46 protein-coding genes, 11 tRNA genes, 2 rRNA genes and 1 pseudogene (2 of these 60 cut by a window edge) are annotated in these 55,220 nt (G+C 42.3%); 54 read left to right on the top strand and 6 right to left on the bottom strand.

The genetic code is table 11. The features are described from left to right. The 13 genes from QNH46_RS21335 to QNH46_RS21275 form a co-directional block, all read left to right on the top strand. A 23S ribosomal RNA gene (locus QNH46_RS21335) occupies positions 1 to 919 on the top strand; it begins 2,011 nt to the left of the window's first position. Between the two features lie 216 nt (positions 920 to 1,135). Continuing rightward, positions 1,136 to 1,252 (top strand): 5S ribosomal RNA (rrf, locus tag QNH46_RS21330). Between the two features lie 6 nt (positions 1,253 to 1,258). Continuing rightward, positions 1,259 to 1,334: transfer RNA gene (locus tag QNH46_RS21325), tRNA-Asn, on the top strand. A gap of 3 nt (positions 1,335 to 1,337) precedes the next feature. Continuing rightward, positions 1,338 to 1,413 (top strand) — tRNA-Thr (locus QNH46_RS21320). A 28-nt stretch (positions 1,414 to 1,441) separates the two neighbouring features. Continuing rightward, a tRNA-Glu gene (locus tag QNH46_RS21315) sits at positions 1,442 to 1,516 on the top strand. A 187-nt stretch (positions 1,517 to 1,703) separates the two neighbouring features. Next, positions 1,704 to 1,779 (top strand) — tRNA-Val (locus QNH46_RS21310). 13 nt (positions 1,780 to 1,792) lie between these two features. After that, positions 1,793 to 1,867: transfer RNA gene (locus QNH46_RS21305), tRNA-Gln, on the top strand. A gap of 6 nt (positions 1,868 to 1,873) precedes the next feature. Then, positions 1,874 to 1,946, top strand: a tRNA-Lys gene (locus QNH46_RS21300). Positions 1,947 to 1,959: 13 nt separating this feature from the next. After that, positions 1,960 to 2,044 (top strand) — tRNA-Leu (locus QNH46_RS21295). Positions 2,045 to 2,051: 7 nt separating this feature from the next. Beyond that, positions 2,052 to 2,126: transfer RNA gene (locus QNH46_RS21290), tRNA-Gly, on the top strand. 7 nt (positions 2,127 to 2,133) lie between these two features. Further along, a tRNA-Arg gene (locus tag QNH46_RS21285) sits at positions 2,134 to 2,210 on the top strand. Between the two features lie 22 nt (positions 2,211 to 2,232). Next, positions 2,233 to 2,309: transfer RNA gene (locus QNH46_RS21280), tRNA-Pro, on the top strand. 7 nt (positions 2,310 to 2,316) lie between these two features. Continuing rightward, a tRNA-Gly gene (locus tag QNH46_RS21275) sits at positions 2,317 to 2,390 on the top strand. A 756-nt stretch (positions 2,391 to 3,146) separates the two neighbouring features. Here the strand turns inward: QNH46_RS21275 and QNH46_RS21270 are convergent. The 3 genes from QNH46_RS21270 to QNH46_RS21260 form a co-directional block, all read right to left on the bottom strand. Beyond that, the gene (locus tag QNH46_RS21270; protein ID WP_283925934.1) at positions 3,147 to 3,809 is read right to left on the bottom strand and encodes a TetR/AcrR family transcriptional regulator; all 663 of its coding nucleotides are present in this window, start codon (positions 3,807 to 3,809) and stop codon (positions 3,147 to 3,149) included. An 80-nt stretch (positions 3,810 to 3,889) separates the two neighbouring features. After that, entirely contained in the window at positions 3,890 to 4,918 is a 1,029-nt protein-coding gene (locus QNH46_RS21265; protein WP_283925933.1) for an ABC transporter permease, read from the bottom strand. Beyond that, positions 4,915 to 5,646 (bottom strand): ABC transporter ATP-binding protein, encoded by a 732-nt coding sequence (locus QNH46_RS21260; RefSeq protein WP_283925932.1) that lies wholly within the window; start codon positions 5,644 to 5,646, stop codon positions 4,915 to 4,917. The genes QNH46_RS21265 and QNH46_RS21260 overlap by 4 nt, the downstream gene beginning before the upstream one ends. A 435-nt stretch (positions 5,647 to 6,081) precedes the next feature. On the opposite strand from QNH46_RS21260, the gene ppc reads away from it, so the two are divergent. The 8 genes from ppc (at position 6,082) to QNH46_RS21220 (ending at position 17,993) form a co-directional block, all read left to right on the top strand. Beyond that, positions 6,082 to 8,877: a phosphoenolpyruvate carboxylase gene (gene ppc / locus QNH46_RS21255; RefSeq protein ID WP_283925931.1), complete on the top strand. Its 2,796-nt coding sequence runs from the start codon at positions 6,082 to 6,084 to the stop codon at positions 8,875 to 8,877. 257 nt (positions 8,878 to 9,134) lie between these two features. After that, positions 9,135 to 9,707: an RNA polymerase sigma factor SigW gene (gene sigW / locus QNH46_RS21250; RefSeq protein WP_283925930.1), complete on the top strand. Its 573-nt coding sequence runs from the start codon at positions 9,135 to 9,137 to the stop codon at positions 9,705 to 9,707. A 134-nt stretch (positions 9,708 to 9,841) separates the two neighbouring features. Beyond that, positions 9,842 to 10,459, top strand: coding sequence for a zf-HC2 domain-containing protein (locus tag QNH46_RS21245; protein WP_213594048.1), 618 nt, complete (start codon positions 9,842 to 9,844; stop codon positions 10,457 to 10,459). 256 nt (positions 10,460 to 10,715) lie between these two features. Then, on the top strand, positions 10,716 to 11,546 hold the full coding sequence (gene cdaA / locus QNH46_RS21240; RefSeq protein ID WP_213594047.1) for a diadenylate cyclase CdaA: 831 nt from the start codon (positions 10,716 to 10,718) through the stop codon (positions 11,544 to 11,546). Further along, a complete protein-coding gene (locus QNH46_RS21235) occupies positions 11,539 to 12,900 on the top strand; it encodes a CdaR family protein (protein WP_283925929.1) in 1,362 nt (453 codons plus the stop codon). Before cdaA ends, QNH46_RS21235 begins: the two co-directional genes overlap by 8 nt. A 65-nt stretch (positions 12,901 to 12,965) precedes the next feature. Next, complete coding sequence (gene glmM / locus QNH46_RS21230; protein ID WP_283925928.1) at positions 12,966 to 14,306, top strand: phosphoglucosamine mutase; 1,341 nt, start codon at positions 12,966 to 12,968, stop codon at positions 14,304 to 14,306. Positions 14,307 to 15,106: 800 nt separating this feature from the next. After that, on the top strand, positions 15,107 to 16,939 hold the full coding sequence (glmS, locus tag QNH46_RS21225) for a glutamine--fructose-6-phosphate transaminase (isomerizing) (protein ID WP_213594044.1): 1,833 nt from the start codon (positions 15,107 to 15,109) through the stop codon (positions 16,937 to 16,939). 751 nt (positions 16,940 to 17,690) lie between these two features. Next, positions 17,691 to 17,993, top strand: a complete 303-nt coding sequence (locus QNH46_RS21220) for a helix-turn-helix transcriptional regulator (RefSeq protein WP_283925927.1) — start codon at positions 17,691 to 17,693, stop codon at positions 17,991 to 17,993. Between the two features lie 761 nt (positions 17,994 to 18,754). Here the strand turns inward: QNH46_RS21220 and QNH46_RS21215 are convergent. After that, on the bottom strand, positions 18,755 to 19,198 hold the full coding sequence (locus tag QNH46_RS21215; RefSeq protein ID WP_283925926.1) for a helix-turn-helix domain-containing protein: 444 nt from the start codon (positions 19,196 to 19,198) through the stop codon (positions 18,755 to 18,757). On the opposite strand from QNH46_RS21215, the gene QNH46_RS21210 reads away from it, so the two are divergent. The 17 genes and pseudogenes from QNH46_RS21210 (at position 19,193) to QNH46_RS21140 (ending at position 37,662) form a co-directional block, all read left to right on the top strand. Beyond that, on the top strand, positions 19,193 to 20,914 hold the full coding sequence (locus tag QNH46_RS21210; protein ID WP_283925925.1) for a TnsD family Tn7-like transposition protein: 1,722 nt from the start codon (positions 19,193 to 19,195) through the stop codon (positions 20,912 to 20,914). The genes QNH46_RS21215 and QNH46_RS21210 overlap by 6 nt on opposite strands. A 468-nt stretch (positions 20,915 to 21,382) precedes the next feature. After that, complete coding sequence (locus QNH46_RS24660) at positions 21,383 to 21,490, top strand: CAT RNA binding domain-containing protein (RefSeq protein WP_430691853.1); 108 nt, start codon at positions 21,383 to 21,385, stop codon at positions 21,488 to 21,490. Positions 21,491 to 21,579: 89 nt separating this feature from the next. Beyond that, the gene (locus tag QNH46_RS21205; RefSeq protein WP_283925924.1) at positions 21,580 to 23,370 is read left to right on the top strand and encodes an ATP-dependent nuclease; all 1,791 of its coding nucleotides are present in this window, start codon (positions 21,580 to 21,582) and stop codon (positions 23,368 to 23,370) included. Beyond that, positions 23,363 to 25,090, top strand: coding sequence for an ATP-dependent helicase (locus QNH46_RS21200; RefSeq protein WP_283925923.1), 1,728 nt, complete (start codon positions 23,363 to 23,365; stop codon positions 25,088 to 25,090). The genes QNH46_RS21205 and QNH46_RS21200 overlap by 8 nt, the downstream gene beginning before the upstream one ends. Before the next feature lie 191 nt (positions 25,091 to 25,281). Then, positions 25,282 to 26,565, top strand: a complete 1,284-nt coding sequence (locus tag QNH46_RS21195; protein ID WP_283925922.1) for a hypothetical protein — start codon at positions 25,282 to 25,284, stop codon at positions 26,563 to 26,565. Positions 26,566 to 26,679: 114 nt separating this feature from the next. Continuing rightward, complete coding sequence (locus QNH46_RS21190) at positions 26,680 to 28,311, top strand: hypothetical protein (RefSeq protein ID WP_283925921.1); 1,632 nt, start codon at positions 26,680 to 26,682, stop codon at positions 28,309 to 28,311. 380 nt (positions 28,312 to 28,691) lie between these two features. Beyond that, positions 28,692 to 28,871 carry a helix-turn-helix domain-containing protein gene (locus tag QNH46_RS24655; RefSeq protein WP_430691852.1) on the top strand — a complete coding sequence of 60 codons (180 nt, stop codon included), beginning with the start codon at positions 28,692 to 28,694 and terminating at the stop codon, positions 28,869 to 28,871. Between the two features lie 175 nt (positions 28,872 to 29,046). Continuing rightward, a complete protein-coding gene (locus tag QNH46_RS21185; protein ID WP_283925920.1) occupies positions 29,047 to 29,322 on the top strand; it encodes a hypothetical protein in 276 nt (91 codons plus the stop codon). Between the two features lie 317 nt (positions 29,323 to 29,639). Then, positions 29,640 to 29,975: an ArsR/SmtB family transcription factor gene (locus QNH46_RS21180; RefSeq protein WP_283925919.1), complete on the top strand. Its 336-nt coding sequence runs from the start codon at positions 29,640 to 29,642 to the stop codon at positions 29,973 to 29,975. Beyond that, entirely contained in the window at positions 29,972 to 30,103 is a 132-nt protein-coding gene (locus tag QNH46_RS21175) for a hypothetical protein (RefSeq protein WP_283925918.1), read from the top strand. The genes QNH46_RS21180 and QNH46_RS21175 overlap by 4 nt, the downstream gene beginning before the upstream one ends. 75 nt (positions 30,104 to 30,178) lie before the next feature. Continuing rightward, positions 30,179 to 30,469, top strand: coding sequence for an alpha/beta fold hydrolase family protein (locus QNH46_RS21170; protein WP_283925917.1), 291 nt, complete (start codon positions 30,179 to 30,181; stop codon positions 30,467 to 30,469). Continuing rightward, positions 30,409 to 30,975, top strand: a complete 567-nt coding sequence (locus QNH46_RS21165; RefSeq protein ID WP_283925916.1) for an alpha/beta fold hydrolase — start codon at positions 30,409 to 30,411, stop codon at positions 30,973 to 30,975. Before QNH46_RS21170 ends, QNH46_RS21165 begins: the two co-directional genes overlap by 61 nt. A gap of 27 nt (positions 30,976 to 31,002) precedes the next feature. Next, entirely contained in the window at positions 31,003 to 31,812 is an 810-nt protein-coding gene (locus QNH46_RS21160) for a DUF998 domain-containing protein (RefSeq protein WP_283925915.1), read from the top strand. A gap of 648 nt (positions 31,813 to 32,460) precedes the next feature. Continuing rightward, complete coding sequence (locus QNH46_RS21155; RefSeq protein WP_283928521.1) at positions 32,461 to 33,222, top strand: ABC transporter ATP-binding protein; 762 nt, start codon at positions 32,461 to 32,463, stop codon at positions 33,220 to 33,222. Beyond that, positions 33,222 to 35,807, top strand: coding sequence for an FtsX-like permease family protein (locus QNH46_RS21150; RefSeq protein ID WP_283925914.1), 2,586 nt, complete (start codon positions 33,222 to 33,224; stop codon positions 35,805 to 35,807). The genes QNH46_RS21155 and QNH46_RS21150 overlap by 1 nt, the downstream gene beginning before the upstream one ends. Before the next feature lie 511 nt (positions 35,808 to 36,318). Then, a complete protein-coding gene (locus QNH46_RS21145; protein WP_283925913.1) occupies positions 36,319 to 36,639 on the top strand; it encodes a hypothetical protein in 321 nt (106 codons plus the stop codon). Positions 36,640 to 36,708: 69 nt separating this feature from the next. Continuing rightward, positions 36,709 to 37,662: pseudogene (locus QNH46_RS21140) on the top strand (IS30 family transposase). A gap of 74 nt (positions 37,663 to 37,736) precedes the next feature. Here QNH46_RS21140 and QNH46_RS21135 read toward each other — a convergent pair. Further along, positions 37,737 to 37,994 (bottom strand): ATP-binding protein, encoded by a 258-nt coding sequence (locus tag QNH46_RS21135; RefSeq protein ID WP_283925912.1) that lies wholly within the window; start codon positions 37,992 to 37,994, stop codon positions 37,737 to 37,739. 189 nt (positions 37,995 to 38,183) lie between these two features. Between QNH46_RS21135 and sbnA the strand changes: the two genes are divergently transcribed. From sbnA to QNH46_RS21075, 12 genes are all read left to right on the top strand, one after another. Continuing rightward, positions 38,184 to 39,152: a 2,3-diaminopropionate biosynthesis protein SbnA gene (gene sbnA / locus QNH46_RS21130; protein WP_283925911.1), complete on the top strand. Its 969-nt coding sequence runs from the start codon at positions 38,184 to 38,186 to the stop codon at positions 39,150 to 39,152. Between the two features lie 137 nt (positions 39,153 to 39,289). Further along, positions 39,290 to 40,261, top strand: a complete 972-nt coding sequence (locus QNH46_RS21125) for a 2,3-diaminopropionate biosynthesis protein SbnB (protein WP_283925910.1) — start codon at positions 39,290 to 39,292, stop codon at positions 40,259 to 40,261. A 36-nt stretch (positions 40,262 to 40,297) separates the two neighbouring features. Continuing rightward, complete coding sequence (locus QNH46_RS21120; RefSeq protein ID WP_283925909.1) at positions 40,298 to 41,527, top strand: ATP-grasp domain-containing protein; 1,230 nt, start codon at positions 40,298 to 40,300, stop codon at positions 41,525 to 41,527. Between the two features lie 3 nt (positions 41,528 to 41,530). Further along, the gene (locus QNH46_RS21115) at positions 41,531 to 42,748 is read left to right on the top strand and encodes an MFS transporter (protein ID WP_283925908.1); all 1,218 of its coding nucleotides are present in this window, start codon (positions 41,531 to 41,533) and stop codon (positions 42,746 to 42,748) included. Positions 42,749 to 42,755: 7 nt separating this feature from the next. After that, positions 42,756 to 43,988, top strand: coding sequence for an ATP-grasp domain-containing protein (locus QNH46_RS21110; RefSeq protein ID WP_283925907.1), 1,233 nt, complete (start codon positions 42,756 to 42,758; stop codon positions 43,986 to 43,988). After that, entirely contained in the window at positions 43,985 to 45,136 is a 1,152-nt protein-coding gene (locus tag QNH46_RS21105; protein ID WP_283925906.1) for a glycoside hydrolase family 88 protein, read from the top strand. The genes QNH46_RS21110 and QNH46_RS21105 overlap by 4 nt, the downstream gene beginning before the upstream one ends. Continuing rightward, complete coding sequence (locus tag QNH46_RS21100; protein WP_283925905.1) at positions 45,111 to 45,395, top strand: hypothetical protein; 285 nt, start codon at positions 45,111 to 45,113, stop codon at positions 45,393 to 45,395. The genes QNH46_RS21105 and QNH46_RS21100 overlap by 26 nt, the downstream gene beginning before the upstream one ends. After that, positions 45,392 to 46,141, top strand: coding sequence for an HpcH/HpaI aldolase/citrate lyase family protein (locus QNH46_RS21095; RefSeq protein ID WP_283925904.1), 750 nt, complete (start codon positions 45,392 to 45,394; stop codon positions 46,139 to 46,141). Before QNH46_RS21100 ends, QNH46_RS21095 begins: the two co-directional genes overlap by 4 nt. Continuing rightward, positions 46,134 to 47,351, top strand: a complete 1,218-nt coding sequence (locus QNH46_RS21090; RefSeq protein ID WP_283925903.1) for an aminoacyl--tRNA ligase-related protein — start codon at positions 46,134 to 46,136, stop codon at positions 47,349 to 47,351. The genes QNH46_RS21095 and QNH46_RS21090 overlap by 8 nt, the downstream gene beginning before the upstream one ends. Further along, positions 47,344 to 48,288 (top strand): triphosphoribosyl-dephospho-CoA synthase, encoded by a 945-nt coding sequence (locus tag QNH46_RS21085; RefSeq protein WP_283925902.1) that lies wholly within the window; start codon positions 47,344 to 47,346, stop codon positions 48,286 to 48,288. Before QNH46_RS21090 ends, QNH46_RS21085 begins: the two co-directional genes overlap by 8 nt. Further along, complete coding sequence (gene citX / locus QNH46_RS21080) at positions 48,242 to 48,817, top strand: citrate lyase holo-[acyl-carrier protein] synthase (protein ID WP_283925901.1); 576 nt, start codon at positions 48,242 to 48,244, stop codon at positions 48,815 to 48,817. The genes QNH46_RS21085 and citX overlap by 47 nt, the downstream gene beginning before the upstream one ends. Beyond that, entirely contained in the window at positions 48,792 to 50,021 is a 1,230-nt protein-coding gene (locus QNH46_RS21075) for an ATP-grasp domain-containing protein (RefSeq protein ID WP_283925900.1), read from the top strand. Before citX ends, QNH46_RS21075 begins: the two co-directional genes overlap by 26 nt. Positions 50,022 to 50,031: 10 nt before the next feature. Here the strand turns inward: QNH46_RS21075 and QNH46_RS21070 are convergent, their stop codons facing one another. Further along, positions 50,032 to 50,616 carry a transposase gene (locus QNH46_RS21070; protein WP_283925899.1) on the bottom strand — a complete coding sequence of 195 codons (585 nt, stop codon included), beginning with the start codon at positions 50,614 to 50,616 and terminating at the stop codon, positions 50,032 to 50,034. Positions 50,617 to 51,000: 384 nt separating this feature from the next. Here QNH46_RS21070 and QNH46_RS21065 point away from each other — a divergent pair, with 384 nt between their 5' ends. The 4 genes from QNH46_RS21065 to QNH46_RS21050 all read left to right on the top strand — a co-directional run. After that, positions 51,001 to 51,153, top strand: a complete 153-nt coding sequence (locus tag QNH46_RS21065) for a hypothetical protein (protein ID WP_283925898.1) — start codon at positions 51,001 to 51,003, stop codon at positions 51,151 to 51,153. Further along, positions 51,153 to 51,524, top strand: coding sequence for a hypothetical protein (locus tag QNH46_RS21060; RefSeq protein WP_283925897.1), 372 nt, complete (start codon positions 51,153 to 51,155; stop codon positions 51,522 to 51,524). Before QNH46_RS21065 ends, QNH46_RS21060 begins: the two co-directional genes overlap by 1 nt. Before the next feature lie 428 nt (positions 51,525 to 51,952). Further along, positions 51,953 to 54,169, top strand: coding sequence for a helix-turn-helix domain-containing protein (locus QNH46_RS21055; protein ID WP_283925896.1), 2,217 nt, complete (start codon positions 51,953 to 51,955; stop codon positions 54,167 to 54,169). A gap of 35 nt (positions 54,170 to 54,204) precedes the next feature. Beyond that, positions 54,205 to 55,220, top strand: partial view of an extracellular solute-binding protein gene (locus QNH46_RS21050; RefSeq protein ID WP_283925895.1) — the 5' portion only. It continues 577 nt past the right edge of the window; the window shows 1,016 of its 1,593 coding nt (coding positions 1-1,016); its start codon is at positions 54,205 to 54,207; the stop codon falls past the right edge of the window.

Here is a 55,220-nt window from a genome sequence, read left to right as displayed (position 1 = left end):
CGTAACGACTTGGGCGCTGTCTCAACGAGAGATCCGGTGAAATTTTAATACCTGTGAAGATGCAGGTTACCCGCGACAAGACGGAAAGACCCCATGGAGCTTTACTACAGCTTGATATTGAACTTTGATGCGATTTGTACAGGATAGGTGGGAGCCTAGGAATCCGGAGCGCCAGCTTCGGTGGAGGCGCCGTTGGGATACCACCCTGATCGTATCGAAGTTCTAACCTGGGACCGTGATCCGGTTCGGGGACAGTGTCAGGTGGGTAGTTTGACTGGGGCGGTCGCCTCCTAAAGAGTAACGGAGGCGCCCCAAGGTTCCCTCAGAATGGTTGGAAATCATTCGCAGAGTGCAAAGGCAAAAGGGAGCTTGACTGCGAGACTGACAAGTCGAGCAGGGACGAAAGTCGGGCTTAGTGATCCGGTGGTACCGCATGGAAGGGCCATCGCTCAACGGATAAAAGCTACCCTGGGGATAACAGGCTTATCTCCCCCAAGAGTCCACATCGACGGGGAGGTTTGGCACCTCGATGTCGGCTCATCGCATCCTGGGGCTGAAGTAGGTCCCAAGGGTTGGGCTGTTCGCCCATTAAAGCGGTACGCGAGCTGGGTTCAGAACGTCGTGAGACAGTTCGGTCCCTATCTGTCGTGGGCGTAGGAAATTTGAGAGGAGCTGTCCTTAGTACGAGAGGACCGGGATGGACGCACCGCTGGTGCACCAGTTGTTCCGCCAGGAGCATAGCTGGGTAGCTACGTGCGGATGGGATAAACGCTGAAAGCATCTAAGCGTGAAGCCCTCCTCAAGATGAGATTTCCCAATTTAGTAAGACCCCTTGAAGACGACGAGGTTGATAGGCCTGAGGTGGAAGTGCAGCAATGTATGGAGCTGACAGGTACTAATCGGTCGAGGGCTTATCCAAACTTTACCCCAAAAAGTGAAGCGGAGGCTTCGAAGAGTATACCGAATACTTTTCGGGGGCCCCGGTGAACCAAGTAAGGGCTAACACGCAAATGAAGTTTCGTATCCAGTTTTCAGGTGATCAAGAACCTGAGTCGATTTTAAGCTGCATGTCTGTTCTAAGGTCTGATATTTTGCGATAGCAGATCGATGAAGCGGAAGCAGCGCAAAAATCATGTTTGGTGGCAATGGCGGAGGGGTTCCACACGTACCCATCTCGAACACGACCGTTAAGCCCTCCAGCGCCGATGGTACTTGGACCGCAGGGTCCTGGGAGAGTAGGACGTCGCCAAGCGGATGTTCCCTGATAGCTCAGTCGGTAGAGCACTCGACTGTTAATCGAGTTGTCACAGGTTCGAGTCCTGTTCGGGGAGCCATTTGCTCTCATAGCTCAGTAGGTAGAGTGCATCCATGGTAAGGATGAGGTCACCGGTTCGATCCCGGTTGAGAGCTCCACTATCTTTGCTTTGTGTAGTAAACATATGGCCCGTTGGTCAAGGGGTTAAGACACCTCCCTTTCACGGAGGTAACAGGGGTTCGAATCCCCTACGGGTCACCACTTTCATTATAAGCATCAGTAGGGATGAGAATCCCATAAAGGGGTTCGTCGGAGCATAAGCGTCGTTAGCAGTAACATCGCAGTCTCGAACGAAGTGAGAGTATCCCCTACGGGTCACCACTTTCATTATAAGCATCAGTAGGGATGAGAATCCCTTGGGGCTTCAGATGAACACTGTCCTACATATGGAGGCTTAGCTCAGCTGGGAGAGCATCTGCCTTACAAGCAGAGGGTCAGCGGTTCGATCCCGTTAGCCTCCACCATTTGAAATTTTATTGGGGATTAGCCAAGCGGTAAGGCAACGGACTTTGACTCCGTCATTCATAGGTTCGAATCCTATATCCCCAGCCATTGTACGAGCCATTAGCTCAGTTGGTAGAGCACCTGACTTTTAATCAGGGTGTCGAAGGTTCGAGTCCTTCATGGCTCACTTTTTCAAAAATGCGCGTGTGGCGGAATTGGCAGACGCACTAGACTTAGGATCTAGCGTCTTCGGATGTGGGGGTTCAAGTCCCTCCACGCGCACCATAGTTATGCGGACGTGGCTCAGCGGTAGAGCATCGCCTTGCCAAGGCGAGGGTCGCGGGTTCGATTCCCGTCGTCCGCTCCATAATTATGCGCCCTTAGCTCAGCTGGATAGAGCGTTTGACTACGAATCAAAAGGTCGGGAGTTCGAATCTCTCAGGGCGTGCCACTTTAACTTAACACATCATTAACGGGACGTAGCTCAGCTTGGTAGAGCACCTGGTTTGGGACCAGGGGGTCGCATGTTCGAATCGTGTCGTCCCGACCATAATGATGCGGGTGTAGTTCAATGGTAGAACTCCAGCCTTCCAAGCTGGTAGCGTGGGTTCGATTCCCATCACCCGCTCCATAAACAAACAACACTGCCAACAGGCAGTTTTTTTGTTTATGTGGGCTATTTTTTTGTTTTCTGTAGATGGAGAGAGAAGCCACAGGGGGCCGATCGTCCGTGCAGGCTCTAAAGGGCCCATCCTTAGGCTTTTTGCAGAATCCCGCAAGGGGATATTATGATTATTTATAATTGTTTATGGAAAGCAAGCAACAGGCCAGAACAGTGCCTATCCCCATTCTTTAGCTTCTCGTATATAGACAGTTGGACTTCAACCTGACCGGACTAAATGGAATTGATGTATCTAATTATGCTCTAAACGAATGTTTCAGGGGATTAGATGGATTTTTTGCATCTAAAATCAAGAATCCAGACCTTGAGGAGCATCTCCCCTACTTCTTACGACATGAAATCCATTTAAATCTACATTCCCTCCTTTTCCGCAAAAACTAACTACTATAAATCCATTTAAATAAGTAGAACTATATTAAATGTACTCCAATGACTCTTGATTTGGAGACATACATTCCCGTTCCACTATATGACTCGTGATATTGATGGGATGATTGAAGCGACTCCTAACGAGCAGTTGCCTGCCCATTATAGGGTCCTGGGCTGCTCACAAAAAAGACCTACACCTTCCAGGGCAAGTGGCATTAGCCCACAATCTATTGAGCGTAGCAGGCATATGGCTTGCTGCCTTCCTTCAAATCAAATGCATAAAAGCCTGACAGCAAAACATCGTGTTTTCCGTCAGGCTTTTAATTTTTTATTGGTTTAGGGCTTGGCAGATATTCCATTTAAAATGAGCTGTATCGTATCCCGAATTTCCTTGTCCTCATCCCAAGGCTGGTCGGGAAAGATGACAAAACGGGAAATGAACAGTCCAATCATGGCCGAAGCGCTGAATCGCAGCAGGGAAGGAGCAGGCATTTCGATGATCTGTCCTTTGCTTTTGAAATGCTCCACGATTTCAGCGAATCTGTGGAAGACTTTGTTGCCGATATGTTTTTTGAACTCCTCCTGCAGCATGGGCTGGAACGGGATTTCCTGCAGTAAAATTTTAATGAGCTTAATATGCTTGCGGGCAAAATTCAAGCGATTAACTGCAAGCGCATAAAGAAAGTCCTCGATCGTAGGGTAGTCTGACTCCAGCACTTCTTTGAAATCATTCCACACGAAGGGGGCAATTAGCCTGCTCATCATCGGAGATACGATGGAGAGGAGCAGGTCTTTCTTGGTTTTATAGTGGCGAAAGATCGTTCCTTCCGCAACCCCCGCTTTCTGAGCAATTTCGCTGGTTGAGGAAGCCGCATATCCTTTCTCTGCAAAAACTTCGACAGCCGCCTGAATAATTTTAATTTGTTTATCGGTCATTTTAGCTTCATCTATTTTGATGATTTCCTGAATCCATTGTTCTATCTGATCTTGTTGGGACATCCGGTATATCCTCCTGAAAAACCACTGGGTTTTATTGCATCCTCATATTACCTAATTTTATCATAAGCTCGCTCGGAATGTTATATTTTGCGATGCTTCCGCAAAGCGGTAATATTTAATGCGATGAATAATAGGGAGAATCCGATCAGTACCATGACGTCCCCGACAATTGCGCTCCAGCCCATCCCTCGAATCATGACGTCGCTTAAGGCATGCGTCCCGTAGGTTAGCGGCATGATAATGCCAAGCTTCTGCAGCCAGAGGGGCAGAGTATCAAGCGGGAATAGGCCGGACAAGAAGAGCTGTGGAACGATAATTAATGGAATAAACTGAATCATCTGCAGTTCATTATTGGCGTAGGCGGACAGCAGGGTGCCAAGTGTTAGTGCGGTCATCGACAGCAGCAGCGTCAGCAGAAGCACGTAAGCAAAGGAACCGGTCATCAGAATGCCGAGTACTTTGATACAGAACCAGGAAATTAATAGCGCCTGTATGATCGTAAATATGCCGAATCCTCCGATATACCCAAGGACGAGCTCCCAGCGGCGCAGAGGTGTCGATAGCAGGCGTTCCAGCGTGCCTGTCGTGCGTTCCCGGAGGAAGGAGACCCCAGAAATGAGGAAGACAAAAAAGAAGATGAAAAATCCAATCAGAATCGGTCCGAATTGATCGATCGCCGTCATGTTCTCCGAACCGTGCAGGTACGTTATATTCATGTTGCTCGCAGATGTCTCGGAATGAAGTTGTTCGCCTGATTTTTGCAGCAGCATAATGACGGCCTTATTGACGGAAGGCTCACTGCCCTCCAGCTTGACTTGAAGGCTTGTATTGTCTACTGAGACGATGGCATCGATGCTCCGGTCCTTCAAAGCCTGCTCAGCAGCTTCTCTGCTCTCATAATAGAAGACATGAGCCTGTTGCTCTTTCATTTGACCGGTAAGCTGGCTTGGAACATTCACAACCCCAACCTTTGGTTCATAATCCGAACCATTAAAGACCAGGTTCATTAAAGTCAGTACTAAGAGAGGGGCTAAGAAGAGAAGAGCAAGCGTTCTTTTGTCCCGCCGGAATTGTCTTAAAATACGCAGGATGATGGCCCTTACTCTCATGAGTGAACACCTCCGTAGTAAATAAAAGCTTCCTCAATAGAAGGTTTACCCGCTCTCTCGATCAGTGCTGTTGGCGTATCGACGGCAATCAAGCGTCCTTCCCGAATCATGCCGAGACGGTCGCATTTGTCCGCTTCATCCATCACATGCGTCGTCAGAATAATCGTTGTTCCCTTGGTGTTTAAGGCCTTCAGCTCGGTCCAGATCGCTTGGCGCAGCAACGGGTCAATTCCTACCGTAGGCTCATCCAGAATGAGCAGGGGAGGCTCATGCAGCAAGGCAATGGCCAGGGATAGCCTGCGTTTCATGCCCCCGGAGTATTGCATCACCTTCTTATGGAGATGATCCTGCAGCGAGACGATGTCCATAACCGCGGACATTCGCTGTTTACGCCGTGCCCCCTTTAAGCCGTACAAGGCAGCGTAGAAATCAAGGTTTTCCAGGGCGCTGAGCTCGGTATACAAAGCATCGGATTGAGCCATATAGCCGATTTTTGATAAAATATCGAGGCGCGGCATAGGCGTGCCGAATGCTTCGATGAATCCGGACGTTGCCTGATCGATCCCTGTGAGCAGCTTGACCAGCGTCGTCTTGCCTGAACCTGACGGGCCAAGGAGACCGAAGGTTTCCGAAGGAAATACATCAAGCGAAATATGTTCTAGGACGCTTTTCTTGCCAAACTGCTTCGAGGCATCGGTAACTCGAATTACAGGACTATTGTGAGCCATGGTAAATTCTCCTTTTCAAGGATAATGAGTGAGCACTCACTTCGTATTATAATTCTAAAAAGAAACAAAGTAAATCATCAGCGGCAGAAATTACTAGAAGATTAAACTGGGTAGAATATTGCTGTAAAGTGTCACTTTCTCCGAATAATACTATTGCATTTCATTACTTCACCGTGATAAGGTAAGTATTGGATTCTAGAATGTGTAATCTAAGTGATTACGGTTATGATGCATAAATATAAGGTGTTTTGTGAAATTGTCCTGTTGGAGTCGTCGTATTATGCGTCTGATTGTATAAAAAGCCAGAATAGGTTCGTTGCTGGCTGAATTTTTTTGATGCTACTTTACAATAAAGTGAAGATTTTCAGAACAGTTTATTGTATGATAGTAGGAAGGCTTTAGAAAGACGGAATAGGGATGAAATGGGGGAGAAACATGACTGAATTAACAGTGACCGCAGGCAAAAGCAATTCAAATAACCTGCTTCGGCGCGACATCCGTTTTTTGGGCAATATTCTAGGAGAGGTCCTGGTCCATCAGGGCGGCAACGAGCTCTTGGATATTGTCGAGAAGATTCGTGAAGCCAGTAAGTCGCTGCGGGCTGTATTTTTACCGGAATTGCATGAAGAGTTTAAAGATATGATTAATTCTCTTGAACCCGACATTCGTCACCAAGTTATCCGTGCGTTCGCGATTTATTTTCAATTGGTCAACATTGCGGAGCAGAACCATCGAATTCGCCGGAGAAGAGACTTGGAGCGTTCTGCAGGCGAATCGGTTCAATCAGGTTCGATCGAAGCTTCTGTCAGGGATCTGAAGGAACGTGGTTTCAATTATGCGGAAGCGCAGGAAATTCTGGAAGGAATGTCTTTGGAACTAGTAATGACGGCTCACCCGACAGAAGCGATGCGCCGGGCTATTCTGGACATTCACAAGCGGATTGCCGACGATGTCATGCAGTTGGATAATCCAACGCTAACGTTCCGTGAGCGGGAACAGCTTCGCGAGAAGCTGCTTAACGAAGTGATTACGCTGTGGCAAACCGATGAACTGCGGGACCGCAAACCAACAGTCATCGATGAAGTACGCAACGGCATGTATTATTTCCATGAAACGCTGTTCCAGGTGCTGCCTGAAGTGTATTTGGAATTAGAGCGATGTCTGAGCAAATACTATCCAGAGCATTTGTGGCATGTGCCGACATATTTGCGTTTTGGTTCCTGGATCGGCGGAGACCGGGACGGCAACCCGTCCGTAACGGCCGATGTGACATGGCAGACGCTGAACATCCAGCGCAAGCTCGTTGTGCGTGAATACGAGCGCTGTCTGGCTGAACTGTTCAAGCATCTTAGCTTCAGCACGACGATCGTCGATGTCACAGATGAACTGGAGGCTTCGATTCAAAGAGACCGCCTGCAAGTTACATTGCAAAGAACACCGCAGTGGTTGAACGAGAAAGAGCCTTACCGGGTCAAGCTGACTTATATGACGGAGAAGCTGCATAATCTGCTGGATGATTCCAAGAAAGGAACTCCGGAGCGTTATTCGGACGTTAAGGAGCTTATCCACGATCTTAAGATCATTGACCGCAGCTTGCGTCACCATTATGCGGATTACGTCGCAGATACGCATATTCAGAAGATTATCCGCCAGGTTGAACTTTTCGGGTTCCATACAGCGACGCTGGACATTCGCCAGCATAGCCAGGAGCACGAGAATGCAATGACGGAAATACTGGCGAACATGAATATCGTGAGCAACTATGCCGAATTGGAGGAAGAAGAGAAAATCAAGCTGCTTGAGGAGCTTCTGAACGATCCTCGCCCTCTAACTTCGCCGTACCAAGAATACAGCGAGAGCACTACGGAGTGCCTGAATGTGTACCGCACGGTATTCCGGGCCCAGCAGGAATTCGGAACCCAGTGCATTACGAGCTATTTGATCAGTATGACGGAAGCGGCGAGCGATATTCTTGAGGTTATGGTCTTCTCCAAAGAGGTAGGCTTGTTCCGTAGGGAAGCGGACGGCACGGTAATCTGTACGCTGCAATCGGTGCCGCTCTTCGAGACGATCGACGATCTTCATAATGCTCCTGGCATTATGCGCAAGCTGTTCAACATGCCGATTTATCGCCAATCGGTTGCGGCGATGAATGACCTGCAGGAAATTATGCTTGGTTATTCCGATAGCAATAAAGATGGCGGCGTCGTGACGGCGAACTGGGAGCTTCGCGTGGCTCTGAAGCAAATTACTGCTGCAGCTAGCGAATTCGGCGTGAAGCTGAAATTCTTCCATGGACGCGGCGGAGCGCTAGGCCGGGGAGGAATGCCGCTGAACCGCAGTATCCTGGTTCAACCGGCAGAGACGATCGGCGGAGGCATCAAGATTACGGAGCAGGGCGAAGTCATATCTTCCCGTTACTCTTTGAAGGGCATCGCTTATCGCAGCCTGGAGCAAGCAACCTCGGCGCTGATTACGGCGGCCATAGATGCGAAGCTGCATCGCGACAATGACGAGAATGAACAAAAATGGGAAGAGATTAGTGCGGTTATTTCTGAGACTTCATTGAAAAAGTATCAGGACTTGGTATTCCGTGAGCCGGATTTCCTGAGATACTTCAAGGAATCCACACCTCTTCTGGAAGTCGGCGAACTGAATATCGGATCCAGACCATCGAAGCGCAAAAATAGCGATCGTTTTGAGGATCTACGTGCTATTCCTTGGGTATTCGCCTGGACGCAGAGCAGATATCTGTTCCCGGCCTGGTATGCCGCTGGAACGGGATTGTATCAGTTCTATCAGAATAACGAAGAGAACTTGAAAGTGCTGCAAGAAATGTATGAGAATTTCTCCTTTTTCCGTTCGGTCATCGACACGCTTCAATTCGCGATCGTCAAAGCTGATCTGGTCATCGCCCAAGAGTATGCCGCGATGTGCAGAGACGGTGAAGTCAGGGATCGCATTTTCAAGCAAATCGAAGAGGAATTCCATTTGACGAAGGATATGATTCTGAAAATTACGGGGCAAACGGATATTCTGGATCATAATCCGGGACTTCAGGAGTCCATTCGCCAGCGTAATCCTTACATCGATCCGCTTAGTTATATGCAGGTACAGCTACTTAGCGAGCTCCGCGCGATTCGCGAGAAAGATCAGGACGATCCGAACCTGCTGCGCGAAGTACTGCTTACGATTAACGGAATCGCCGCTGGACTTAGAAATACGGGCTGATGATCATATAACGATGCAAAACAACAAGCCGGAAACCTCTGACGAGGGTCCGGCTTGTTTGTGAGTTTACAGATATTTCAAGATTTCGACGAGCCGGATGCTTGAGTTGACGTCATGTCTTGCTTTTTCAGGAGACATGAATTAACATTTGGAATGAAGTGCCGACGACGAGGGTCCTATTGGTTACTATGGGATGCCTATGGCCGGACAGGCAGGGTGAAAAATTGAAGCCCGTCCATGGATCTGGGGGAAATTCAATGGTAGATCATTTTGATGTGAGATTAGTGAAGCTAGCCCGCCAAGGGGATCAGGAAGCTTTTGCCGACCTTGTTGATGTATATAAGGATAAGATATTTCATCTGGCCTACCGCATGCTGTCGAACCGCCATGAGGCGGAGGACATTGTGCAGGAGACTTTTTTACGTGTATATAAAAATTGGGAGCGCTACGATGAGAAGCAGAAATTCTCAACTTGGCTGTATCGGATTGCCACCAATTTATGCATAGACAGGCTCCGGAAGCGCAAGCCGAATTATTACCTTGATGCGGGGATGAACGACCAGGAAGGTCTGGACGGATATACGCTGATTCCGGGGGATGAACGGACGCCCGAAAGTGAATACTTGCTGACAGAGACGCAGCAGACCATTCATTACGCAATCGAAGGTTTGCCGGCGAAATACAAATCGGTTGTTATATTAAGGTACTTGCAGGAGCTGTCGCTTAGCGAAATTAGCGATGTGCTGGATATGCCGGTAACCACAGTCAAAACGCGTCTTCACCGCGGACGGGAATTTTTGCGCAAAAAACTGCAGCATAAGGTTTTATAACCTTTTGCCGAGTGTAGGAAATATTTAGTTTCTTGAAACGTATTGCTAAGCGCAACGTATTGTATGTTAGGACGACTATTTGCACCGTAAGTTGCCCTGGTTTCGTATAGATTTTACTGAAAGGACTGGCTGATATGGATTGCAAACAAGCCACCTCATTGATGCATGAGTATTTAGATGACGAGTTGTTTGGGGAAGAGGCCTTGTCACTCCAGAGGCATCTTCAGGAATGTCCATCCTGCCAGATGCATTTTAAGGAACTAGAGCAGGCGGAATTGATGCTGTTTGCCACAATCAAGCGCTCTTCATTATCCGCTTCCGACGAGCTGGTAGACCGGATCATGAAGTCCATTCCCAGCCAACAGAAACAACGGGCTTGGCTCCAATGGGTCAAGAGACACCCTGCATTAACGGCAGCGGCGATGTTTCTGCTAGTAATGCTGTTTAGCACCATTTCCCTATGGAATAGCGATGATCAGCTTATTGTGAAAGGGAAAGATCTGGATCATGTTGTGATCAACGGAAGGACTGTGACGGTGCCCAGCGGCTCCAAAGTAGCCGGCAACCTGACGGTAGAGAACGGCACGGCGGAAATCTACGGCGAGGTGGAAGGCAACCTCACGGTTATCGACGGATCGTACTACCAGGCTTCAACCGCCAAAATTTTGGGAGAGGTTAGAAGTATCGATCAGGCGCTGGACTGGCTCTGGTACAGGATCACGAATACTTTTACGGAAGTCGCCTATAGGTAATGAAATATCAGGCAATTTATCGGCGCCTCCCTTCTTTGGGAACAAGGCGCTTTTTATTTTTGTGCTTAGAGGAAATTTTTGCATGCATAGGCGAAAGGTGCTATTTCTCAGCGGCACTTGCATCTGGATTGTGAACGTTATAACCTAGAGTTTAAGGGGAATATATAGAGACAAGCGAATTCACCGATTTGATGCATCTATATAATGTTTCTTTGTTGGCGATCGAGTTGACGAAGAGATAACCGGGGGTTGCACCATGAACTATTTTGCAAATTTAACATGGCAGGATACCATTAAAGATATCATCGATATACTAATCGTTACTTATATCATCTATCACCTTATTCTGTTAGTGCGGGGCACGCGCGCCGTTCAACTGCTTAAGGGAATTCTGTTTCTCGTCGTCATTTGGGCCGTGAGTACCTGGTTCGATTTGTACACGCTCAAATGGCTCATGAACCAGATGTTTACCTTTGGGGTGCTTGCCATATTTATTATATTTCAGCCGGAGCTCAGACGGGCGCTGGAGCAATTAGGCCGCGGCAAATTATTCGGCAGAAGTACGGCCGATGAAGAGGAGTTCGGGAAGGAAGTCAGCGAGATCATTAAGGCCGTTAATTATTTATCTCGTAGAAAAATTGGCGCGCTCATCGTATTTGAACGGGATACCGGGTTAAACGAGTATACGGAATCAGGCATTCCGATTCAATCCGTGATCACTTCCCAGCTGCTTATCAATATTTTCATTCCCAATACCCCGCTTCATGACGGGGCCGTAATCGTGCAGGGCCGTAAGATTGCGGCTGCGGCTTGTTATTTGCCGTTGTCGGAGAATCCATTCATTAGCAAGGAGCTTGGGACACGGCACCGGGCAGCGATCGGGATCAGCGAGGTTGGGGATGCCATCTCGATTATTGTCTCGGAGGAGACGGGACAAATTTCCCTGGCGATCGATGGTCAGGTTGTTCGGGATATCAATGAAGAGTCGTTGATTTCCAAGCTGTATGAAGAATTGGGGCCTAATTCGAAGCCGGCCGAGAAGCGTGCGCCTTTCTGGAAGAGGAAGGAGGGCGGGAACAATGGATAAATGGCTGAGCCATAACAATGTAGCTAAGGTGATCGCTCTTATCGTCAGCATCATTCTCTGGGCCATGGTGCATTTGGACAGCGGGACGCCCGTAGCGCCAACGCCTGTTGTCAATACGAAGGTCATACCTAACGTCAAAATCCAAATCGTCGGCTTTGACAGCGATAATTATGTGCTCTCCGGCCTGGAGACCGACAAGGTCAGGCTGGAGGTACGGGGAAAACGCACGGATATTACGACCAATTTCTCCGATTATAAGGTCAAGCTGGATTTGAGCGATGTGGGGCCGGGTACGTCGTCCCAGCCGCTGATTCACGAGCTGCCGCCGGGTGTTTCACTGGTCTCCATGAGCCCATCCATCGTTAAAGTATCAATCGAAGCGAAGCAAACGAAAGACATTGCCGTGAATATTGTGACGAAGGGACAGCCTGCACAAGGAATGCAGCTAGGCAGTCCGATCGTAGCAGGCTCCGGCGTAGTTCAGGTGACTCTGCCTGAGAGTGAACTAGCGGAGCTGGCTCGGGTGCAGGGAATCATAGATATTAGCGGCATTACTGATCCGGTCAAAGGAAAAACTGTGAAGCTGGTCGCATATGATAAGCATGGGCAGGAAATGAGGAACGCTGTAATCGTGCCTTCATCCGTGGAAGTCGACATCCCGATCACGAAGCTGTACAAGAGCGTTCCGCTTGAGGTGCGGGAAGTCGGGCAGCTGCCGGATGGACTGGTTGTAGCAAGCGTGGAAAGCGACGTAAAAGGCGTAGCCATATATGGGTCTAAAGAAGTACTGGAAGTCATTTCCTCATACTCCGTTGCGGTGGATTTAAGCCAATTCAAAGGAACTAATCAAACTAGGTATACGGTGGACTTGACTCCGCCCGAAGGTTCTGAGAAAATCGAGCCTAGCTCCGTTACGGTTACCGTCAAAGTGGAGCCGCCGGACCAAAGACAGATCAGCGGCATTCCGATTACCCTCAAGCAGGATAATTCAAATTTGGCAGCAAACATTGTCGATCCGGCAGAGAAGAAGATGTCTCTAACGGTTGTGGGCGCCAAGGTGGTTATCGATAAGCTGAAGCCGGAGGATATCAAGATTACCGCGGATTTATCTGGCCTGGGGCCGGGGATGCACATGGTTCCCGTTGTCGTCGCGCTGCCGCTGCATTTGGGTCTGGCCGAGAGCGATCAATCCAGGCAAATCAGTGTGGAGCTTGTAGAAAAGGCTGAGCCGACGGTTACGGAGCCGGAAGAGGAGCAGGATTCGAATTCAGCCAACGATTCGGATGCCGCCAACCCTCTGCCGGAGAACGCAGGAGGAAGCGGGAACAATGTTGGCGCGGAACAGAAGCAGTAAGTCTGCCGTAAAATAGCGATAGCGGCATCAAATTTAATCTCACATAACGAATAAGGAGTGAAATCATGGGAAAGTATTTTGGAACGGATGGAGTACGTGGAGTTGCAAATAAGGAACTGACCGCAGAATTGGCATACAAGATCGGTCGCTGCGGAGGGTATGTCCTGGCAGGCCAGGCTCCGAAACCCAAAGTAGTGATCGGGATGGATACCCGGATCTCCGGCGTCATGCTGGAATCAGCGCTTGTAGCGGGACTATTGTCTATCGGAGCAGACGTTGTTCGCCTGGGAGTCGTCTCGACACCGGCAGTCGCCTTTTTGACTCAGAAGCTGGGGGCGGACGCGGGCGTCATGATTTCCGCTTCACATAATCCGGTTGAAGATAACGGTATTAAATTTTTTGGTAGCGATGGATTCAAGCTGTCGGACGAAACGGAATTGCAAATCGAAGAGCTGATGGACAAAGAGGTAGACGAGCTACCGCGTCCGATCGGCAAAGATCTCGGCAGCGTAACGATAGATACGGATTCTAAACTGAAGTATTTGGAGTTTTTGAAAACGACAATTTCTTCTTCTTTCAAAGGCCTTAAGGTGGTGCTGGATTGCGCGAACGGGGCCGCCTACGAGCTTGCGCCGCGTTTGTTCAAGGAATTGGGCGCAGAGGTGCACACGATCGGGGCGGAGCCTAATGGACTTAACATCAACGAGCAGTGTGGGTCTACGCATCCGGAGGAGTTGAAGAAAGAGGTTGTGCGCCTGGGCGCAGATCTCGGCCTTGCCTTCGACGGCGATGCGGACCGGCTGATCGCGATTGACGGGAACGGAGAAGAAGTGGATGGCGACTATATTCTGTGCATTTGCGGCGATGCCATGAACCGGGCCGGCAAATTGAAGGACAACACAGTCGTGACTACGGTAATGAGCAACTTCGGCTTCTATAAGGCAGCCAAGAAGCTGGGATTGAATACGGCGCAGACCGCGGTCGGCGACCGTTATGTCATGGCGGAAATGCGCCGCGGGGGGTATAAGCTGGGCGGAGAGCAATCCGGCCATGTGATTTTCCTTGATTACAGCACTACAGGGGATGGCATTCTGACCGCGATTCAACTGGTCGATACCCTGGTTGCTTCCGGTAAATCCCTTAGTGAGCTCAGACAGGTCATGAAGCAGTATCCTCAAGTCCTGGTTAACGTTCGGGTACAGGATAAGAGCAAATACGAGGGCAACGAGGCGATCGGCAAAGCCGTTGCTGCAGTTGAGAGCCATTTGTCCGATAATGGACGAGTGTTAGTCCGGCCTTCGGGAACAGAGTCATTGATCCGCGTTATGGCAGAGGGTCCCGACAAAGCGGAGCTCGAGCAGCTTGTATCGCAAATCGTATCGGTTGTCGAGGCGGAGCTGGTATAACTCTGCTTGTTTACAAGGGACTATTTACGTAATTTATAACATGAAGCCGCTGGGACGGGTGACACCTGTTTCAGCGGCTTTTTTTACGGGTATAGAGCTGTGCGGGAAAGGATCAGGCCATGAAAGGAAAGGGGGCAGTGAAGCCCAGGACGAGATGATTATTGCCAAATGGTTTGCAGTTGCATATAATTAAGCATATTCAAAAAAAGAAAGCGAGGGTTGTGAGGTTACCTAGCAGTTTAAGCGCCAGAGCTTCATTCGCGCGAAGCTATGTTCTCGTAATACGGGGGGATACCCGTACGATGCATACATGCATTCAACAGCAGGCTTATACTAGGCCATAGGGTTAGCAAGTCCGCCAGCAGCTAGTGGAATGCAGCCTGTGCTATTGGAGATAAGGTATTGCTAGTTCTTTACGAGAGCATGCTCGGCAGTCGAAGCTGACGAGGTGGAGGTGTTCGAAATGTTCGGCGGGGACCTCCCGGTATTTCATCCATACCGTGACCGAGGAAGTCAAAAGGAATGGGCGACTGTTCTTACAAGCTTCCCGGAAGGATGCTGGAGAGTAACGATATGCGTTCATGAATGTGCGAGAGAAAGATGCGGGAGAACCGCAGTGTGCGGAGAGAAGTGGACATTCATGAAAATGCCTGGATAATTTCAGACTTTTCTAATTGTTTTCATATATTTAATTTTTGACAATTGAATATGCTGTCTCTGTGTACTGCGGTGCAATTCTTCCGTTTCCTTTCATTTCGAGCACATTAATTCTGAGATGATGAAACGGAGGATATATAAATATGTGTGGGATTGTTGGATATATTGGGAAGAGAGACACGCAAACCGTATTGATCGAGGGACTGAAGAAGCTGGAGTACCGCGGGTATGATTCCGCAGGCATCGCCGTATTTACACCGGAGGGTCTGCAAATCGCCAAGTCGATCGGCCGTCTGGCCAACCTGGAATCGAAACTGGAGGATACGCCGCTTGTAGGTACGGCCGGTATCGGACATACCCGCTGGGCTACCCACGGCAAGCCGTCGGATGTGAACTCGCATCCGCATACCGATCACAGCCAGAAGTTCTCCGTTGTGCATAACGGGATCGTGGAGAACTATTTAGAGTTGAAGGAAGAACTGATCAGCCAAGGGTACGTGTTTGTTTCCGAAACGGATACGGAAGTCATCTCCCATTTGGTTGCTCGCGAGTATGAAGGAGACATCGTCAAGGCGGTTCAGAAGGCCATCACCTATATGCGCGGTGCTTTTGCGCTTGGGGTGCTGACGGAATATGAACCGAACAAGCTTGTCGCTGTACGTCAGGCGAGCCCGCTGATTATTGGGCTGGGTGAAGGGGAGAACTTCATCGGCTCAGACATTCCTGCCATTTTGAATTACACGCGCAAAATATATATTTTGAATGACGGTGAGATGGCGGTTCTGACCGAAGATGCTGTCGAATTGATGACCATTGAGGGGAACTTTATTTCTCGGGAAATGATTTCTGTCGATTGGGATGCGGTGACCGCAGAAAAAGGCGGCTTCGATCATTTCATGCTGAAGGAAATCCATGAGCAGCCTAAGGCCTACCGTGACACGATGAGAGGCCGGATCAGCGAGGACGGACGCCAGGTAGTCTTCCCTGATTTGAAGCTGACAGAGGAGAAAATACGCAGCCTCAGCAGCATTCACATCGTAGCCTGCGGTACGGCATACAATGCCGGACTTGTTGGCGGCGCGGCCATTGAGCAGTTGGTTCGCATTCCGGTGATGAACGACGTGGCATCCGAATACCGCTATCGCTCGCCGCTGATCACGCCGGACACGCTCGTCATCGTTGTCAGCCAATCCGGCGAAACGGCGGATACGCTGGCTGCGCTGCGTGAAGCCCATGCGAACGGTGCTCACGTACTCGCTGTTACGAACGTGGTCGGCAGCTCGATCGCCCGCGATGCGGACGATGTTATCGCTACGCTGGCCGGACCGGAGATCGCTGTCGCTTCGACGAAAGCTTATACCTCCCAATTGATCGCGTTCTACCTGCTTGGATTGTACATGGCTCAGGTTCGCGGCACACAAAGCGAGGAGGAGATCGCCCATGTCATTGCGGCGATGCAGTCCCTGCCTGAACAAGTAGAGAGCATGCTGGAGAAGGCGGACGCAGTGAAGGCTTATGCCGAGCAAATTGCGGATCACGAGCATCTGTTCTTTATCGGACGCGGCCTGGATTACTCCGTTGTACAAGAAGGCTCGCTGAAGCTGAAGGAGATTTCCTATATCCATTCCGAAGCTTATGCAGCCGGCGAACTAAAGCACGGCACGCTTGCATTGATCGAGGAAGGAATTCCGGTCATTGCCCTGGTCACCCAAGACAACGTGCTTGAGAAGACCGTCAGCAACATCAAGGAAGTGAAGGCACGCGGCGCGGATGTCATGGCCATCACCCATGAGGAGCATGTTGCGGACTTGCTGAAGTCTGTCGATCAAGCGCTCTCTATTCCGAAGACGCTGCCGATGCTTACCCCGGCGCTATCCGTTGTGCCTCTGCAACTGCTTGCTTATTACGCTGCCCTGGCTCGCGGCAATGATGTCGACAAGCCGCGCAACTTGGCGAAGAGTGTGACGGTGGAGTAGGGGGAGTGAGGGGCAAAAATATGATTGTCTCCTCGCATTCAAGTTCTTCCCTCGTAATTCAAGTTCGTATCTGCTGTAATTAAGTTGGTATCTGAACAGGGGAGAAAGCGGGAGCAGTCAATATGTATTCAGTTTATAGAAGAATCGGGATACGTACCTTCGGTACGTTGTCTCGGTTCTTTTTTGTTTGAACAAACGATTGAATAAGTGCGGGAGAAAGCCTGTCAGTATTGGGGTTGAAGTGGATTTAACCAAAGAAAGAGCGGGAAGGAAAGCCTGAAAAAAGAGCCTGGGAAAATGCCTGATCCATCATCCGTTTCTCCTTCATCCTTAAATCTATTATGGAAGAACTTAATTCCATTTTTTCTTCTGATTTTGCCTGTTTTTCATCTGTTTTAATCCCGAAGGGGTAGTTTTTGGGGGAGAACTTGAATTACAGAATAGAGGTAAGGTTTAAGGGAGAGAAAGGGCGTGAATGTAAGTGGGAGAAGGGATTGAGGGAGTTTGGGAAGGGGAAATGGAGAGATACCAACTTAAATACGAAAGGACAATGATGTCTGGTGAAATAAATGTGTGGAACCAGTAAAAAATGTCTGGAACCATTAAAAAATCTATGGAACCAGTAAAAAAAGTTTGGAACTTCTAGAACAGTCCCGATGATGCCTTGTTAGGTCATCGGGACTTCATTATTAAGTAGGAGTTGGAGCCAATGTTAGGGGGACGAATTAAGGAAATTAGGAAGCAACATCAGATGAACCAAACCGAGTTTTCGCACTTAATCGGCGTGTCCCAGGGAACTTTGAGTGAGCTAGAACAGAATAAATATAATCCTTCTCTGGAAACAATTCTAGCTATTATCAAAGTGTTTAACGTAAACGCAATGTGGCTCTTATTTGGATATACAGCAAATGAAAATAGTCTCAATCCAAAGGTTGGAGAACTTAATAAAGTGGAGAGTTTCTTACTCATTAAGTTCAGAAAATTACCAGTTTGTGACCAACAAGAGGTTTCAGATATTATCGATTTAAAGATTACTGAAAATATACATAAATAATAACTGATTTAATAAAAAAGGATTTGTAGTGGATAGGGAGCTATTCCATGACCCAGTATCGAGTACTCATAATTAGATCTATGCATAAAAAGAAGGGACCCTCACTCTATGAGAAATAGTCTACTTCACTACCAATATAGACCCACGCCTATGAGGGGCGTTTATTGGTGTGACCCGGATAATTTCAACTTATCCGGGTCTTAGTATTTTCAATAGGTTTTGGTTTATACATACACTTATTCTCTACTAAAAGAAACATTTTCCGCAGAATGTTAACACATATCTATAGATGAACCAACATTGTCTTGTTGGTTACTATGATATATGAAAAATTTCTTATAGGATTAATCGATTAAATTGCTTATTGCTTGTTTAAAATATCGATAAACGGATATTCCTTGTAACATAAATTATATTCTTAAGTTTCAATGTAGCTTACAGAGAATAAGCATGGAAGTAACGAAGTGATGTATGCAAGTTAATATATAATTTATTTATCGTTGCTATTGGGAAAGGTGGGCCAAATAGCAACGATACATGGGAATTGTAGAAACGTAGTTGCTAATGCTCAGTACAAAAAGTAGTGAATTCCTTGTCCTCTAAAGATGATGATTAGATAGCAAGCCTTCGTATCTAGTATGGCATTGAATAAGAGCACTTAAGAAGTACCGGAAAAACCACGAGAAATTATAGTATGCATTGCCAGGGTGAGAGTTTTATGACAATATTCATAAATATTCCTTTTATCTTTCCCTAGTTTTTCAGGTCATCTCGCGAACCTTTGTTATTATTGATGAAATCACTTCTTGAAGGAGGGCTTTTTCTTTATTTGAAAGCTTCTCATTGTTCACGCTCAATGCGATTCCAGAATCAATAAGCTGCAGTAAGTCCCATGAATTTTCTTTAGCGAAAGAATAGCTTAAAGAAGATAAAAGGTTTAATTGGCTGACTGTATCTTTGTAATACGGATCTGGCATATCTGTGATCCCGAGTAAAAAATCAGCTGAAACAGACAAGGCTTTACATAAAAGGACAATTTGTTTGCAATCAGGGTTTGCGACCCCACGTTCCCAGTTTGATATTACGTGTTTTGAAGTACCTATTTTTTGAGCAAGGACGTCTTGAGTCCATTTCTGTTTCAATCTTTGTTCTTTAATTCTTTCCCCGAGTTCAAACAACTTTTTATCCTCCAGTCTTCTTTGCACAACTTAAATACATTTTTTTATTGGGTTAAACCGTTTATTCCAGAAGACAGACTAATTGCTGCGTTTAAAGAAATTTTGAATAATGAAGGGGAATTTAACATCTCCATTTTTCTAGGTAGAGGAAAAAGAAGATTCATATCAGAGAATATTCGATATTGTCCCGAATGCATGAACGGTGATTATCAGAAATATGGAGAAGTTTATCCGCATAGAATTCATCAAATAACATTCTTATCTTTTTGTCCAGAGCATGCTTATGAACTGCTTACACACTGTCCCAATTGCGAAAAGAAGTTGGCAATGATAGATGAAAGGGATTTATTAGCTTCTCAACGTTGTGAATGTGGTTGCACTTTATCGGAATATAAAAAAATGGCTAATCCTCTTAAATATCAAGCCGAGAAACAGATACTTAATAACTTTTATCAAATCGTTAAGTTTTCAAGTCAGTTATCTCGAGAAGTAATCTTTATAAAAATAAGAAATATCTTGGGAACTAATGGATACTTAAAATATTCAGGGAGAATAGACAAAACGCAGCTTATTCATGATTTTAACAACTATCTAATTCAAAATGGCCTCAAAGAGTATATTGCTGCAGACTTGTTATCACAAATAGGAAGTTTCAGTTTCTTTGCTACAAAAGGTCCTGTGAAAAATATTCTACTATATATACTGATGATCATGTTCTTAGCAAAATCAGTAAACAATTTTTTATTAGACACCACAGCCTATTCAATTCCAATACCTTTTGGAAACGGACCTTGGATTTGCAATAACCCGATATGTAAAGGATACAACTTAGAAGTCATTAAAAAATGTGTTCGAGTTGATCACGGTGGTAAGTATATTTCTGGCTTATTTGGTTGCCCTTTATGTGGTTTTAGTTTCTCTAGGAGGTGGAAGATGGAGGACTTAAATAATGACAAGCGTTATGCTGTGTTGACAATGGGCCCGCTCTGGTATTCAACCCTATTAGAACTTCATTCAAGTGGCTTAAGCTATAGTGAAATTGCTAAAAAACTAAATACTTCACCTACACAAATAAATCAATATTTTAAAAGGTTAAGAAAACCGAGTTCTGATACAAGAATTTTGCAGTGTTTAAATATGTTGTGGACTTCCTTAGATGCCAATATTGAAGTCGCTTCAACATTCGAAGTATCGAAGCTTCTAAGTAAAAAACGGGAAAGAATACTGGATATTCTTGGGAGAGATAACGGTATAACGTTAACGAGAGCCGAAATTGCTAAACAAGCTGGGGATTTATATCAAATAATGATGAAAGAAGATCGAGAGTGGATGGAGCAAATATTGCCCCCAAGCAGAAAAAATCAAATTCGAAAAGATTGGAACAAACTGGACAACCATTATTGTACGATGGTAGCACATGCTGCGGACGAATTATACAGGTTAAATCCATCAGAGCAGATTAAAAAGTACACTATACTACGGAAATTGCCTAAGAAGGTTATGAATCATTTGGAGATTTCATCGGCTAAATTTCCAAAGTCTATAGATTTGCTAAAAAGAAGAGTCGAATCGAAAGATCAATATTTGATACGACATCTTCCAATAATAATAAAACAGATGAGGAAGTATAAAAAGAGAGTCGACTCACTTGATAATATTAAGGTATTTAGTAAAATGTATAGAAATACTACAAAAGAGCTAGACGAAAAAATTATTGAACAGCTGGAGATGCATCTTAATTAGAGCGTATCCTTTAAAGGTGTCACTTAATTATGTCCCAGATGTCAAGTCGACGATTAATGATTAAGCATTACGCACAAGCTGTTATTTTGGAGCTTCAGCTATTAGGGTATCCTTGTGAAGAAGCGAATGTGGTTTTTTTCGCCATTATAGGGACATGAAGCGTGCATTTGGACTTGAGCCGAATGTATCCGAATTTGCAAAGCTAGTCGATGAGTTTGAACGAGCGATGAAACGAAAATAGAACTGTACCAGTTTATGGACCTGAGCAGATGTACCTTTTTTTCATTGTTGACAGCGCTGAGATATTATAATTTCACAAGGTGTTATCGAAAGAGCATCACTTGGGGGTATGATTTAAAATTTAATATACCATAGGGTGTTATTATTCTTATAAGCAAAACCTAGTAATGATTTAATGTTACTAGGTTTTTTATGTTTTAAGGGGGTGGAGAGTGAGTAGAATAGTAAATGTTCTTAACAATAATGCCAATTGCATTATTAGTGGAGGAGCAGCCAGGTAATGAATTTATTGTTATAGGTAAAGGAATTGGTTTCAAAAGTAGGGATTTGGAATAATCTGTCGAATTCTAAAAGTGGATAATTTGGAAGAAAAACGAAGTCAGCTGAAATGATGTTATACATAATAACGATAATGGGGGATCAATATGTTTTTGGAGAATTTAATTATTAAGAATTTCAGAAATATATCTTGTCTCAGCATTGATTTTCGTAAAGGGTTAAATATATTAATTGGTGAAAATAATGCTGGTAAGTCAACGATAATTGATGCTCTTAGGATTTGCTTCAATTATGGCAAACAATTGAGAGACACGTATGTGAAGCGAAGTGATTTTCATATTAATCGGCATGATCCTGATGCAAATATCAACCCGATTGAATTCCATTTACAATTCAAGATAGAAGACCCCACAGAAAGCGGAATTTTTATCGATTTATTTTCCCTATCTAAGGATGGAACTCAGCAATGTTTACAGATTCATTATAAATATTTTTTAGAATATAAGAACGGTATTGAGAAAATCAGATACAACGTTTGGGGAGGGGACAACGAGGGACAACAAATTACACCCGATGTTTTTAATTTGTTGCTTTTCGTGTATCTGGATGCCCTTAGAGACGCAGCTCAACAACTTAGACCAGTTCGTGGAAATAGATTAGGTGAATTATTTTCTTATCTCCGGGAAGATATTCATGGTAATCCCATTACTGATGAAAAACGAGATGAATTAACACTAAGACTTAGGGAAGCGTTAACTGGAGACCCTGATTGGGGGAGTATTATTGAAACAGGAAAGCAAAAGATTAACGAGCATCTTGATGAGACTTCTATATCAAATAAAAAACAAAAAGTGGAAGTGGAATTTTTACCTTTTGAATTCAGGAAAATCGTCGATAGCTTAAGAGTATTATTTCCTGTATTTGATACAAACATTTTGGGAGGGGACTACAGCAAACAAAAATACTTTGATATTCAACAAAATGGCCTCGGGTATAATAATTTGCTGTACATGGCAACAGTTTTGGGTGACTTGAAGAATCGTAAGCATTTAGAACCAGAGTCATATATTGCGTTACTAATTGAGGAACCAGAGGCACATCTGCACCCACAATTACAGAGTATTTATTTTAATTATCTAAGCAAATTAGATTCGATTGGATTTCAAATCTTTATTACTTCGCATTCACCAACAATTACAGCTAGAGCGGACCTTGATTCGTTGATCGTAGTACAATGCCAAGACAATAATGTATCTACATATTCTTTAGCAAATTCAGAGTTGTCTGATGATAATAAAAAATATCTGGGTAAGTTTCTTGATGTAACCAAGTCGCAATTGTTTTTTTCAAATGGAGTTATTTTTGTCGAAGGGATATCAGAAGCTCTTTTGTTACAGAAGTTTTCGAAAATCATGGGGAATGAATATGATTTGGACAAAATGGGTATCGAAATTGTTATTGTTAACGGTGTTTCTTTTGAACATTTTGGAAGACTTTTTAATTCAAATGATAAAAACAAGAGACTAGGTATACGTAGTGTGATTATCACTGATGATGATAGGGACCTAGCGACAGAGGAAGTATCTTCAAGAGCGCAAAATGCTTTAGAGCTGAAGGGTGGACTGCTGCATGTCGAAACTTCAGCTGTGACGTTTGAATACGAGCTAATTATGGCCAGTGACTATAATAAAAATTTATTGTTTAGTATTTTTCAGGACATGCATCCTATCTCGGCTTCCAGGATATCTGGCGACACAAGTTCTGATTTTGCACACAGCTTCCTGAGAAAAGTGGTAAGTAATAAAGCAAAATCGGAATTAGCACATCGGCTTGCTCTAAAACTTGAGAATGATGAAATAGCTAGGAGACAGTTTGTAGTTCCAGACTATATAAAACGTTCGATAAGTTGGGTCATTAAGGGTGAACTAAATGTTTGAAAGTTTATCTCACATTCAACGAACAATCGTGTTTGAAAAGAAAGGGTTATTTGCCGTTAAGGCTTGTCCTGGAAGTGGAAAAACATATACGACAGCAGCAAGATTGGCTCATAAGCTAAATAATTGGCAACTATCAACTAGGGGGATTGCGGTATTATCCTTTACAAACGTGGCATGGCATGAAATTCGGAAAATGCTCGATCAAAACTTAGGGATGACAATAAATTTCCCTCATCATCTTGGAACGTTGGATAGTTTTATTAATAAATTTATATTCTTGCCGTTTGGACATTTAATAATGGGTTGTGGAAAACGGCCTATCCTTGTTGGTGAACCGCATGGCACATGGTCAGCTGGGAATTACGATTATGATTATGATTATGATCAGTATTTTGATTGCACAAGCTTTTCAATTAATGATGGTGTTATACCAACAACAGCAGATTTTAAGAGGTTTCATTTTAAATGGAGAAATAAGGATGGTTCTGAAAGTGGTCATGTGAATAGATTGCGCGAGACAAAAATGAAGTATTGGAAACAAGGATATGCAACGCAAGCAGATGCTAATTACTTCTCGTTAAAAATCCTTGAAAAGTATCCTAATATTGCACAGTCTATTGCTATGAGATTTCCAGAACTCATTATCGATGAGGCACAAGATACATCCGAGATTCAAATGGGCATAATCAATAAATTAATTGATAATGGACTTAAAAATGTAATGTTAGTTGGGGACCCTGATCAAGCCATTTTTGAGTGGAACGACGCTCGGCCTGATCTTTTTATCGATAAATTTAATGAGTGGGGAAAGAACTCTGTCGTTTTAGATGAAAATAGACGGAGCTCCCAGAATATTTGTAATGTAACATATAATCTTACTTCTCGTGATAATCCACCGGTCGCGGTTAATGAGACTGTTAAGAATTATGGCCACATTCCGGAGGTTATTTGTTACAAACCGGAATGTATCCAACAAACAATTGATTACTTTCTTCATTTATGTGAACAACATCAGATTGAGATTAGTCATGAAAAGGTTGCTGTTATTTTTAGAAGTAAGTCTATACAGAGCCAGATTCTATCCCAACCTGAACGGATTGAACATCCATGGTTAGTAGGTAGGTACTACGTTAGAGATATAGCAAAAAGTAAATATATGGCCGAAAAGGGACGTATTTTAGATGCATTTAAACTAGCAGAGAAAGCTATATACAAAGGATTACATAATAAAAATTACTGTTCCGCAAATGATCTTAATAATTGGATCTTGGAAAGAGGCTTTGTTCATCATCGACAGAACATAATGCATATACTGAGGTGTTTGCCTTCTCCGACTGGTAGTATTATTGAATGGGTAAAACAGGCGTCGGATATTCTTAGATGTCACAATATGCCTATAAAAATGAATCTCAAACCTAATTGTGTGGATTGCAGTTTTGACGAATTATTTAGAATTACAGAAGATTGCTCTGAAAGATTTAGAATAGGTACTGTACATACGGTTAAAGGGGAAACTTTTGATGCTGTTTTACTCATTTTAAAAGAAAGGGGTGCCAAAGGGGGTTATTATAGAACGATGCTTTCTCAAGGCTTAAAAACACTTGATGATGAGGAATTACGTATTGCATATGTTGGAATGACGAGGCCAAGTAAACTACTTGTAATTGCGGTCCCAAGTGAGAAAAGTAGAACTGTTTGGGAACTTAAGCTATTAAACTAAGCAATAGAATCGCCTATGATCTTGTTTGCGTTTTGAAAAATATAATAGAGGAAAGGATGGCCTTTGTTGCGGGGGGAATTATATTACAGTGAATCTTTTCGGTGCATGATCTTTTTGAACTTCAAATAAGTTTATCTCATTTACGACAGCTCAAAATAATACACTAATGAAGAAAGGTTAAGATAAATTTGATGCAGGATTATTCTCTAGATGTAGCAGCAGAACGTATTAAGCATCCAAAAACAAAAGAATATTTTCAAGAAGTTATGAGTTCGTATGCAATTGGTAATTATAGATCGGCTGTACTTTCGCTATATGCAATTGTTATTTCCGATCTTGTTTTCAAATTAAAGGATCAGGTAGAACGTGAGAGTGATCCCGGTGCTGAAAAAATTCTTAAAGAAGTTGAACAAGAAAAGAAAAAAGATATTACTTCCTCCAAATGGGAGAAATTGTTGGTCGAAAAGGTGTTCCAAGAAACTAAACTTCTTGAATTATCAGATAAGGCAAATATAGAGTATTTGAAAGATCATCGCAATTTATCAGCTCATCCAAACATACTTGATACAGAAGATAATGTGTTGTTTACACCCAATAAAGAAACTGTTCGGGCTCATATTCGCAATATGTTGGAGGGAGTGCTTACAAAGTCATCCACTCATACTGCAAAACTGGTTGATCTTATTATTACTAAGTTACCTCAGATGTACGAGCTAGCTAATGACACTACTGAATTCGAAAGGATGTTAGTTAAGAGGTATCTTGGTGAAATGAACGGAAAAGCGTTGACAAGCCTTTTTAAGAAATTGTGGAAGTTTACCTATAGATTGGATGATGATGACTGTGATGAAAATAGAGAGGTTAACGCTATAACGGTTGAGTTAATTAACCGAATATATCCGGATTTGGTAATCAAATGTTTGTCGGATGATCCAGTTTACTACAGTCAAGTCTCCTTTGGAAAAAAACAAATAAATAAATTAATTGATCTTTTTAATCAATCACCACGGTTGTTTATACTTCTTGATGAGGATGTACAGAAACAGCTAGATACGGAGATTAGAAGGTATAACTCCCTTTTCGTTCGAGCATGGTTTTTAAGTTCTGATCCGGAGGAACATCTTAATAAAGTAGTACCACACCTTAGTTCCCGCGAATTCAATTATATAACCCTTAATAGACTAGAGGAACTTGCAAGAACAGTTAATAAGATGAATGTATATAGAAAAATGCTAATTAAATATCTATCAAGTGCAAATAATTATTCAGGTGCGATTAGGCGTATTGAGATAGTGAAACGAAAATTAGAAGAATTTGAAGAAGATGAGCTTAACGAATTACTTAAAGTTATGAACTCAAATAGTCAAATATATAATGCATATGGTTGTGGGGATTTGGTAAATGATATTCAAGAAACAGCGGAGAATAATTTTGGTATTAGAATTGATTTATCTCCATATTCAAATCTCTCTTAAAACAAAACATTCCATGGAAGTTAAATAAATATTTTTATGTTCAATGGTGTAGGTGGTTAGATATTTGTGGGCGTTGCGGTTTGTAAAATTTATTTATAGAACGGGTGAAGAGGTATGGGAGGAAAAGAAGGGGCAAGAGGATACTTGTATCAGTCAGTTGTGTCAGTACTGAATTCATTGGTCGCAAGAGATTGGCTTTTCGTTCAAATCGAACCTGACACGACAAACGATAAGGTTGATATATCGTGGTTTTATGAAAACGATGAACAAGAAGTCACACAAGTTAAATCTTCGATAAATAATTTTACTAAGCCCAATATTATTCATTGGTTTGAAACGCTGCTTCAGGATGTGCCGAATGCAAAAGATTATAAATTAATTCTTATTGGAACTTGTAGTGATCCAACCAAACAGTTTATTAATAAACTGAACAAAAACAACTTTGCTGCTGACGAGCAGGATGAAATAGCTACAATCAGTCCTTTTCTTGATAGGATGAACGTCCAGTTAGAGAATTTCGATTTGGACTCAATGGAATCAAAAATTTATACGTCTCTCAACAAATTCCTGTCTCATAAGGGACATACTGTTGGGCACTATTTGTTGGAAATGATGACAGGTGCAATTGTTTATCAATTTTTTAAATTTTCAACAAATGGAAGTAAAGTATCTAAGGCTGATTTTGAGAAGCAACTATTGGAGTGGGTGTATTTTAATTATCCAGAAGTTAAGAGTGACTTGCCGTCCAATAAATTGCTTGTTGAGTTTTACCTTACCCAAAAAGTATCATTTTCAAATACAATGAAGTCATTTAATCTCAAATTACTAAACATGGAGTTTATTGAAAAACGAAAACAAAAGTTAATAAAAGAAATTGATGAAATCAATAAGATCCATATACCACAAAAAGAGAAAGAGGTGGTGAAGGAAACTGGAATATTTGGAAGTCCACTTAAGTTATCATTGTACGTTTCATCAGAATATTCACCGAAGAAGCAACAAGAAATCCGTGAAAAAACACAGCGGCTCCTGGGTATTCAACTAAGTGATGATTTCTTTTATGTTGGCAATTTGAAAGAGCAGCAAGTTCGGCTTCATACACCATTCTTTTCAACTCCAGTTGAGCGAATCGGGGATGAAGTTGAAAAGCAAAAGTTTGAAAAGTTAGAGGAATATGATTATGAACTTGAGGAACTAGAAGCATTTGTAAAGCAATTTAAATTTCTCGAAGAATTTTCACTCATACCTCTTGTTTTAAAGAACGAGGGAAAACAGTATGACGAAAAAATTAAGGTGTTGATTAAATTACCAATGAGTATTGAAGTTCTTACACCAGACAGTTATCAAGAACCCGAATACATTGTACTAGAAAAGTTAACAGGATATGATAGCGTTTTAAATTTATTCTTGCGTCACCAAAAAGATAGCAAAGTTCAAGATAATGTAAATGATTCGTTTATTCCATTTAACCAGTATCGAAATTTGTTAGATCTTGAAAAACGAATTGAACATGATTATTCAGATTTTAGGTGGTATTTAAAAACTTTGCTTGATTTTGAAATCCATAACGAGGCAGATTATTTGGTGGTAGAGTTTCATTTCGATGAACTTAATCCTAAAGAGAACATTGCTTTCCCATGCTACATATTAGTCAAGTCGAATGAATCCTTTGTGATAAATTATGAAATCACGTCAAAGAACTCTCAGGATGTATCGACAGGGCAATTATTTTACATTGTGGATTAAATAAATATAGCTCATAAAGTGTATAAATCCTGTACGTTTAAAGAGGAAATTGAATGAAACATTTAAATATCCAAAGGAACATTGATTTAGGCAGAGCCTACAGTTTCCAACTTTCTTTAGGTGGTTGTTTTCCGTGGTTCCACACTTTCTTTTTTTCGTAATTATCATATGGTGCAGCAATCCCAATAAAATCAACTATGTTGGTTCACGACTTTTTTATCACCTAACATATGATGTCTGGTGATAAAAAAGTCGTGAACCAGTAAAAGATGTTGTGAACCGAAATGCATGATGATTGAACATCTGAAGGGAGCCCGGGGAAAGATTCGGGCTCCTTTTAATTTGTGTGAATAAATGTACACGGGAATTTACGATTGGTTGTGAAATTATTGAGTGACATTGAACATAGAACAAGATGTATCCGTAAAGAGAATAATTTAAACCAAATTCAGTTTGCAAAAGGTATAGGCATTTCTCAAGGAAATCTGAGTGAAATTGAAATGGGGAATATTAATCCTTCTGCGAAACGCTTATCTCAATCCGAACACATTATAATGTAAACCTAAACTGGTTATTAACCGGTGTGGCTGACGAAGATGGGACAATATATGAAGATGAGTTCGAAAAAAGGCTGATTGATGGTTTTAGAAATCTTGATGATTATGACAAGAACGGAATAATTGAATTTATACGAGTGAAAATAAATTTAAGATCACTAAAAAAATACATTCCATAATGTATAAATCGTCGGCGGCGAGAATAAGGGGTAATGATGCCTCTTCCAATGAGTTCATTTCAGGCTTGATTCGCAAAGTGGTCGCGGCAATGAAGAAGGGATTTCAAATCAACTGGACGAGTCCGCATCGTGCTGATGTCGTGGCAAAGGTCAGCAATGCCATGAAAATGGTGCTTATTCGGGAGAAGAAAAAAGGCAAGCAATTGCGGTTCCCGACGAATGCGATCATTGCTCAAGCAATAGAAAAATATAAAGATTGGCCAATAGAGGCGTAGAGGAAAATACCTGAGGTTTCTTACCTCTAGGTTTTCTACGAGAGCAAAAATGGCCGGCAAAGGGGCAGTTATAAACACTCTGCTCTTTTTTTGGCTTGGAAATATAGCATATCGTAACCGGTATCGAAATCATCTCTTCAGACGCAACAATAAATGAAGTTGCAAAGTTCTTGTCAGCGGATGAAGAAGCGATAACAATGCTAATTTGACGGTGCCAGGCGGGGACTGAATATTTCTGTTAAAGAAAATAACTTAGGAGGGAAATATTTCCCTAATATATATTAATGTATATATATACCTAAGTGTATATTATAAACATGAATACATCAGCTATGCAGTTAACATTACTTACGCTCGCCGAGCCGAATCGGTTTAAAATTGTTGAACTGTTAAAACAAAGACCGCGCTCGGTGGGGGAAATCGTTCAAGCCCTAGGTATTAGCCAGCCGCATGTGTCTCGCCATTTGCGCATATTGGGCGAGGCCGGGCTGGTGAAAGCCCGCAGTAAGGCACAGCAGCGAATATATAGCCTTGAAGCCGCTCCTTTCAAGGAACTGGACGAATGGTTTGATTCCTTCAGCATCCTGTGGGAAGAACGTCTCGACAATTTCGAGGACTATATGCTCGACTACAAAAAGAAGGAGGATTTATGACAGCAATCAACCGTTTTATAGTGGGCTACATGCTGAACTGCCGGGAAATCTGGAACGAGCGGCTTGATGCACTGGAACATGACCTAAAAAGGATGGATGTCGATGAGAAGAAAAACAACCATTCATAAGGATCGGGAGCGTCGGGATTCACCGATGCCTATGATCGACTTGAACAATACTTAGAAAATTTCATGGGAGGACATATGAACTCAGTTATTTCAAAAGATGGAACAAAGATCGCTTATGAAAAGCAAGGAACGGGTCCGACGCTAATTCTCGTATCATCCGCAGCTGCCGACCATCATGATGCCGCTCAGTTAGCCGAGCAGCTGGCCGCTCATTTCACAGTCTATAATTACGATCGCCGCGGACGTGGTCACAGCACGGTAATGCGCCATATGCCGTTCAGCGAGAAGTGGAAGATATCGAGGCATTGGTTCAAGTCGCAGGCGGCCAAGCCCGCCTGTTCGGAAGTTCGTCCGGCGCGGTATTAGCTCTTGAGGCGGCAAGCCAATTGGGAGATCAAGTTACAAAACTGTATCTATATGAACCGCCGTTCATCATCAATGACAGCAGAAAGCGAGTGCCTGCAGAATACGTTGAGCATTTGAATAGGTTGATCGAAGTCGGCAAACGGACCGAAGCAGTCGAGTATTTTGCATCCGAGGCTCTCGGCATTCCGGGGGAATTTATCGACTATATGAAAGCCGACCCATCATGGCAAAAAATGGAGCAGCTCTCACACACACTGGCGTATGACGGCCTGATTATGGGGAACACACAGTCAGGCAAGCCGCTGCCGGCCGATAGATGGGTTGTGAAAGCCTCCACGATAATCATCGTTGGCGAGAACAGTGAACCGTTCCTTCATGACGCAGCTAGTGCACTTGCTGAACGGTTACCTCAGGCTGGTATACATACGCTGCCTGGTCAAGATCATTCCGCCGTTGTGATGGCGCCAGAAGTCCTGGCCAAGGCTATCGCCGAATTCGGTCTGTAAATGGGTTCATACGAGGAGAATGCGATGATGAACGATCTTCAAACGTTGGGCCGTTTGGTCGGCGCCTGGCATATCAGTGGCGGTGCTGAAGGGACGGTAACATATGGGTGGATGGAAGGCGGATATGCATCGTCGATGACAACAGTCTTGACTATGGGGGGGGGAACGAAATTGGCTAAACCGTTACTCGTTGCAAAACCAGTTTCAGCGACTGCTTCCAGATGGGCGCAGGTTTCCGTCCTTTCAGGGACATTATTCTTTCTGATCCTTTGCAGTCTCCATCTACTGCAGCCGGAATTCGACCCGACGTGGCGCTTTATAAGTGAATATGCGCTCGGCAGCTTCGGATGGATGATGCAGCTTGCATTCGGATTGTTGGCTGCTGCACAGATTAGCGTCGCAATAACAATTTTGCCGCAAATTCGAACCATCACGGGATACATTGGGCTGGGGATCCTTGGCATAAGTGCAGTCGGCGTCTTGATTGCGGCCGTCTTCGTCACCGATCCAATATCAGTGAGTCCGGTCGATGCGACGTTCAGCGGCAAGATGCATTCCATTGGCGCCATGCTCGATTATACACCTGTTGCAGCATTGTTGCTCAGCCTTTCGCTGGCTCGCAGCAACGCCTGGAGACCGATACGGGGACGGCTGTTTGTGAGCACCGGCATTACACTCGTCGCCATGATTGTATTCGTACTTCAAATCCCGCAAGATGGCCAGTTTGGTCCAGATGTTCTGGCAGGTCTGTTCGGCCGACTCTTGATTGCAGCCGATCTTGGCTGGCATTTGATCGTCGGATTGCACGCGCTGAAACTTCGTAAGCAGAGTTTGTAGAGCGCATATTTTATCGGTGCTCATGAAAACAACCCGCAAAACATAAATACGGATCAATTACAAATTGCTCAGTTGTTCGCTAGTGAGGGACGAAAACCTTAGATCAATAATAAAATGGACGGGAGAGCCACCTCAAATCGGGGTGGCTCTATTTTATTAACCTGGGCCGAAAATGGATGCCAAATTTTTCGTGTTTATCTGTGCCGCGGCAAACTCAATAAAATCAACAAAATATAGTCAGGAGTTACAAGCAAAATTCGCAGCCATAAGTGAAAAAACAATAAATCTTATGATTGGCGGTCAGGCTGAAATTTTCTATGGTAAGTGCGATTAATGCGAAATTAAAACTAGTCAAAAAGATCCCGTAAAAGGTACACAAAAATGTAAGCATTTGCTAGTATATGTACATACTACCTTTTTTAAGAGGCTCTTTATGTCATATTTGCTTTGAGGACTTCTGCTGAATTTCGTAGGCGATAGAAATGAGAGATTATGCGATCGTATAATAGTTATGAAACAAGGTGAAATAATTGAAATTGGCAACCATAAAGAATTGCTTTCGTTAAACGGGGAGTATGCTAAAATGTACCGCACCCAATCGCAATGGTATCAAGACACCGAATTCGAATCGAGGCGAGCACTTTGACTGTGATTCTGGAAATAGAAAATCTCAGCAAATTCTATACAACGCATTCGGAAATGACATATGTCATTAAGGATATTAACCTAGCTGTATCACGTGGAGAATTCATTGTCGTCATGGGGAAAAGCGGCTCTGGTAAAACAACCTTACTACAACTTGTCGGAGCATTGATTGAACCGTCGGAAGGTAATATACGAGTCGATGGTCAATCTTTGCAAGATATTTCCGTTGAACCATATGCTACACAATACCGAAGAGAAAAGGTTGGATTCATATTCCAGTTTTTTAATCTCATTGCCTCAATTAATGCCGAAGACAATGTTGCCATGCCCTTGTTGCTGGCAGGCGTGAAGAAGAAAGAGGCTTACGATAAAGCGAGAGATCTGCTTGAGAAAGTAGGTTTGTTTAACAAAAGAAAACAATATCCTCACACTTTATCGGGTGGGGAGCAGCAACGTGTCGCGATCGCGAGAGCCCTCGTGCAAAATCCTTGCCTATTGCTTGCTGACGAACCAACAGGAAATTTGGATTCGGTAACGACCACTCATATTTTGTCTTTGCTGGTTCAACTTCAGAAACATCGTAATCAGACCATTCTGTTAGTTACTCACGATCCTCAAGTGGCCGCTCACGCGGATCGGGTCATTTTTTTACACGATGGCAAACTGGTTCTTGATCATGCTAATGATAAGGCATGTGACCACAATAAACGGGTGTCGGTTATCGTCGATCTTCAACTTGCATCGCAAGGAAGGGTTGATATCTGATGGTTATTCTGATGCTAGCCTGGAAGATGCTTGTTGCGAAAAAGAGCAGGATGCTCTATATGCTCATCGGCGTAATGTTAGGTACGGTTCTTTTAACTAGTGTAGTGCTGCTCAGTCAGATGCTTCATGCTTCAATAAAAAAACAACAGTTTGATCAATTTGGGTATACCGATATTATGGTGGGATATAGGACTGCTGAACAAGGGCTTACCCCAGAACAAATGGATCAAATTACGAGCAGTACGATGGTACAAGGTTTTGCGCAAATATTGGCAGCGCCTAAAATCCCTGGACTCTCTCCTGATTTTTATGTTGTTGGGGTTGATAATTCCGAAATTGCCAGATCGACTTATAAATTTACGCAAGCCCTGGAACCCTATGAAATTGTGTTAACTGAGAGACTTGCCGAACGTTGGGATGTCGAATTACACGGTAAAACATCCATACCGTCTATTCCATCTTCACAGCCCTGGGTCGTAAAGGAAATTATCCCTGATCTTTACGGACCAGACGGCCCGTTGCCGGACTATGCCATTTTTCATTTGCAATCCCTGCAAGAGATTGCAGGAAGCGACGTAAAAGTTAATCTTCTATTGATAGATTTAGTCAAAGATCATGATAAGCAAAGGTTTTCGCGGTTTGTGAAGGATAACTTAGATCCCATACCGGATGTGGATATTGTAGGTAACCATGAAGAGGGAGAAAAATTAAATAGTTTTCTCGTCATCGGATATGCATTAGGCATTATGGTTTTGTTCGCCAGTGGTTTTATGATGCTGAGTAGTTTCTACATTACTGTACAACAGAGAAAAAAAGAGTTAGCTCTTCTACGTATGATCGGTGGAAGTCCGAGTCAATTGAAGTTGATGGTCTGTATAGAGGGGTTGGCGATTGCCATTATCGGGTCATTTCTCGGCTCGCTTATGGGTGTATTATTAACAAAGTTAACTATAAACTGGATGGCCTGGTATCTTGCGATCCCATTATTTTCAGTGTCAATTTCATATAAGTACGTTGCGGTCACTGCAATAAGCATCGCTTTATTTGTTTTTTTAACTTCCTTGATTCCTGCCCATAAAGCCTCAAAAGTTCTGCCCATGGAATTCCTTAATGAGATACTTGATGAAAATTTGCGTCCTCGGAATACTCAGAAATGGATAGCGGTCGGGTTATTGGTGATTAGTCTTCTTTGCGCAGGTATAGGCAGATGGGGGGATCAGGAAAGTTCCTTGCATGTTCTGTTCTATGTTGTAGGAGGATTAATGATCTCCAGCTCCCTTTATATGTTAACTCCCTTTTGGATATCACCTGTTTTGCGCATATTGTCCCCGCTCCTTGAACGAGTAGCAGGCATAGAATCCAAAATTGCTGTTCAAAATCTGATTTTCCAACGAGCCCAAAGTACATTGGCTGTTATTATCATTGGTTTATCCATGACATTGACTATTCCGATTGTCACTATTTATACATGGATTGGAGATAACATGTTGAAGCAAATAGAGTCAAATTACATCTCTGATATTTTAGTATCGAGCAATAAAAGCATGCGTTCCACTGTTCCGTTGGAAATACAAGAAGATTTGCAACGAATACCAGGTGTGAAAACGGCTATTGCGGTTAGCGTCAATCGGACATTAATTCTGGATAATTATGATTTCTCAAAGAGCAATCAGAGATGGTTGAATTTAAAGTCATCCCCTTCTCCATTTTTTAAAGATGAACACAATAAACCTGTTTTGAAACGAGAAGTGGCGAACTATAAGCTGGTTCACATCCATTCTCTCGTTAAGGAACTTGATCTGCAATTGCCACAAGAGATCGAATCACAAAATGCGGTAATGATAACAGCGCGTTACGCCGAAATGTTGGGTGTTAGGAAGGGGGATACTTTGGAATTTTCTATCGTTCCTTTAGTTTATAAAGAACCTTACCGCCAGATGAAGGTTACGATTGCAGCAGTATTAGATCAGTTGTATGCAAACGAAGACTCACTGCTGCTTTTGGATTGGAACAACTCTGCGCTCACAGGACTGGATCAACCCAATGTGCATAGTGTCATGCTATACGTCGATCCGACCCAGAAAACGCTTGTAGATCAGCATATAAAGATGCTTCAAACGAATAAATATGACGAAATCAATTGGAGCGACAAATCTACTCAGTTGCAGGAGCTGTCAAAGCAAATGTCCGAGCGCATTTTGATATTGGGAGCGACTTTTGTGTTGTTGCTCATAATGGGACTGAGCGGGATGGCTAATCATCTATCGGCCATCCTCCTGACTAAACGTCGTGAAATGTCTATACTTTGTATGATTAGCGCAACCCACGGTCAAATTCGGAAGATTGTTATCGTTCAGTGTGGATTATTTGGCATGATAGGAATTGTTATCGGAGTTATCACGGGGTGGCTCATCACTTTCTACTTTTCACAAATAGATCATGGTTACATTTTTAATGCAATAAGAGAACAAATATATATTGTAATATGTGTTGTGGTTTTTACTTTTATCTTATCGTTCCTATTAGGAAGCAAAGAAGCTAGAATGGTTTCTGAGTCCAAGAAGTCCAACATTCAAATGGATTAGTAAACAGCTTCAACGATTGGTTCTCCCTCGGGAGAACCGTTTTTTGGACGTGCTGACGACGAAGTGGTACGCAAAAAAGACCAGCGTTACCGTTGGCGCAGAACAAGTCCTAAATTATGTGTAGTGCGGCCGGGCAAGGTCATTATTCTAGTGGGCGGGAGTCCCATCAGGATAAAGCCTAACCAGCAGTCCTGTAGCTAGTTCTTGGAAACGGGTAGCCTTAAGCGTAGAACGGCAAAATAATGGGCCGAAAGCGTTAGCTGAAGTGATCGAGCCTTGAAAAATTAGTCGAGAAAGGCCGATGTAGTTACACATACAGAAGGCGAAATTCGTTCAAGCGTTATGGTGAGTTTGAATGGACACTCCGGAGTCTAAGAGCTTGGCACATTATAACGGAGAATTAGCGGCAACCCGGGAGACCCTCTCTCTTCCTGGAATCAGTGGGGATGCCGTACAAGCGAAAACCAAGCAAGGGAAGCAAATGAGAGATAGAGATGGCTGAGTAGTATCGATGAAGCTGCGTAATGGCGGTGGAGAAAACGAAGCACCTCTGAAGACTTTGACAAAGGACACAATTCCCACACTCAGAGGTGGTAACGAATTGGAAACAAAACTTGTTAAGATAGCACAATTAGCAATAGAACGACCCAAAGAGCAGTTTACAAGCTTGATCCACCTACTGGATGAGAAAGCATTGTACATGTGTCACCAGGAATTAAATGGGGACAAAGCCGTCGGAGTGGATGAGGTAACGAAAGTTTTTGATTTGAACTCTGAGCGTTATTTCAAACGACGGATTGTAATATGGGTGCGACAGGTGCCAAGAGAATAACAAATAGTCCATGGCTGATTCGTGTAGAATGAAGTTACCACACCACCCCTATACAAGGAGAATCAGAACATGAACTACACTCATTTTAGCATAGTCGAACGTAGTCAGATAGAAGTCCTACGTTTGGGATGGACTAACCGCGAGATCGGTAAAAATCTTGGGAGACACCACTCTGCTATAGCTAGAGAAAAGAAGCGCGGAAGCAAGGACGGAACCTACGTAGCAGAAGTTGCACAGGCTGCTTATAAGGAAACGGAGGACTTCTTGTAAGCCAAAGGGTCGGTTCACGCCTGAGTTAGCGAGCGAACTGAAGAGAACCTAGAGCAGACTTGATCGCCCGAACAAATCGCCGAGCATAGATGAGTGAACGGGAAATCGTTCGTGTGCTTCAAGACGATCTATCGTTGGCTTTATGCTGGACGCCTTGCTGCGGGTGAAGTAAAAATGCTTCGGCATAAAGGGAAACGCCGCAAGCCCCAAGAGACACGTGGACGTTTCCTTGTAGGCAAAACAATTAGCGAAAGACCCAAAGTAGTGAGGAAGCGAACTACATTCGGACACTGGGAGCTAGATACGGTTGTCTCTAGTAGAGGAAAGAGTCGTGCTTGTGCTACAACGTTCATAGAACGAAAGACACGCCTATATTTAGCTATAAAGATGCCTGACCGAACAGCGTATTCGATGGAGGTTGCCTTTAGTGTTGCAGTTTCACAGTTCCCACAAGGGACATTCCTTACGGCTACAGCTGATCGTGGAAAGGAATTTGCCTGCTATGCTGCGCTAGAAGCCTTTCATGCCCTATCTGTCTACTTTGCTGATCCCTATTCTTCCTAGCAACGAGGTTCTAATGAAAACGGCAACGGACTTCTTCGGGAATTCTTTCCCAAGGGTAAGGATTTTGCTGAGGTAACCGATAAGGAGTTGGCTCATGCCGTCAACCTCATCAACCACCGTCCCAGGAAATGGCTTAATTGGAAACCTGCCCACGAATCCTTCATGGATGCCATGTCGCACTTAGCTTGATAATCCGTCATCTAACAACTGCTGCTGTCCGGTGATAAAAAAGTGTGGAACCAGTAAATAAACTATGGGACTACTTAATAAATATCATGGCCCGTCCTTTGTCCCGATAACTTGTTTTGGGGCAACCTTTTATTAGGGGCTCCTGTCTGGCTAAAAGGGACATAACAAAGCTCGTCGAGAATGAGTAAGTCTAGCTTACTTAGCTTTTCTCGAAAGCGGGTCAGTATGCTCGCTGCGAATTTCTCCTGTAACACCGCCACCAAATCCGAGACGCGGTAAAATTGTACCGACTGTCCTTGTCTGCATGCCTCGACTCCCAAGGCGGTGACCATATGCTTTTTTTCCTATTCCTACAGCACCCAATAGTAGTAAAATCTCCTTTTGTTTCAGTTCTAAATATTCAAGTGAAAAAAATTACATCACAAATATACTCTATATTTTATTTACAAGAATATCATGCTATAATTATTTTATTACTATTATTTTACAAAAGATATATCATTTGGGGTTGGAGGGATGTTATGGTCTACGAGCGAATTATTGAGAAGGTTGGCGAAACGCCTGTTATTCAGATTAATTCAAATAAATTAAGCAATATTGATCTCTTTGCTAAACTAGAGTTTTACAACCCAACTGGTAGCGTTAAGGATCGAGCTTCAAATTACCTTATTAATAAGTTATTAGAAATGAACATAATAAATAAGGACACCACGATTATCGAATCTTCTTCAGGCAACTTCGGTATCTCTCTATCAACATATTGCAAGCATTATGGACTAAAGTTCTATTGCGTGATAGATCCCCTCATCTCTCCAATTAATGAAATGATTATTCAAAGTTTATGTACAGCGGTGATCAAGGTTCAGGAACCTGATAGTTCCGGTGGCTATTTGCTTAAGCGAATTGAAAAAGTAAAGGAATTGGTTGAGAAGATTCCTAACTCATATTGGGTAAATCAATATGGAAATTTATATAACGCGGAAGCGTACTTTTATACTTTAGGCAATGAAATTGTTCAAGAAATTTCGGATATTGATTATCTTTTTATGGGAGTCAGCTCCGGAGGGACGATTACAGGAGTCTCGCGGAAAATTAAGGAGGTAAATCCGTCAGCGAAGATTATTGCAGTCGATATTATAGGGTCGGTTATTTTTGGTGGAAATCCCCAGAAAAGACACATTCCAGGTATTGGTTCTAGTATGGTCCCTGACATTTTAACCCATGCGGTCATCGACGATGTCGTTATGGTAGACGAGTTGACGACAATTAATATGTGTCATTATCTTTTACAAGAACATTCGGTTTTTGTTGGAGGTTCATCCGGATCCGTATTGGGGGCTGTGATGAAATACTTTGCTGGTAGAAACTTTGAAAAGAAACCTAAAGTGGTTGTTGTGTTTCCGGACCGTGGAGACAGATACGCTAGCACGATTTATAACGAGGAATGGGTTCATGACTTAAAAAAATACTTTGATAGAGTCCAAATATAATCTCACTAATAAATTACCTTCGGAAGGGCTAATGAATAACGTGAAAAATGAATACACGATTTAGACATGGATCTTTAGACATGCAGTAGTCTAGGAACATCCGAAGTATATTGCAGGACTAAATTAGGAGGAGTGCAATGCTATATTTAAATGAAAAGGATATCATCCAACTGGGTATCGATTGGTCAGAGATTATAAATGTGATAGAAAATACAGTCTATTGTTTGAACAATAATGAATACGTGCAACCGGTAAAGCCTTACTTAAGGTATAGGAATCCTAAAAATAGAATCATCGCTATGCCTGCCTTTGTAGGAGGGGGGATAGAAACTGCAGGGATAAAGTGGATAGCGAGTTTTCCAGATAACATTAAGGTGGGACTGCCAAGAGCGCATAGCGTCGTTATATTAAATGATTCTTATACTGGTCAAATGATTGGCTTAATAAATGGTGCTTTGCTTAGTGTGATTAGAACTGCGGGAGTGAGTGGATTAATCATGAGATATTTTGATGATGCCCGCTCGCTCAAGAAAATAAATATTGGAATCATTGGATGGGGACCTATCGGTCGGTATCATTTAAAAGTATGTGAAAATTTGTTTAGTGAACGAATCGAAAATGTTTTTTTATATGATATAAGATCGGTGATCAAGATGAGCGAAGTAGAGTTCTTTGACAAGGCGAGGGTTCATATCGTTGAGAAGTGGGAAGAGGCATATGACAAAAGTGACATTTTCATCACTTGTACCGTCTCTGAGGCGCCATACATAAATAAACCACCTAAGCAGGGGGCGCTGCTCTTGAATGTGTCTTTGAGGGATTACTGTACCTCAATGTTTAGATATGTCAAGGATTCAATCATTGTTGACGATTGGGAAGAGGTTTGCCGGGAAAAAACCGATATCGAAATGATGCACAAAGAAAAAGGGCTTCGTAAGGAAGATACCCGCTCCATACTAGATATTGTTTGCCGTGAGGCTTTTAGGGACATAGCCATTGATCAACCCGTGATGTTTAATCCGATGGGAATGGCTGTATTTGATATTGCAGTTGGAACGTTTTATCTTCAGACTGCACAAAAATATGGAAATGGTAAAAAGCTTGATTAAAGTACTACCACCATTGTGGAAGGAGGCTTTTATGGTGTGAGGACAAAAGTATTGATGGTAGGGTTAAATAAAGCCTTTTTGCACTCATTGGAGTGTGCGGATAACCGCTATGAGGTATTTATTTTGGAAGAACAGGACCTATATGAGGCCAATCCACAAGCATATAAGAGTAAAATTTTGCAAGAGGTCAGATTCGGAGAATACCAGCAGAGTGAGCAAGTTGTAGATCAAGTTTTCCAATGGTTTCAGGAAATTGGTTTTGATGTGATCGTACCGGGTATGGAATATGCAGTTCAAGGAACTTACAAAGCAGCAGCTCGATTGGGATTGCGTACTCCTGGTGCAAAAGCAATCGCAGCTTTTACGAATAAATATAGACTTCGTCAGGCCTGTAGAGAGATCGGGGTTCCTCAGCCGGAGTTTGCTAAAGTAAGTAGTGAAGTTGATGTCGCACGTTTTTATCACGATCGACCTATCATTATTAAGCCTGTAAATCGCAGAGCATCTGTCGGGGTAATCAAGATTGAAAAAAGTGAAGATATAGAAAGTGCATGGAACGAATCTATTAATGCGTCAGAAAAAAATAGGCTAGTACAACGAAGCCTCTTTTGGGAGTACATTGTTGAAGATTATTTGGAGGGGGTAGAGTACTCAGTAGAATCACTCGTGTTGGATGGTCAGGTCATTTTCAATAATATTACATTGAAAGAGACGGTTGGAGGAAGGTATTTTGCAGAAACTGGACATATATTGCCGGCTCCTCTAGATTTTGAAAAAAAATCAAGTCTGTTGGAGGCTAATGAAAGGCTGCTCTCAGGACTTGAGGTTTCATTCGGGTTATTCCACTCTGAATGGAAGATGACTACCGGAGGTCCGATGCTGATAGAATGCGCTGCAAGGGCACCAGGTGACAAAATTCCTGAACTGATACATGAGGTATATCATTTTAATTTATATGAAGCTTTTTTACAAGTGCTTATGGGGAGACATCCTAATGTTGCTTCTTTATGCGACGGATATGCCGGAATTCGATATTTTAGACCGAATCCGGGAAGATTAATCGACCTCAAAGGAGTAGATATATTAAAAAGTGATGAAAGTATAATTAGTTACCAAATCAATGTATCTTTAGGGGAGATCATTACTAATTTCAATTCTTCCTGGGATCGAGTCGGTTATTTTATGATCAAGAGTAATCAAATGATTGACCTACAGGAGAAACTGGATCAAATTGAGTCAAACATTATATTTCATGTAGGTGAGTGATACGTGCTAAGCCATTTCTCGCGCCTAAACGCAGATATCAAAGTTATTTTGTTTGGTATTTTGCTCACTAATATTGGAAATTATATGCTCAACCCATTTCTGGCCTTATATTTAAATACGTTTAAAGGTTTAGATGCTTCACAAATTGGCGTTGTTTTGATGTGTTCCATTATTTCAATGCAGGGATTATCTTTTTTGGGAGGCATAATAAGCGATTTTGTAGGTACAAAAAAATTACTGATTCTCGGGTTAGCTATTCGGATAGTTGGCTATGTTGTCTATCTAGCTTCAGATCGTTTGGTGCTATTTATAATATCGGCGGTATTGGTTGGTATAGGAGCGGCTATTTATGCGCCTGCCACGAAGGTAATCATCTATAAGAGTTCAGGAGAGCTAAGAAAAGAAGTCTTTGCACTAAGAAGTACTCTGACAAACATTGGAGCATCCATTGGTCCTATTTTGGGAGGCTTCCTTTATAAAGCTTCGTTCTATTTCGTATTTTTATCTACTATTGGCGTATTTATCATATATCTTTGTATGGTTCTTATTTTCGTTCGAGATATCACCATCACGGAAGAAGAGAATAAAAATGATCAGATGCCATTATGGACATTTAAAACTGTATTAAAAGATCGTAAGTTTCTGCTAATGACCATGAACGGTATTGGATTTTGGTTTTTGTATAATCAGTTTTCTTTGACAGTTCCATTGTATGTGAAAGATGTAGGAGGTACCAGTGACTACATTGGGTTTATGTTTACATTCAATGGATTGCTTGTCGTTATCCTTCAGTATTATTTAATTAAAAAAACAGGTAATTTGTTAACAGAATCTACTATATTGTTGATCGGTACGCTCTTTATGTCGTTTGCTTTTTTATGTCTCACAGCATTTCCAGGAATAGTTATTTTACTTTTATTCACGTTTTTATTCACTTTAAGTGAAATGTTGGTAGTACCTACGATTGATACTATTACTGGAGATTTGGCTACAGAAAGAACAGCAGGCAGTTATTATGGGTTCGCGCTATTAGGAGCTGGTATCGGCGGAGCACTTGGCAATTTAATAGGTGGCGCAACTTATAATTGGTTAAATAAGCAAAATGAATTATGGATTTTTTGGTTAATATTAGCTACATTTGCGTTGCTTATCTCTGTATTGTATAAGCTTTTCCTATCAAAAAAACAATTACAAACAATAGTTATCAAGGAGGACAGATAATATAGTTATGACTAAGAATGTCCTGGTAATTGGGTTGAATCCGAAAATTGTTAATATTATAGAAAATATGGCGGATGATATTATCTTATTTATTTTAGAGGAAAAGGAATTATACGAAAATAATTATTTGAGTTTCCACTCATCGATATGTCAAGAGGTAAGAATCGGCTCGTACCAGCAGTCCCTTGACTGTGTGGATACCGCTGTCCGTTGGAATGAGGAAATTCGCTTCGATGCAGTCATTCCTGGAAGAGAATATAGCGTTATTGCGGTGAATGAAATAGCTAAGAGGCTCGGTTTACGACGTTTGGGAGATGTCGCAGCCGATTCGTTGACTAATAAGTATAAGCTTAGGACCGTAGCATCCAAGCTAGGAATATTGCAGCCTAGATTTGCGAAAATTGAGCAGTTTGAAGATTTAGTTCAATTTTATCAGAGTAAGCCTTTGATGCTTAAGCCTGTGAACAGACAGGCAAGTACAGGTGTTATCAAAATTGAGAGCAAGGATGACCTTGCATTGGCTTGGGTTGAAACGACGAATGCAACAGAAGGGAATTTAGTTGTTACACAACGACCATTAATATGGGAATACATGTCGGAGGATTATGTGGAAGGCTTTGAAATCAGTGTCGAGTCCTTTGTCAAGGATGGTCAAGTGTTGTTTCATAATATTACAAAGAAGCTCACTACGGTCGGCAAGTATTCCGTGGAAATCGGACATATCATTCCGGGGGATATACATGAGGAAATCAGAGAAGAAGTTATCGATGCTAAACAAAAATTAATACAGGGGCTTGCTGTTCAAAATGGGCTTTTACATTCGGAGTGGATCATAAACGAACAAGGTTCATTTCTGATTGAATGCGCTGGTCGTGCCCCTGGAGGGCTAATACCTGAATTGTTTGAGTTAGCTTACGATCTGAACTTATTTAAAGCCTATATTAATGTCTTATTGGGGCTTGAAGTGCAGTTTCCCTCACAATTTTGTCATGTCGCTGCAGCTATTTATTTTACTCCACCCTCAGGAAAGTTGATTTCCGTCAAGGGGTTCGATGTTCTAGGGAATATTCCGAGCATAAAACGGATAGAGTCGGGGTTTGAACTGGGTCAACTCATTGAGCCATTAACCAGCAATTGGGCAAGAAAGGGGTATGTAGTGCTTCAGAGTACAAACTATGAACAGTTGGAAAAGACGATTACTGAAATTAATGAAACAGTCAAATTCGAGGTGAGTTCATGAACACTTTGAAGGAGAAGATGGATCTGTTGCTCGATTTCGTCAGAAGACAATTGAAACAAGAGATCAGTATCTGGAACCAGTTGAATGTAACTGGGGGGAAGGTTTTATTCCCTTTTGTAACCCGCAATGGAAAATGGTCATGGGAGGACAAATGGTCTAATGGTTTTTTTGCTGGACAGCTTTGGCTAATGTTTGCAATGGATCAAGACGAATTCTGGAAAGAATCAGCAGACAAGGCGACAACAGCCCTCGAACCATATAAATATCACGGGGACTTTCAGGATATTGGTTATCTTTTTATTTTTTCCTATATTACGGGTTATAAGTTGACTGGAAATTCGAAATATAGAACCGTAGCCCTAGAGGCGGCTGATAGCCTATTTGACTCATTGATGCCAGGCGGTTATTTAAAATGCAATTGGTTAGCAGACGGTGAGCACTATCAAGGGATAGATGCCATGATGAATATTGGCTTATGGCTCTGGGCATTCAGAGAGACCGATAACAGCAAATACCGAATAGCCGCTGAGGGCTGTATCGACAACATTCTGCGAACGATGATATTTAGTGATGGAAGAACTTGTGAATATGTGAAGTTTAACGGGGAGGATAGGGAGATAGAGATCTACAACAAAAATGCTGCAGAAGCAAATTCCGTGTGGTCAAGAGGGCATTCTTGGGCGATATACGGGATGGTGCAAGCTTTCTTGAATTTAGGTCATTTTGAATATTTGGATGTGATTGACAAGCTTACGTCCTTCTACCAAAAAAATACGGATGATAGTTTGATTCCTCACTGGGACATGCTCATTAAACACCAGACTACGTTACGGGATGCTTCAGCCGCTAGTATCGTAGCTTCTGCATTGCTACAGCTAGCTTCTCACTTGGACGACAAATCGCAAAAAAAAGCTTATGCAGATCTTGGATTAAGTATACTGGACACGTTGATCACTAATACTTATATGGCTAGTTCCGTCAGAGACCATGAAGGCATTCTGCTACATGCCAGTACTCCAAAGAGCGTTACTTTCACAAAAGGGGAATCTCAAATATGGGGCGATTACTTCTTACTTGAAACAATATTAAATTTACAAAATGTAAATCTAAGGTGGCGAGCAAATGAATATCATGGTAGGGTCGATTGAATCTAGTGACTTATTATTAGAGTTTACTGATCAGAATCAAGGTGTTTATATTAGTAATCTAGTGCCGGAGATTGATAACGAGCTCATTGAGCAGGTAGTTATTAGCTTTTTAAAGGAGTTTAATTTAGTACGTTTCAACCCGAAGGTTTACTATAACGGAGCAAACCAATGGGTTATCAAAGGGAGATGTGAAGCTGCTGCCTTATTGGTCGCTGCTGCAACGGCTATTAAGGAAGAAGAGGGGGGGACTATACGATGAGAAAGAAAATTTCTCAAATTACTGATAATGAACGGGTTATATTTTATGTTGCTGGATACAAACCGGGATATATTGAAAAAGCAATGACTCTCGGACTTAAGAATATTATCCTTTGTCTGGAGGACGGGACTCCTGAGAACAAAAAAATTGAAGCCCGAAGTCTAGTGAAAAGAGCACTTAGCGAGTTTAAGGATCTGGATTTAAATTTAATTGTTAGAATCAACAGTGTTTATACCGATCACTGGAAAGCGGATTTTGAGGCATTGTTGGAAAATAGACCAACACGAATACGCATACCGATGGTAAATAAAGCAGAGGATTTACTAGAAATTGACGAATATTGGAGGTTTATATCAAAAGAGTCAGATGATGATTATAAACCGCTTTATGAAATCATGATTGAAAGCAAGGAAGGATTAAATAATTTGGAGCGTATTTACCAATGTAGTGATAATATTTATGCGTTTACGCTCGGCGGAGGCGATTACTATGATGATGTTAAGTTAAATAGTGATGATCCTCAAAAGGAAGTACTTTTTGCAAAGCAGAAAATATGCCAATTTTGCAACGAAAACTCTCTTTACAGTTTTGACACCACTTTTATGAAATATAAAGACTTAGAAGGTTATCGGAATGATTGCGAATTCTCTCGAAATTTGGGATTTACAGGTCGTTCGATTATCCATCCTGACCAAATAAAAATTGGTTTAGAGGTATATTCTGAAAGGAAGGGTACCTATGTTTAAAAAATATCAATTTGAGTTAAATAGTTCGCTGAATGATTTGGGGATTAAACGTTTTTGCTATCAATTACTGCAACATGCATCCGTCCATAAAGTATATGTGGATCAGGTTGATCATAGGAAGGTCACAGTGCACTATCTTGAAACCAAAAAAATCGGAGAAATCAGGAATGAAATAGATCGTTTTCTAACGCATCATTGGTATGCCAAAGAACAACAATCTGTTGCAAATGATTATGAATCAGTTAGCAATGAAGAACATTTTGAGAGTAACGATCTTTGCTCCTGTACATTTCCTGTGAATGATTCAGACATTTCAGCGGAACTACTTCGAACGGGTTGGATCAAAATGATACGGGAGCAGGATTTACAATTTTCTGTGGAAATTATCCGTCTTCTTGAATGGTTTGATACAAGTTATGTTAGCTATATATCAGAGCGACTGCATAATGTAACAGAGGTTAAACATAATTCTTTAATTCCAAAATACTATATGGAAAAAATGAATTATTTTCAAAGCTCACCAAAACATCTTTTTTTTCCTAGCCATTTGAACAATGATTCACTAGACCAATTTACAGCAAAAACAGTTAGTAATAACGGAAAATTACCGAATGATGTAAATCTACACTTGGATTCGCCAAACTATGTTTTACAAAGTGCGCCATGCTTCAAAATTTACTTTAGTTTGGAAAATCAGAATTTGGAACATAATCAAATTTATAATATCCGCGGAGAATGTTATCGGAACGAAGGAAAAAGGATTTATATGATGGAAAGATTGAACCAATTTTCCATGCGTGAATTCATATTTATTGGAACTCCTGAATTTGTAATTGAGCATAAAAGGAAAATCCTACAATGGACGATTGACTGGATGGAGAAACTGGGTATTAAAGGTCACTGTGCACATGCAAATGATCCCTTTTTTATCGATGATCAAGCCCGTAACAATTTTAACATTCCCTCAAATATAAAAGTAGAAGTGAAAGCGGAAATTCCTTATAAACAAGATAGCCTATCTATAGCTTCTTTTGATACACACGGCGATTTTTTCTCTAAAACGTTTAATTTTAATATGGCAAATCAGAAAGAGACTTGGTCAGGTTGTATGGGCTTAGGTATTGAAAGATGTGTCTGGAGTTTCTTACAACAGTATGGCTTAAATTGCGAGCTCTGGCCAGAAGCGGTAAGGGATCTAGTTTATGCCTGATACAGTTTTAATCGCTAAATGGATCGGACGTAAAATGAACTTTTCCGTCATGGCTGAGGCAATCAGTTGGCCAACACCCGGCCTAGTTAGTGCTCTAGATAGTGGTTCTCACAACGACATGGATATCTATTCGTTTATTCATAGCGGTTTAGCTATAGCAGATTACTTTGTTCAAGCGGCGGAGACCGGGATAAGATTTGCCTTAGAAGCAAACTTGTCGCAATTGTATCCCCTGCTTCAAGAGCTAGGTTTACAAGCAGAGAAGGATATGTTTGAAGCAACGGGGGGAGTTAACACGCATAAAGGGATGATATTCCATGGCGTATTGTTATGTGCGGCGGCGGGTATTTGCTATATAAGGCATAATAGCTTGGTTCCTGCTCAGGTATGCTATTATGTCAGTAAAATTGCCGAGCGCGATATGCTCATGCAGTTAAGCGAAGCAAAAAGGATAACCGAGAAATGTCCTACAGTGGGCTTAAGAGCATATAGGCAATGGGGAATCCAAGGCGTTCGAGGCGAAGTTAAAGACGGATATAATCATGTGTTGGACGTAGGTCTTCCAGCGCTAAAGGACGCGTTGGAGCGAAAAGGTGATTTGCGCGAAGCGATTATCCATACATTGTTATCGTTAATGTCTGTGACTGAGGACACAACGTTGCTTAATCGTGAATTTGATTACAAACGTATTTCATATGTCCAGCTTTATGCCCAAAAGGTACTTGATCTAGGTGGAGTATTTACGGTTCAAGGTAAAAAGCTGCTAGAGGAAATGGAATGGGATTTTAAAAAAAAGTCTTTGAGTCCTGGCGGATCGGCAGATTTGGTTGCGGTTTCCCTTGCTTTACAACTTTGGGAGACCGGATATATTCAAGGAGGTATCGGACAAGATGAAGCAAATCTTAGAGCAAAGGGAAAAGCTCCAAGCTTTGCGTAGTTCCTTAAGAGATGATAGTGCGCTGATTCAGTTTACTGTTAATATGCCTGGAGCGAATAAAACCATTTATCCAAGCTACGAATTGGCCAGTTTAGGAATTAATACAATAATAAAAGATCTTTACATATATAATATAGAAATAAAAAATATGATGTTCCATAATAGCACTTTAGGAATGATAGGTTTATTTAAAATAAATGAGGATCCGTATTTACTTAAAAGATTATGTATAGAAATAGAATGTGAAAATATACTCAGCAAGTATTGGGATATTGATGTGTTTAATGAAAGTGGAAGGAAAATAAGCCGTAAAATGTTGCAATTATCTCCTCGTAAATGTTTCATTTGTGAAAAAACAGCTAAAGAATGTGCGTTTATTCAAGCGCATCCGATTGAAAAATTGCTTCAGCAGGTAGTTTTAGATTTTCAGCACTTTAAATGTATGAATGAAGATTGTTACTCGTTGCTTTCAAATCCAATCTTGTGCAATGGGGGTTATGAAAATGAAAAATATATTACAAATCGGTAGATATACCATGTTTATTAAAAATTTAGTTGAAATGAATGAAGAAGATGAGTTTCGCTTTTTTATAATTGAAGAGCCTGATGTATTAAGAAAAATGAAGCCGTTTAGTTCTGAGATGATTAGTCAAATTATTGAAAGCAAGTACCACGATTCTGAAGAATATATGGATGTGGTGAAAGCTTGGTCTAAAAAAATTAAATTTGACGCAGTAGTTCCCGGATTTGAATATTGCGTTAAGGCGGCTAATAAAGCAGCCCAATATTTGGGACTTCCAAGAGTCGGAGATAAGGGTGCGAGGGTATTCACTAATAAAATACTTTTGAGAGATCTTTGCGAGGATATTGGAATTCCTCAACCCCGTTATCAAGAAATAAACTCAATGAATCAATTAAAATTATTTTTCATAGGACATCCGATTATTTTCAAACCAGCGACACGACACGCTTCTATTGGGGTTATTAAAATCAACAGAGTTGAAGAGATCGAGAGTGCTTATGAAGAAACGATGCATTCAACCGAAAATGTTTTGGTACCAGATAGAGAAATTGTGCATCAGTACATAGCAGAGGATTTTATTGAAGGTGATGAAGTTAGTGTAGAATGTCTTGTAAAGAATAGTGAGATTGTTTTTTTTAATATTACGCTGAAGGACAAATTTTTAGGCAAGTACTTTGTAGAATCAGGACACATTGTTCCTGGTCAAGTATCTGAAGCTGTAAAAAACAAAATAAAATATTATAAAGAAAAGATTATTGAAGCAGCGGAGGTTGAAAACGGTGTTTTGCATTCGGAATGGATTCTTAAGCAAGAGATTCCTCATCTTGTAGAATGTGCTGCAAGAATACCCGGGGATAACATATCTGAATTGATTACCAATTCATATGGTTTTAACTTTAGAAGAACTTTTATTGATATGATGTTACAGAACAACAATTTAAATATAAATTTTGAACACAGATCATTAACTGCTGTGCGTTTTTTTTATGCTGAACCAGGAAAACTAAAAGAAATTAAAAACTTGGACATATTAAATGACGAAGAACATGTGGTTAATTGGAATATAAGCGTAAAGCCTGGAGACCAAATTAATAAATTTAGAAATTCATGGGATCGCATAGGTTATTTTATGGTAAAAGCAAATAGCTATATTGAACTCTATGAAATTATGGATAAAATAACAAAAAAAGTTGTGTTTGAGGTCGTATGAGGAGGAATTCTCATAATATAAAAATCTGTGACGCAATTATTGGAATATACAAAGCAAGGTAGCCTCTTGCTTTCCGTTTAGCTGCTTGAACCAACCCATTTAGTCCTTCTAGGAAACCATTCGTCATTTTGCTGTGAAACCAGCGTAAAACGCCTTCTTCATGCTGTTTAATGGTAGTTGCTAACTTAATCATGGGCTCCAGTTTGGAACGCTTTGCCCAGCTCATCCATTCCCCTAAGTATATATCCGCAAAGATATGCGGCTCCGACCAAAAATTTTGGAGAGCAAGCTTCAAACGGTAAGCATGACCTGTATTTAAATGCTGGTCTTTTAGGCGAAGTAACGTTTCTCGTTGTGTATCATTCAGGTTACTTTCGTTTTTTAGCCAAATATATTTTGTGTGCTTTAGTTCTGGTTGCTTTTTCTGCTCATTCTTACGTACTTCATCTACGGCTTCGTTGGCTAATTTCATCACATGAAATTTATCAAAAGTGATCTCGGCTTTCGGGAAAAACGTTTCAATGCCTCGGATGAATGCCGGAGACATATGGCAGCAGACTTCTTGAATCTGGTTCGAGATCAGTCCTTCTCCCAAGATTTTTACCGATCTCGCGGTTAGTCCATCCCAAACGTAGGACTTCTATCTGACTACGTTCGACTATGCTAAAATGAGTGTAGTTCATGTTCTGATTCTCCTTGTATAGGGGTGGTGTGGTAACTTCATTCTACACGAATCAGCCATGGACTATTTGTTATTCTCTTGGCACCTGTCGCACTTCATATTACAATCCGTCAAGTACAATAGCTTGGCAGTTTATTGGCTTTTCAGCGCTGAATTGGATTTTATCAACTGTACTTTCTTTTGGAATCGGAATGCTCTTTAGAAATGCTATCGTACCTTTAGCTTTTTTAGTTCCTCAGGTTTACAATCTTGGAAAGTATTTAGCACAAAGGTGGGAATGGGGGGGGGTATCTTCCTGTGGCAGCAGGTAATCTTCTCGTTGCAACACCAACAGCCCCTTATGAACATGATCCACTAAAAGGCGGTATCGTACTGCTGATATGGGTGACAATAGCTTTAATCACGTCTTTTTACGCTTTTATTCGTAGTGATGTAGGAGGAAAATATTGATGTACGCTGCATTGCGTAGTGAGAAAACTAAATTTTTTTCTTATGGGTGGTGTGTTCTAGGTGTAGTTGGAGCTATTATCATTCCCTTACTCTACTTATTAACATCCGATACACCAAAGATAGGGAGAGAGCAGGAGATCCTTTCTCTTTGCTTGCAAGCCCTTTATTTGGGTCAACCAGGAATTATTGTTGCCAGTGCAGGTTATTTTGGACAAGAATATTCGCACGCTGCTCTTAGAACAACACTTCTCACACAACCATCTAGATTAAAACTTTTATGTGCGAAATTTGTAAACATCGCCATGTTTGTTGTCTTTACAGGGGTTTATAGCACCTATCGCTATCATGCTCCCGCTTGTTTTGGGACTTAGCCACATGTTGTTTTCGTTTTTTCAGTTGGCTAAATTTTTACCTACTCTTGCTACAATGAATCTTTTTTCAATATCTGAGGTAAATATTTTTTTGGACAAATGGTCGGGGCTAGTGGTTCAATTTTCTTGGGTAGTATTATTATTTACTATTTCTGCTTACTTGTTTTTATATCGCAATGTTCGTTAATTACTATAAAATGAGATTAGTGCACCCCTAGGACTTATGGTTGAACCAAGGCTTTTCCAAAGTCTATTCTAGGGGTGCATTCCTTTAAATTTTAAATTTTAAATTTTGCAGGGTTAACAAGCCTCTATAGCGAATATATGGCTCAGGAATAAAAAAAGATAACTCCGAATAAAATGTGAATTAACAACATAGATGGTTTTCTTTTATAATCTATGAAACTGCTTTTTGGGAGATTAGCTCTATGAAAATGAACTGGTATTATCGAACGATTCTTTCATATGCTCCTATTCTCTTCGTCATCATTTCCTCGATGATCTTTATTATTTTCCTTGTATTGAATAATGCCTCCGAGAAGAAGTATAAGGAGACCAACAACGCGATCTTGAATCGTATGGTCTTTAATCTGGATGCTAATTTGATGTTAATTGAACGCAATGTAGTCAGCAAATTGTTAATGGATAACGACATCCAGGAGTATTTTTCCGATCGGCCCAAGCATGCTGTTGATGATTTCATGCTGCAGAAGAAAATTATCGAATTAAGTCTAGCCCTGCCTTTCTCCAATACGATTTATATGTACAATGAGGACGAGCAGCGGGTTATTTCGGATCTTGGCTCGTATGCGCTGGACTCTTTTGGCGATCGTGAATTTTTAATGTTTAACTTTGACAAGAAAGAGTCGACGGACTGGCATGATCCGCGCTTATTCGCCTATGCGGCTTTTGACGAAGACAAGCAGAAGGTTGTCTCGCTTGTGAAGTTCGCCTATACGGGGGATGAAGTACGTGGTGCCTTTGTCGTAAATGTGTACCAGCGATCTTTTATGGACTATCTTAACTCGTTAAATGAAAGCGATTCCAATTCAGTGCTGCTATTAGAAGGCGATGATAGTGCCCCATCGGCTTCGGACAGCGGGGCGGACATGATTATGGTTCAATCTGACTATACGGGCTGGAGGTTTGTTTCCCAGGGTGTATATGATAGTGGTTACAATATTTTGTCTCTCTTCTCTAGTGTATGGATGTTTATTCTGATCTTTATCATTTTATTGGCATTGGTCGGCTTTACCATCGTAACGCATATGCACTACAAGCCGATTCATTCCATTATGGAAAAGGTAGGCCAGTTTTCGAACCGAAAAAGTGAGGAGCTTGGCATCAAGGGGGCGAATAATGAGTTCACTTTTATAGAAATGGCCTTGGATCATCTGCTTAAGAGGTCTCTGGATTATGAGAATTTGCATAAGGAAGATTGTTTGCTGCGGCAGCAGCGTCTGTTTCACGACTTGTTGGCGGGCCATCTGTATTTAACGGACGAAGAATTCAAGCAGAAGCTTGCGGATTTGAGCCTGCCTGATGCGTATGACCGGCTAGGGGTTATCGTGGTGGAAATTGATCATTATTCTAGCTTTACTGACAAATACAAGGTCAAGGATCAGCATTTGCTCAAATTTATTATCGAAAGCGCCTTCCGCGACCTAGGGCAGAACCATCATTCATTTGTTTGGGACGTCTGGATGGAACCGCATCGAATCGCTTTTGTCATCCAGCATATTGCAGCCGATCCACGCAGCAGCAAAACGACGTCAGCCTACGCGGAGGAATTCCAAAAATGGATCAATCAGCATCTGGAGCTTACGATAACGATTGGGGTGGGGGCCGATTCCGATTCCATCGAAACCGTCGCGGATTCTTACCGCAATGCGCACGACAACGTTGAACTGAAAATGATTTTCGGAACGAATACGATCATTGATAATCGTAAGAGCGCCGGTAAATTGAGCCTGGACAATTACGTTTACCTGCAAGCTCTGGATCAGGCGGTTCAATCCTTCCGAATGAACGAGAGCGATTGGCGGGAGAAATTGACTCAGATTTTCACGGAATTAAGAAAGATGCGGTTTATGAAGCAAGACATGACTGGGCTTGTAAATATTTTCGCCAAGCGGATGGATCAGGCGGTTAACGCGTTATCACCGAACATTCAACAAATTTGGAAACAGGATTTTCAGCATCGGTTCGCCAACCTGAACGAAACGGCAGAAACGCTGGATGAGTTCGAATATCAGTTCATGGGCATCATGGCGATGTTCGAGGCTTGTGTGGATGAGGACCGGCAGGCTAGAAGACATCACAGCATTGCGATGCAAGCCAAAGGTTATATTGATGCGCATTTTGCCGATCCGGATCTGTCCCTGGCCCGGGTAAGCGATATTTTCAAACTTCAACCAAGCGCTCTTAGCCTGCTATTTAAAGAGGAACTGGGCGAGAAATTCGTTGATTATGTGTTGAAGATCAGAATGCAGCAGGCCAAACGGCTATTAATAGAAACAGAGGATTCGATCCAATCGATCGCAGAACAAATCGGTTACCAGAATGTGAATTCATTTTATCGGGCTTTCAAGAAGCTTCAAGACGTTCCCCCAGGGGAGTTTCGCAATATGTACCGCACCATATAGAACTCAGTTTAACAATCGAGGAGGAGGGGGTCTCCATGCCGTTTCTGCGGTCTTTAACTTCGATCATGGTGGTTACCGCCATCTTGTCATTCATGATGGGCTGTAACGGCCCTGCGGGATCGAATAAATCAGGCCATGCTGAGGGTGCCAGAGGACGCCTCGGGGCCGACGAATCCGCTTCGACTGATCGTTGGACAACGTTAAGAATCGAGCTGTTCGAACGTAATAACAAACCCGCTGGAGTAAATTCGATTACGGACAATTATATTACGCAGTATATTCAAAAGCACTTTGGAGATCCGGAACGAATCAAGGTTGAATTCATCACAATACCCAGGGCTGAAGAAGTGGGGAGACTGCAAGTGCTTATGGCCGCGAATCAAGCCCCGGATATCGTGTTTACGTACGATCTTCCTACGGTCTATAACTTTTTCACTCAAGGCAAATTAACCGATCTTTCTCCTTTGCTGGACCAGTACGGCCAAGACCTGAAAACCGTCCTGGGGGAGGAAATCCTAAGCTATGGACGCATAAATGGAATGCAATTTGCGATTCCGGCCAAACGGGTGCTAACTGCCCGTAGCACGACCCTGATCCGCGAAGATTGGCTCAAGGAAGCGGAATTGCCTCTGCCTGAAACAACAGAGCAGTTTTACCAAGCCTTAAAGGCATTCAAGAAGCTCAGGCTGGAGAAATACGGGGAAACCATTTATCCCTATGGACATATCGATTACTATCATATAGCGCCATTGCAGTACTCGTTTTGGGATTGGGACCGCATCACCGAGGAGGATTTATACGCCGATCCGGGATGGATAATGCCGGGGAACAAAGATGCGTTCAAACTTCTGAACCGGCTGTATCATGAAGGTCTGATCGATCCTGATTTCCATCTCGACAGGTATGCCCAGCAATTCCAGAAGCACCTGGTGAACGGCCGCGTTGGCGCCGCTACGCCCAATACGATTGAACCTGTGTATATGGGGTATTTGGCCGAGTTGCAGAAAAACGATCCAAACGCGATACTGACTCCCATTGATCCCTTCACCAA

This window comes from Paenibacillus woosongensis, assembly GCF_030122845.1.
Classification (GTDB): Bacteria; Bacillota; Bacilli; order Paenibacillales; family Paenibacillaceae; genus Fontibacillus; species Fontibacillus woosongensis_A.
This window is presented reverse-complemented; position numbering and strand designations above follow the sequence as displayed.

Coding starts and splice junctions, on each gene's coding strand:
- QNH46_RS21135 (WP_283925912.1), bottom strand. CDS start 37,994: ATGGTCACCGCCTTGGGAGTCGAGGCATGCAGACAAGGACAGTCGGTA.
- QNH46_RS21220 (WP_283925927.1), top strand. CDS start 17,691: ATGAACCAAACCGAGTTTTCGCACTTAATCGGCGTGTCCCAGGGAACT.
- QNH46_RS21185 (WP_283925920.1), top strand. CDS start 29,047: ATGTATAAATCGTCGGCGGCGAGAATAAGGGGTAATGATGCCTCTTCC.
- QNH46_RS21175 (WP_283925918.1), top strand. CDS start 29,972: ATGACAGCAATCAACCGTTTTATAGTGGGCTACATGCTGAACTGCCGG.
- QNH46_RS21055 (WP_283925896.1), top strand. CDS start 51,953: ATGAAAATGAACTGGTATTATCGAACGATTCTTTCATATGCTCCTATT.
- QNH46_RS21180 (WP_283925919.1), top strand. CDS start 29,640: ATGAATACATCAGCTATGCAGTTAACATTACTTACGCTCGCCGAGCCG.
- QNH46_RS21100 (WP_283925905.1), top strand. CDS start 45,111: ATGAATATCATGGTAGGGTCGATTGAATCTAGTGACTTATTATTAGAG.
- QNH46_RS21085 (WP_283925902.1), top strand. CDS start 47,344: ATGCCTGATACAGTTTTAATCGCTAAATGGATCGGACGTAAAATGAAC.
- QNH46_RS21265 (WP_283925933.1), bottom strand. CDS start 4,918: ATGAGAGTAAGGGCCATCATCCTGCGTATTTTAAGACAATTCCGGCGG.
- QNH46_RS21235 (WP_283925929.1), top strand. CDS start 11,539: ATGGATAAATGGCTGAGCCATAACAATGTAGCTAAGGTGATCGCTCTT.
- QNH46_RS21145 (WP_283925913.1), top strand. CDS start 36,319: ATGAAGCTGCGTAATGGCGGTGGAGAAAACGAAGCACCTCTGAAGACT.
- QNH46_RS21060 (WP_283925897.1), top strand. CDS start 51,153: ATGTACGCTGCATTGCGTAGTGAGAAAACTAAATTTTTTTCTTATGGG.
- cdaA (WP_213594047.1), top strand. CDS start 10,716: ATGAACTATTTTGCAAATTTAACATGGCAGGATACCATTAAAGATATC.
- sbnA (WP_283925911.1), top strand. CDS start 38,184: ATGGTCTACGAGCGAATTATTGAGAAGGTTGGCGAAACGCCTGTTATT.
- citX (WP_283925901.1), top strand. CDS start 48,242: ATGAAGCAAATCTTAGAGCAAAGGGAAAAGCTCCAAGCTTTGCGTAGT.
- QNH46_RS21270 (WP_283925934.1), bottom strand. CDS start 3,809: ATGTCCCAACAAGATCAGATAGAACAATGGATTCAGGAAATCATCAAA.
- QNH46_RS21095 (WP_283925904.1), top strand. CDS start 45,392: ATGAGAAAGAAAATTTCTCAAATTACTGATAATGAACGGGTTATATTT.
- glmM (WP_283925928.1), top strand. CDS start 12,966: ATGGGAAAGTATTTTGGAACGGATGGAGTACGTGGAGTTGCAAATAAG.
- QNH46_RS21200 (WP_283925923.1), top strand. CDS start 23,363: ATGTTTGAAAGTTTATCTCACATTCAACGAACAATCGTGTTTGAAAAG.
- QNH46_RS21190 (WP_283925921.1), top strand. CDS start 26,680: ATGGGAGGAAAAGAAGGGGCAAGAGGATACTTGTATCAGTCAGTTGTG.
- QNH46_RS24660 (WP_430691853.1), top strand. CDS start 21,383: ATGTTCTTAACAATAATGCCAATTGCATTATTAGTGGAGGAGCAGCCA.
- sigW (WP_283925930.1), top strand. CDS start 9,135: ATGGTAGATCATTTTGATGTGAGATTAGTGAAGCTAGCCCGCCAAGGG.
- QNH46_RS21160 (WP_283925915.1), top strand. CDS start 31,003: ATGAACGATCTTCAAACGTTGGGCCGTTTGGTCGGCGCCTGGCATATC.
- QNH46_RS21170 (WP_283925917.1), top strand. CDS start 30,179: ATGAACTCAGTTATTTCAAAAGATGGAACAAAGATCGCTTATGAAAAG.
- QNH46_RS21205 (WP_283925924.1), top strand. CDS start 21,580: ATGTTTTTGGAGAATTTAATTATTAAGAATTTCAGAAATATATCTTGT.
- QNH46_RS21125 (WP_283925910.1), top strand. CDS start 39,290: ATGCTATATTTAAATGAAAAGGATATCATCCAACTGGGTATCGATTGG.
- glmS (WP_213594044.1), top strand. CDS start 15,107: ATGTGTGGGATTGTTGGATATATTGGGAAGAGAGACACGCAAACCGTA.
- QNH46_RS21110 (WP_283925907.1), top strand. CDS start 42,756: ATGACTAAGAATGTCCTGGTAATTGGGTTGAATCCGAAAATTGTTAAT.
- QNH46_RS21195 (WP_283925922.1), top strand. CDS start 25,282: ATGCAGGATTATTCTCTAGATGTAGCAGCAGAACGTATTAAGCATCCA.
- ppc (WP_283925931.1), top strand. CDS start 6,082: ATGACTGAATTAACAGTGACCGCAGGCAAAAGCAATTCAAATAACCTG.
- QNH46_RS21105 (WP_283925906.1), top strand. CDS start 43,985: ATGAACACTTTGAAGGAGAAGATGGATCTGTTGCTCGATTTCGTCAGA.
- QNH46_RS21150 (WP_283925914.1), top strand. CDS start 33,222: ATGGTTATTCTGATGCTAGCCTGGAAGATGCTTGTTGCGAAAAAGAGC.
- QNH46_RS21090 (WP_283925903.1), top strand. CDS start 46,134: ATGTTTAAAAAATATCAATTTGAGTTAAATAGTTCGCTGAATGATTTG.
- QNH46_RS21260 (WP_283925932.1), bottom strand. CDS start 5,646: ATGGCTCACAATAGTCCTGTAATTCGAGTTACCGATGCCTCGAAGCAG.
- QNH46_RS21245 (WP_213594048.1), top strand. CDS start 9,842: ATGGATTGCAAACAAGCCACCTCATTGATGCATGAGTATTTAGATGAC.
- QNH46_RS21075 (WP_283925900.1), top strand. CDS start 48,792: ATGAAAAATATATTACAAATCGGTAGATATACCATGTTTATTAAAAAT.